This window comes from Streptomyces sp. CB01635 (genome assembly GCF_002803065.1).
GTDB lineage: Bacteria > Actinomycetota > Actinomycetes > Streptomycetales > Streptomycetaceae > Streptomyces.
Genome location: NZ_NNBL01000039.1, coordinates 1 through 57671, shown reverse-complemented (window position 1 = coordinate 57671; position 57671 = coordinate 1). Strand labels below are relative to the sequence as shown.

The following is a 57671-nucleotide window of genomic DNA, read 5'->3' as shown; positions in this document are numbered from 1 at the left end:
CCGCCAGGACCAGCGGCGTACGAGCCGGGAATCCGCCGGGAACCCGGCGCTCGACGTGGCATACGACCAGACGCAGCGCACCCGGGCGCCGCGCGCCAGGAGTTCCTCGTGCACGGCGCGCGGACTGTCCCCGTAGCTCTTGCCCATGTGGCTCTCGAAGACGACGAGTCCCTTGCTGACGGGCAGCCTGGCCAGGATCCGCCGGTACACGCGCAGCTTGACCCGCTGGGAGTGCAGCGCCTCGCGCTTCTTGTTCAGGGCGCGCAGCACGGGCTTCAGCTTGCGGGCGGGCCTGAAGTGGGTGACGTAGTGCAGGACGGCCTGCGCGGTGCGGGCCGCACGGCGGCGGGGCAGCAGGCAGACGGCCAGGTGATGCCTGGCCGTGACGTAGGGCTGCCAGGTGTCGGCGGTGAGGCGGGTCAGGCGGGGGCGGGCCGGGAGAGTGGTGGCCCGGGTGGGGACGGCCGCCTTGTCGGCGACCAGGTCGGTGGTGACGGAAACGCCGTCCACGGTGAGGACGAGCCGCGGGTCCCATACGCGGTCGCCGATGCCGCGCGGGCGCAGCGCGCCGGTAAGGGGCAGCTCGGTCCGCCACACGACACCCCCGTCCTCCTGGCCTACGTCTGCCACCGGCACGGAGAGCGTGTGCGCGCGGCCGCCTCGCACCGAGAGGTCGAGGCGGGCGGCGAGCGCGGGCCGGTCGTCCAGAAGGCCGAGCGGCACGACGAGCCGCCCCTCGACGGCGAGCACCGCGCCCTGACGCAGGCAGTGGGTGACGCGGTTCAGGAGACGGAGGTCGGTGAACTGCCGGTACTGGTGGCCGAGTTCGGTGACGTCGAACGTGTCGTCGTCGGCGTGCTCCGCGCTCCAGCGGACGCGTCCGCCGCCCGTCATGACGAGCGGGGAGACGACGGTGCCGGGCCGGGCCAGGGCGTACGCGGCGGCCTGCACGCCGTCGGCGTCCCCGTCGACGAGGAGTTGTACGCCGATGCGCTCGACGGGCGGCAGAGCGCGCAGCGCGTCCGGGGTGACGAGGCCTTGCAGGCTCGGCGCGAGAGAGTCCGCCGTCTCCCGGCGGTCTTCGGGGCCGAGCGCCAGAAAGGCGCGGACGCACGGGATGACGTGGTCGGTGAGGAAGGCGCTCTCGCGGGCCGTGCGCAGGGCGTCGCTGTCCAGGAGCTCCAGCGTGCCGCGCTGGGCGTCGGCGGCGCGGGGCAGGTCCCGTACCGGGTCGGCCGGGGCACATCCGGAGGTGATCAGGTTCGGGACGAGCGCGATGCGCCGGGCGGCGAGGGCGGCCCGCACGCCGAGGGGGGCCCGTCCGGCGCCGGACAGCGCGCCGAGCGCGCCGCGCCGTACGCAGAACCCGGCGCTCAGGCTGTCGCGCGTGACGAGTTCGGGCGCGTCCGCGAGGTCCTCGACGACGCGGGACCTGGCGTGCAGCTCCCTGTGCCAGGCGGGCGCCTTGTCCCAGCGTCCCGCGACGAGGTCGGCGTCCGTGCGGTGGCCCGCCTCGAGGAGGTTGCGGCAGGCGTGCCGTTCGAGCCGCTCGCCCGGGGCGGCGACCATGACGTACCGGCCGCGGGCGGCGGCGAGGCCCAGGTCGCGCAGGACGCACGCCGGGCTCTCGGCACCGGCGTGGACGAGCCGGATCCGGTGCGGATCGCCGGCCGCGAGCGACGCGGCCGTCTCGTCCGCCCCGCCCGTCACCAGGATGGCCTCGGTGCCGGCCAGGGTCTGGTCGAGCACGGACCGTACGGTGGCGCGCAGGGCGGCGGCATCCGTGCCGCAGACGACGACGCAGCTGATGTCGTACACCTCGGGCGTGCTCATCGGCGGCCTCCCGGCAGCATGGCGTCGGCGACATGCGCGGCAGCGTGCCCGTCGTCCAGGTCGCAGAACACCTCGCGGAATCGGCGGTACGCCTCCTTGTGCCCGGCGGTCGCGGCGGCCGGGTCGCGCAGCGCCTCGACGACCTCCTCGCCGGTGGTGAGCAGCGGTCCCGGCGCCTGCGCGACGAAGTCGAAGTAGAAGCCTCGGAGCGTGTCCCGGTAGTGGTCGAGGTCGTAGGTGTGGAAGAGCATCGGCCGGCCGGTCTGCGCGAAGTCGAACATCAGCGACGAGTAGTCGGTCACCAACACGTCGCTGATCAGGAGGAGTTCACCCACGTCCGGGTGACGGGTCACATCACGTACGAAGCCGGAAGCGGTGCCCGGGACGGTGCCGCCGACGAGGTAGTGGCGGCGCACGAGGAGGACGTGGTCCTCGCCGAGGGCCCGCTCGGCCGCCGCCAGGTCGAGCCGGAGGTCGAGCCCGTAACGGCCGCCCCTGCGCGGCTGGTTCTCGCGCCAGGTGGGGGCGTAGAGGACGACGCGCCGGCCCTCGGGGATGCCGAGGCGTTCGCGGACCGCGGCGGCGACCTTTGCGCGGTCCGCCGCGTGCAGCAGGTCGTTGCGCGGGTAGCCGGACTCCAGGACCTCGCCGTGGTAGCCGAACGCGCCCCGCAGGACGGGGGTGGAGAAGCGGTTCGGGGAGACGAGCAGGTTCCACTGCGCGGCGCGCTCCGGCAGCGTCGCGATGTAACGCTGGTCGCCGGAGGGGCTGTCCGCCAGGTCGCGGCCGATGCGCTTGAGCGGGGTGCCGTGCCAGGTCTGTACGACGTACTGGTCCTCGGCGCGCTCGAACCAGTCGGGCAGCTGCGTGTTGGTGACGACGTAGCGACTGCGGGCCAGGGCCTCGTACCACTCGGTGCTCCACAGCGCCACGGGCCTGCAGCTCGCGGGCACCGCGACCTGCTGGTCGCGCACGACCCAGAGATGCTCGAGGGGTTCGCCTCGGGCGACGAGCTCCTCGTGCACGGCGCGCGGCGAGTCCGAGTACTGGCGGCCGTCGAAGCTGGAGTACAGGACCGTGTCGGTGCGGGGCTCGACGCGCAGGGACGCGTAGCGGGTGCGCAGCGCGCCCTGCTGGGCGCCGCCGCGCTCCGTGACGGCGAGGCCGGATCCCGACCCGATGACGAGTCGGTCGTAGGAGCGGCGCCCGACGCGGAAGTCCCGGCCGCCCAGGGCCCGTACGAGGGGCAGGCTCTCGTGCACGGCGGGCGCGACATGGACCTGGCGGTACCGGCCGGGGTCGGTCTCGCCCGGTTCGCGCAGGAACAGGTGCCAGCGGCCCTCGGCGAGCGGCAGGACTCCGGCGGGGCCCGAGACCGCGACCGGACACAGCGCCGCGTCGAACCGCCCGCCGGACACCTCGACCGGAAGGACGGCCTCCTCGTCGTGGCCGCTGTGCTGGAGAAGCAGCTCCCACGCCGTCTCCGACTCGTCGGGGAAGCTGCCCCCGACGGTGAGCCGCCCGTCGTCGTCCCAGGCCAGGGTGTCGACGAGCGGCCGTACGGTCTGATTGCGCAGCTCGACGTTCCCGGCGGCGTTCGCGAGGACGAGGAGTTCGCGTCCGGCGCCGAGCTGGTGGCGGCCTGCCGGAGTGTCGGGGCGGACCGCGAGAACCGACCACTTGTCGTCCCCGCCCACGAGGCCGACGCCCCACGGGTCGGTCTTGCGGGGCGCGCCGGTGTCGTCGGTCCCGGCATCCGCGATCAGGTCGAGGCGCAGCTCGGCCGTGAAGGTGCGCCCCGAGCGCTCGACGGGGAGGTCGTACGCCTCCTTGGTGTGCCAGTTCTTGACGCGCAGCGCCGTGAGGTCTGCGGGCGCTCCCGGAGCGAGCTCGCCCTCCAGCCTGAGGGTGCCGCCGGACTCCTCGTGGCGCACGAGCCGGGCCTTCACGCGCTCGGCCCGCAGCCGGAGCCGGCCCTTGCTGAGCCGGGGAGTGATCCGCAGGAAGTCGTCCAGGTAGCGCACGGGCAGCTCGGCGAGCCCGCCCATCCGCACGGGCCCGGTGCGCAGCAGGCCGCCTCCGAACGCGGCCATCTCGACGTTCCAGACGGTGCTCGGCCGCTTGGTGACGAGCCGCGCCGGATCGATGACCGTCTCGAACCCGGACCGGTCGTAGCTGTGCAGCCCCTGCTTGGAGCGGTACGTCGCCTCGCGGGAGCGGACGGTACGGACCTTCAGGGGCACCGCGCGCCGCTTGCCCGCCCGCAGCCACGCGAACTTGGCGCGCGCCTCGACCCGGCCCGCCGGCAGGTTCCGTACATAGGCGAAGCCCTTGAGCCGCAGCCGTCCGTCCTCGTCCCAGGACGCCTCGGTGACGTGCGACTTCAGCGGAAGATCGGCCTTGCGGAGCGCGGTCACGCCGCGCGGCAGGGGCCCGGTGACGGGAGGGAACTGCGCCCTGCGCCTACGCGGCCCGCGCGCGAGGAACGTCGTGCCGTTGCTCTTCTCGTACGTCATGAACGCGAGCAGCTCGGTCAGGCGGCGCTCCCGGATGAGCTGCCACTTGACGCGCAGGGCCAGCGGAAGACCGGCGAGGACGGCCGGGTCGACGGTGTCCGCGAAGGAGCCGGCGTAGTCGAGGAAGGCCTCGTGGTACGCGGCGTCGCCGAGCGGCAGCGCCTCCATGAACAACCACAGATCCCCGGCGAGCACCGTCGCGTCGTAACGCCACTTGCCCGCCAGCCAGCCCGCGGCCTCCGGGGTGCCGGCCGTCTCGCGCGCCTTGTCCCCGAGGAAGCCGCTGGCCGAACGGACGGCGGCGGTGCGGTCGACGACGGCGCACGGCCTCGCCCGCCGGTTGGTGATGGAGCCGGGCCGGTCACGCCACAGATAGACGGGCCCGGACAGGACGTCGACGCTGCGGGCGAGGAAGTGCGCGGGCACGATGACCGGGATGTCCTCGAAGAGCACGCCCACGGGGAAGGCCAGTGCGTGGCGGTCCCAGAAGTCCCTGCGGAACACCTTGTTGCAGGCGATGCGGTCCCCGAGCAGGCCCCAGTGCCGGGTGACATGGGTGGCGGAGCGGTCGGTGGCCATCGCCTTGCGGAACATGGCCGACTGCTCGGTCGTCCCGTCGACGCGCAGCCGGTGCACGTTGCCGGTGGCGAAGTCGGAGCCCGACTCCGCCAGGGTGTCGAGCATGCGCTCGTACGCGTCGTGCGGCACCACGTCGTCACTGTCCACGAAGGCGAGATGCGTGCCCGTGGCCAAGGCCGCACCTGCGTTGCGCGCCGCTCCGAGGCCCGCGTTCCCCTGCCTGACGTAACGAAAGCGCCGGTCACGCCCGGCCATGGCGCGGGCGAGCACCGGACTCCCGTCGGTGGAGCCGTCGTCGACCATCACGACTTCGAGGTCGGGCATGGTCTGCGCGGCCAGCGACTCCAGGCAGGCATCGAGGTACGCCTCGACGTTGTAGATGGGGACGACGACGGTCAGTCGTGGTGTCATTCGCTGCGCACATTCCTTCCGGAGAACTGACGGGCACGGCTGCGCGACCCGCGAGGGACCTACTTGTTAACAACCCGCTCTGTCGATCCGGGTCACCACGCCTGAGCCATCCGGGTGATCACGCACGCGATCCCGCACAACGGGCCGGCGGGCGGCCGCGCTGCGCGGGATCGGTCGGGTCGGGGGTGCGGGGGCACGGGCCGGGTCAGGGCTTGACGGCGATGCGCCCCTCGTCCATACGCAGGAGCAGCAGCCGCTCGCCGGTCTTCTCCAGGAACTCGTCGACGGCCTGCCGCGAGCCCTGCCAGTAGCCGTAGTCGTCGATGAGGAGGACGCCACCGGGCACCAACCGGTCGTAGAGATGGTCGAGTTCGTGCTTGGTGGAGGCGTACCAGTCGGTGTCGAGGCGCAGGATCGAGATCTGCTCCGGGGCCTGCCGGGGGACGGTGTCCTCGACCCTGCCCTGGACGAAGTGGAGCCGGTCGGCGGGGTAAGGAACGTCCTGGAAACCGGACTTGACGTCGTCGAGGGTGGCGACGGCCCAGATCGGGCGGTCCTTGCCCTGGGCGGCGAGCAGTTCCTCGGCGGACTTTCCGTCGCGCCTGAGGTCCTCCTCGGTGGGCGGTGTCATGCCCTCGTACGTGTCGAAGAGGTAGAGGCCGCGCTCCGTGTCGCCCTGCGAGAGGAGGGTCTTGGCGCAGGCCTGCATCGACCCGCCGCGCCACACGCCGCACTCGACGATGTCGCCGGGGATGTTGTGTCTGACGATGTGACGGGTGGCGAGGATGAAGGCGTTGAGCCGCTCCGGTGAGGTCATCGTGTACGGCTTGACCGCACGGATGATGGCCTTCGCCTCGTCGTCGTAGTCCTCGGGGAGGACCAGGCCCTTGGGTTTCGGCGTCGGCCTGGGCGCCGAGGCCGCCGGCTCGGACGCGCGGGCCGCCTGCCGGGGAGCGGGCACCGGTACGCGGGTCAGCTGGTACCCGATGTGCTTGATGACGCCATTCACTGCGCTTCGCCATGCCATGCGCGGCACCTTACGTCCGGGATATTCCGCATGTCACTTTTCGTCAACCAGTAGGCGTTTCTCTCCATTTGATACGCCCGCGGGCCTGGGAACCGCCGCCGGCCGGCCGCATCGCTCCCGTCCCGCGAGCGGCGTCGGCAGCGGCACCCCGTCGACTCCGCCGACGCGATTGGCCCACCAGCGCGTCGTCGAGCGCACCAACGCCATGGTCAGACGCGGGTACTTGGCCGGCTTGCGGAAGACGCCGACGGTGTCGCCCCAGTAGGCGTGCTTGGCGTCGATGCTGCCGTAGGCGTGCCGGATGCCCTTCATCGGCGGGAAGTCGGTGTACACCTCGCTCAGTTCGAGACGTGTGTACGCGGCGAGGGCGCGCATCCCGTCCGGGTAATAGCGCCAGCAGTCCTGCGCGTCGTGCACATGGCCGCGCGAGGGGGCCGTGATGAACGCGGTGCCCTCCGGTTTGAGGACGCGGGCGATCTCCAGCATCGAGGCCCAGAAGAACGGGATGTGCTCGAAGGCCTGGCCGGAAATGAGGAAGTCGGCGCTGTTGGAGCGAACCGGGATGCGGTACGGCTTCGCCATCACCACGTCCACATTGCGCCCCTGCAGCACGTCGACGCCGACGTACTCGGTGTCGTACCCCTCCAAGAGCGACTTGTGGGTGCGCACCTGTCCGTCCGAGACCCGCGCGCCGAGGTCGACCACCCGCAGCCGCCGCCCGCGCGGCAGGTAGCTCCGGACACAGAGCTCCATCTGTTCGTACGCGGACTGGTGCATGGCGGCCTCCATCAAGGGGGTTGGGGTGACTTGATGGCTTTTCAACGCGCATGTCCGCGTGGGGTCACCGTGTGAGACGGCGCGGCGTGTGCCGGGACCACCACTTTCTGGCCGGTTCCTCGACGTACGTGAACAGCGCCCAGGACAGAGCGATCACCGCGACGGCGAGTCCGCACAGCGTGAACAGGGCGGAGTTGTCGGGCCGCATCCGGCCCCAGGTGTCCTGCACGTACCGGTTCAGCGTCTGGTGCAGCAGATAGAACGCGTACGACCACGCGCCGAGCAGCACCATGGGGCGCGAACAGAGCGCTCCGCGGCGCCCGGACAGCTCACGCTGGGCGTACGCGACGATGAAGAGCGCCGAGAACACGGCGACGAACGGCCGGACGGTCCATTCCAGTTGGCCCACCGTGTCCGGCGAGAACCAGACGATCCGGTGGCAGTACACGGCCGTGTACGCGGCGAAGGCGGCGAGCAGTGCGGCCGGGCGCAGGGCGATCCGGTGGCCGCGGCGCAGGGCGATCGCGCACACGAGGCCGACCGCGAACTCGGGAAGGCGCGTCACCGGGTGGCGCATGACCCATTCGCGGGCGAAGGGCGAAAGGTGCGCGGCGGCCCACCAGTTGACGGCCCACATGGCGGCGAGGCCGGACGCCGCGAGGAGCGCGAGGGTGCGGGTGCGCAGGCGCAGCGCGGGGCCGATCACCCACGGGAACAGGAGGTAGAAGAACACCTCGACACTGAGCGTCCAGGCCACGCCGTTGCCCGGGAACATCGGCACGACGCCGGGGAACCAGGTCTGCACGAGCAGCAGCGACGTGACGAAACTGAACGCGTCCGTGGGCACGCCGCCCCAGAGGTAGAACACCCAGATGCACGGGATCGTGGCGGCGAGATGCGCGGGCCAGATGCGGCCGGCGCGACGCCAGTAGAAGAGACCGCGACGCGTGCCGGGGCGGTGCCCCCAGGCCAGCAGAAACCCGGACAGCACGAAGAAGAACCCGACGCCGTTGACACCCATGGTCGAGTACGGGAAGAGCACGGGCGCCTGCGCGAGACCCTTGCCCGGGGCGAGTCCGGTGGTGTGGTGAACGAAGACGGCGAGGGCTGCGATGAAGCGCATCCCGGTCAGCGAATCGAGCCGCGGCGCGCGCGCATCCGCCCTGCGGGGGCGGGCGGGAGCGGGGAGAAGGGTGGCGGTCACAGGGCGGCTCCCTGTGCGGGGGTGAAGGGGGCGCGGCAGGCGCTGGTGTGGCCGGCCCGCGCAGGCGCGGAAGGAACCGTGTCCGTCACGGGGCGGCTCCCTGGCCCGGGGTGAGGGCTGTGGCGCCGCAGGCACCGGTGGCCGAGGCAGGGCTTGGCCCGGGCGGTCCGGGTGGGCGCGGGAAGCAGCGTGACCGTCACAGGGCAACCCCCTGCCCCGGGGTGAGGGTGGCGCCGCAGCCCCTGGTGTGGTCCTGGCTCGCGATCAGGCGGTCGAGGCGGGGTTTGGCCCAGGCGCGTACGGCGGTGATCCGGGCTGGGTCGGGGACGGCGTCGGCCCGGACGAAGTCACCGCCGTTCTGCTGCCGGTACAGCGGGACGTAACCGGCGTCCGCCAGGCGGGCGAGGGTCAGGCCCGGCTTGTCCACCCAGGCCTCATGGACGTGCAGGAGTTCGGGGCGCTCGGCGCGAAGGACATGGTCACGCAGGGCGCTCATGTCGCCGGAGGCGTACGCGTTCGCGATGCGGCGGTCCGTCAGGCCGGCCAGGTCCAGTACGCGCAGCCGCGTGGTGAGCAGCGTGCCGCCGAGGTCGGGCAGGGCGACGGTGGCGTGGCGCAGGCCGAGGCGCTCGGCGTACGTGTTGAACACCTGGCCGTAGCGTTCCGCGACGAAGCACATGGAGAGCGTCGGGTGAGCCTTGAACGAGGCCTCGCGGTCGGCCTGTCCCGCGTGCGAGAGCACGAGCGCACCGGTCAGCGCCGCGACGAAAACCGCTCTGCCGCGGGTCCCTTCCGCCTCCCACAGCACCACGGCCGACAGTGCGGCGACGGCCGCCGCCAGCACCCACACCGGCGTGGCGAACCGGTACAGGGCCATCCAGTCCCGGCCGAGCACCCCGTACGCGAGCAGCGACAGGAGCAGCGGCACGAGCAGCGCCACCAGGGCCCGCCGCCCCTTGCCGGGCCGCGTGAGGACGGCGCCGGCGCACAGCGCGCCGATCAGTGCGATGGCCCAGCCGGCGTACGTCAACAGGTCACCTGTCTGGGCGAGTTGGGCGAGCCGCGGGGTCTGCTGCGCCTTGGCGACCGCGGTGTTCGGCACCCACAGACCGAAGACGGCGTGCCGCCACAGCAGGAACGCCCCGTAGGGCACGGCGACGACACCTGCGTGCAGGGCCAGCGCGCGGACCGAGCGGGGCAGCTCGCGCCGGCGCACGAAGAGGGCCAGGACGAGGGGGTAGGCGCCCGCGAGTACGGCACCGTCGGGGCGGGTCAGCGCGGCGAGCAGGGCGATCGCGGCGACGGCAACTGCGGTGCGGGGGGCGGTGAGATCGCCACGGGTGACGCCCCGGACGAGGAGCGCGGCCGTCGCGGCGGCGCTCAGCCCGTACAGCGGATTCTCCAGGCCCGAGAAGGACCAGGCCACGTAGGACAGGTTCGTGGCGAGGGCCGTGCCCGCCAGGAGCGTCACCGCCCACGCGCGGCCGGGGAGCACGGCGCGGGCCGTCCACGCGATGCACGCGAGCGTGCCGGCCGTGCACAGCAGGGCGAGTGCTTTCGGGTAGAGCACGAGGTCGCTGACGCCCAGGAACGCGCCGTGGTCGAAGAGTCCGAGTCTGCGGCCGAGGGCCATCAGGGCGAGCCAGGACGGGTTGGAGTAGCCCTCCACGAGTGCGGCGCCCGGGAGTTGGACCGGGCCGAGGCCCTCGTCGACGCTGCGCGCGTACGCGAAGGTGACGGCGGCGTCGTCGACGATCCAGCGTCCGAGTCCCGCGGCCCTGACCGCGATCAGCGCCGTCGCGGCGAGGACGGCGGCGGGGTCGGCCCACCGGCGCGTGCGGGACGCGGGCGAGGCGCGTGCAGCGGGCACGGTCCGCGCGCGGTCGGGGCGGCGGTTGTCGAGGAGGGCGAGGAGCATGGCGTTCACGGTGACTCCAGCGTGGGCTCGGTGGGTGCGGCGGTCGCCCCGGCAGGCGGCCCCGCAGAGGCCGCGCACGTGGGCGCCGGGCCGCCCACACGCTCGTACAGGCGCAGCAGCCCGCTGCGGCGTCTCGACTCGGCGAGGGGCATGAAGTCCCGCTTCAGGAGCGCGAGTTTGGTGAGTTCGACGGGGTTGCGGGTGTGCCAGCCGGGGTGCCCCGCCTCCGCGTCGAAGAGGACCCAGACGCGGGACAGGCACGCCATCCGGGCGCGGAGTTCGGCGGGGCTCGCGTCCACGCCGTACAGGGTTCCGGAACGGGCGCCTGACGACTTCAGGGACACGTCGCGCACACCCGCGACCGCGCGCGGGTACGTCTCCGTCAGGCGTCGGCCGGTCTTCGGCACGTAGAGGAGTGCGTCGCCGGGCCGCAGGTCCCGCTCGGCCATGCGTGCCACGGCCCCGAAGTCGTCCCTGCGGCCCTCGGGCGACCGCTCGCGCAGCTGCGCCGGGAACTGCACCCAGAACGCCACCGCGACCAGGACGGCCCCGGCGGTCACCTGGATGTACCAGGAGGGCCGCACCCGGCCCGGCAGGCGCCGCAGGACCGCGTCCGCGCCCGCCGCCACCAGCAGGGGCAGCCCGGCGAACGCGAAGAACGTGTAGCGCGGCGCGTACAGCGGCTGCCACTGCGAGACGGTCAACAGCAGCGCGGGCGGCACCACGGCCAGCGGCAGCGCGACCGCCACGAGTCCGCACGCCCCCCGGCGGACCGAGGGGGCGAGCACCGCGGCGGCGGCGAGCAGGAGCGTGGTGTTGAAGACGGCACCGGGGTGCCCGGCGGCGAGCCGCAGCAACGCCTCCGCGTCCTCCCAGCCCGGCCTGCGGATCCACGCCACCTGGAAGCTCTGCCCCCGCGCCTCGTCGGCGAGGGGCAGGACCAGCAGGACGGCGGCAGTGGCGGCGGACGCCCAGCCCCGCCACAGCACGGGGGCGGCGCGTGAGACGAGGAGGGTGACGGCGTGCGCGGCGAGGACGAGCACGGCGAACTCGTGGAGCCACGCGGTCACCGTCACGAGCGCGGCGTACCCGGCCCAGGCGGGCCACGACGGATGCCGTACGCAGTGGACGAGCATGAGCGTCGCCGCGGCGGCGCCCGCCGCGACGATCGCGTACGAGCGGCCCTCCTGCGCGTAGTAGCCGGTGAACGGCGAGGCGGCGTAGAGGAGTCCGGCCCACAGGCCCACGCGGGGCCGGACCAGGCGGATCCCGAGCGCGGCGACGAGGCAGGCCGCCGCGGCCGCACCGAAGACGGACGGCAGTCGCATCAGGTAGGCGTCGGTCTGCCCGCCGAGCACGAAGTGGATCAGTACGTAGTAGAGGCCGTGGACGGCGTCGATGTTGCCGAGGAGATGGTGGATCTGGGGCAGGGAGCGGGTGGCGACGAGCATCGTCGCGGCCTCGTCCCGCCAGATCGTGCCGCGGTCGAGCCCCCAGAGCCCGAGGCCCACCATCACCAGGCCCGGCAGCAGGACCGCGGTCACGGCGGGTGCGGCGGCGGGAAGAGCCCTGGGGGTGCGGCCTCGCGGACCGTCCGAAGAGATGCGCACGCGCCGATACTGTCCCAAATGATCCGATTTGTGACGCAGCCTTGCCGTCATGGATCACGCGTGCGGCGCGGGATGGTGGCGGAGATACGGGACATAACGCCTGGCGACAGCGAGGCACGCCGCGCGACCGTCGAAGACCTCGCATCACCCGATCGAGTGGGCGAAGGCGCAGTTGCCGACCGGAGCGACCGGACCGGACCTGGCGGCCCCGCCCCGGCCCGGCCCCGTTCTCGACGAACGGGGCCGGGCCGACGCGTCGGCGCCGTACGCTCCCGCCGACCAGCCGTGCACTCCTGCCGGACTACTCGCCCTACTCGTCCTACTTGAACTACTTGAACTACTCGAACTACTCGACGACGAGCTCGACGTCGATGTTGCCGCGGGTCGCGTTCGAGTACGGGCAGACCTGGTGGGCCTGCTCGACGAGCTTGCGGCCGGTCTCGGCGTCGACCGTCTCCGGCAGCTCCACGCGCAGCGTCACCGCGAGCCCGAAGCCCTCACCCTGCTTGCCGATGCCGACCTCGGCGGTCACCGCGGCGTCACTGACGTCGACCTTCGCGGCGCGGCCGACGAGACCGAGCGCGCTGGCGAAACAGGCGGAGTACCCGGCGGCGAAGAGCTGCTCGGGGTTGGTGCCCTGACCGTTGCCGCCCATCTCCGTGGGGATGGCCAGCTGGAGGTCGAGGCGGCCGTCGGAGCTGACGGCGCGGCCGTCACGGCCATGAGTGGCGGTGGCTACGGCGGTGTAGATCGCTTCCATGAAAAACATCCTCCTGCGTGGGGCCGCGGTGACGTCCGCGGTGGAGTACGTGCTGCGCTGACGGATATAAGTAGAGCACGCAATTCAATTGTGCACAACCAAGTTGCGCACCGAGGCGTCCCGGCTACCCTGGAGCCATGACCACCGAGACGACCGAGACGCCCGGCGACGAGGAATTCCTGCGGCTCGACCGCCAGATCTGCTTCTCCCTGAACGCCGCGTCGCGCGCGTTCGGCGGCGTCTACCGCACGCTCCTCAAGGACCTGGGTCTGACCTACCCCCAGTACCTGGTCATGCTCGTGCTCTGGGAGGACGGCGAGCTGCCCGTGAAGCGGCTCGGGGAGCGGCTGCGGCTCGACTCGGGCACGCTGTCGCCGCTGCTCAAGCGGCTGGAGGCGGCCGGCCTCGTCCAGCGGGAGCGCAGCGCGCGCGACGAGCGCTCGGTGAACGTCCGGCCGACCGGCGCGGGCACCGAGCTGCGGGAGCGCGCGGCGCTGGTGCCGCGCCGGATCGCGGCCGCGACGGGGTTCGACCTGGCGGAGATCGAGGACATGCGCGCCCGCCTGGACCGCCTGACGAGGGCGCTGGACGGGGCGCCGCTGGACGCATAGTCGGGCCACCGGCGCCGGATGCAGCACCACTCCACCCGACACGAAAGCCGCATTATGGTGATTATCACCGCATATGCGGGTATTCGATCGTACGCTCGCGCAGGTGACGCTCGAGACTCAGCCGCCCACCACCTCAGCGCCCGTCCACGCGACCTGGGTCCGCCCAGGACCACTCGCACGGGCGGCGCTCCCCCTGACCTGGCTGGCCACCCGCGCCGCGATGCTCGTCCTGCTCGTCACGGACGAGCGCGCCCCGCTCGGCGTCGGAGGCATCGCGCACGAGGTGCACACGCTGTACGCCCGCTGGTACGCCACCCTCGCCGACGGCGCCTTCCCCGCCGGTGACGCGATGTGGCAGTACCCGCCCGGCGCGGGCCCCGTCCTCCTGGCGCCCGGCCTGATCCCCGGCCTCACGTACTTCCAGGGCTTCGTCGCACTCACGCTCGCCACGGACGCCCTGGTCACGCTCGTCCTCGCCCGGACCGGCGCGCGGCCGAGACGCAGTGCGGGCGGCGCCTGGCTGTGGGTGGCCGGGCTGCCGCTCCTGCTCCACATCCCGCTGGCCCGTTACGACATCGAGGTCACCGCGCTCGCCGTGTTCGCGCTGCTGCTCATGGGGCGGTTCCCGCGCGCGGGCGGCGTACTCGCGGCGTGCGGCGCGCTGGTGAAGGTGTGGCCGGCGCTCACCCTGCTCGGCACGCCCCGGGGACGTACCAGCCGGGAGGCGTGGACGGCGGCGCTCACCTCCGCCGTCGCGATCCTGCTGGCCCTCGCGGTCGCGTTCCGCTCGCCGTTCTCGTTCCTGCGCCACCAGGGCGAGCGGGGCGTGCAGATCGAGTCGCTGGGCGGCACGGTCCTGTCGTTCGCGCGGCGGGCGGGCTGGTCCGGACACATCCGCTACCAGTTCGGGGCGATGGAGTACGTCGGCCCACACGTGGGCGCGGTGGCCGCGGCCTCCCTGGTACTCACCGCCGTCGCGGCGGCGCTGCTGATGCTCTGGCGGCTGCGGGCGGTGAGCTGGAGCCCCGCGACGCCGTTCGACGCGGCCCTCTGCGCCGTCCTGCTCTTCACCGTCACCAGCCGCGTGATCAGCCCGCAGTACCTGATCTGGCTGCTCGGGCTCGCCGCGGTCTGCCTCACCTCGCGCCACACCACCCAGCGCCTCGTCGCCGTACTCGTCGTGGCAGCGGCCGGCCTGAGCGCGCTCGCGTACCCGGTCCTGTACCGCGACGTCGAGGCCGCCACCTGGACGGGCTCGCTGCTGATGCTGGCCCGCAACGGCCTGCTCCTCGGAGCTGCCGTCCTCTCGTTCCGTTCCCTCTGGAAGGGATCAGAGGCATAAGAACTTTACTTACCGGACAATTACCGCAAACGCCTAGGATTTCCTTCTGTGGAAGCAGTGCAGCCCGAGCCCCAGCAGCCGTCGCCCCCGCAGTCACAGGTTTCCGTCGTCGTCATCGGCTACAACGACGCCGCACGGGTCCCCGACGCCGTGCGCTCTGCCCTCTCCCAGGGCCCCGCGGTCCGCGAGGTGATCGCCGTCGACGACTGTTCGACGGACGGCAGCGGCGAGTTGCTCCGGCGCACGGCGGACGACGAGCCACGGCTGAAGGTGGTGCGCCGCGCCGCGAACAGCGGCGGCTGCGGCACCCCGCGCAACGACGGCATCGACACTGCCTCGGCCCCGTACGTCATGTTCCTGGACAGCGACGACGTGCTGCCGCCCGGCGCCGTCGACGCCCTGCTCGGCGCGGCGCTCGCCCACGGCACCGAGGTCGCCGCCGGCCTGTGCGTGCGCCGCGAACTCCCCTCGGGCCGCGACATCCCGTGGCAGCCGGAGCTGTACGCCGAGCCCGCCGTGGTCCCCCACCCTGAGCGCCGCCCCCGCCTCGTCCACGACACCCTCTGCGTCAACAAGCTCTACCGCACGGACTTCCTGCGCGAGCACGGGATCCGCTTCCCCGACGGCCGCTTCGTCTACGAGGACTTCGTGTTCACCGCGCGCGTGCTCGCCGCCGGACCGCGCATCGCGCTCGTCCCCGACACGGTCTACATCTGGAACGTGCGCCGTGACGCCGACCGCCTGTCGCTCTCCCTCGACCGGGCCGGACTCGACAACTGGACCGGCCGCATCGAAGCGCACCGCCAGTCCGTCGACATCCTCCTGACCGCCTCGCACAAGCGCCTGGCGCGCGCTGCCCGCACCCGTTTCCTCGACCACAGCCTGCGCATGTACGCCCGCGAGCTCGACCTGCGCAGCCCCGGGTACCGCGCCGAGTGGTGGGACAGCACCCGCGCCTACCTCGCCACGTTCGACACGGCCGACATCGACGCGGCGCCCGCCCCCGGCCGCGTCGTCGCCCGCGTGATCCTCGCCTCCGACCACCCGCGCGACCTGCCCCGCCTCAAGGAGGTGGCGGCGCGCCCCGCCCGGCTGCGCCCGCCCTACGCGCGCGCCGCGGACGGCACGCCGATCTGGTCCGACGACCTCCCCCAGGTGACCCTGGAGCACCTCCTCGTACGCCCCATGGGGCTCCTCCCCATCGCCATAGAGGCGGAACTGCGGCCACGCGCGCGTGGCTCACGGCTGCGGCTGCGCCTGCACGACCTGTACGGCCGCGTCGCCGAGGCGGGCCCCGCCACCGTCGACATCGAGGTCATCGACCGCCGGCGCCACCGCCCCGCCAGGCGCCGCACCGTGACCCTCGTGCCCGGGCGCGACGCCGGGACCTGGGAGGCCGAGACGTCCCTCGACCTGTCCGCGCTCGCCTCCGGCACCTGGGACCTGCGCCTCCATGTGAACTTCGCGGACGGCACGAGCCGCGACGCCGGCGCCCACGCCGTCACCGGCCCCGGCCTCCTGCGCCGCACCGCCCTGCCGAGCCTGCGCCACGGCATGCTGCTCGCCCATCCGTACGCGACCCACTCCGGCGCCCTCGCCGTACGCCTCGCACCGGGCGTACGCGGAGCCCTGGCGGTAGCACGCGGCCGCCTCAACCGCCTGGTTCACTAGGGCCGACCGCACGCGAACGTTCTTTCCGACTCGACCGAGGGGACCCTGTACCGACATGACCTGGCTGATCACCGGCGGTGCCGGATACATCGGGGCGCACGTCGTCCGCGCCATGCAGGAGGCGGGCGAGCGGACCGTGGTCTACGACGATCTGTCCACCGGCGTCGCCGAGCGCGTCCCGGACGGCGTACCCCTCGTAGTCGCCTCGACCCTGGACGCGGACGCCGTGGCGCGCACCATCGCCGGGCACGGCATCACCGGCGTCGTCCACCTCGCCGCGAAGAAGCAGGTCGGCGAGTCGGTGGAACTGCCGCTGCACTACTACCGCGAGAACGTCGAGGGCCTGCGCGTCCTCCTGGCGGCGGTCACGGCGGGCGGCGTCCCGTCCTTCGTCTTCTCCTCGTCCGCCGCGGTGTACGGCATGCCCGACGTCGACCTCGTCACCGAGGACACCCCGTGCCTGCCGATGAGCCCGTACGGCGAGACGAAGCTCGCCGGCGAGTGGCTGGTCCGCGCGACGGGCCGGGCGCACGGCCTCGCCACGGCCTCCCTGCGCTACTTCAACGTGGCGGGGGCGGCCGCCCCCGAACTGGCCGACACCGGCGTCTTCAACCTCGTACCGATGGTCTTCGAGAGGCTCACCGACGGCGAGGCCCCGCGGATCTTCGGCGCGGACTACCCGACACCGGACGGGACCTGCGTACGCGACTACATCCATGTCGTCGACCTCGCCGAGGCCCACGTGGCCGCCGCCCGCCGCCTCTCCGGCGAGGCCCCCGGCACGGACCTCACCCTCAACATCGGCCGCGGCGAAGGCGTCTCGGTCCTGGAGATGGTCGAGCTGATCAACGCGACGACGGGCCACGGCACCGACCCCGTCGTCACCCCGCGCCGCCCCGGCGACCCGGCCCGCGTCGTCGCCTCCGCGGACCGCATCGCGACGGAGCTCGGCTGGACGGCGAAGCGCGACGTACGCGAGATGGTCGAGTCGGCGTGGCAGGGCTGGGTCCGGGTGCACGGGACCGCCGTTAGGTGAGTCCCGTTCGGCGCGGGCCCATGAAGCCGGGGATCTGCCCGGCGTTCAGCGTGGTCACGGCCTGAACCAGCCGCAGACCGGGTTCCGGCTCCCTCCGCCTCCTACACAAATGCAGTTTTCCGTTCGTCTCGGCCGCCGGGGCCTGGTCGAGCCGGGATTTTCAAGGCTCCGGCCGGAGTTCCGTGACGTCGCAGGTTGCTACCCAGCAGCCACAACCGGGCCGGCCGTGACCTGAGGACGGTTGGGGAGCAGCGACGAGAGGTTGTCCCGTACGAAGTCCGCCGCCCGGTCGATCGACTCTTCGGCCCCGGATCGGTCTTCGAAGACGCTGGTGGAGACCATCACTCCGTCCCCGGCGTCCACCCAGTAGTAGGCCACGAAACCGGGGGCCCGGCGGAGGAGAGGCACGAATCCCTCGTCCACTCGGCGTCCTGCCTCGGCAGAGTCAGTCACTCCTTCGTAACGCCGAATCACTGCGTACATAGCTGATCTCCTCATGGATCCCAGGGTCGCCTTGCGCGAAACGACCTACCCCCACCGAGCGTCTCGCGCGCGGGGGACGTCCGGACGTGACCCGGACAGGTGATCCGAACCAGGCATCTGCTGTGGCCAGGGCGCCGCCGCGGCTGATGTCAGCGGGCAACTACAGCGCCCTCAACCCCGCCGCCGTAGCCGAAGCCAGTTTCCCCAGGTACCCCTTGGGCAACGGCGTGCGCACCACCACCGCGCGCCAGTACAGCGGGCCCGAGATCAGGTCGAGGGCGAGGTCCTCGTCGAGGTCAGCCCTGACCTCCCCGCGCGCGGCGGCGCTGCGCACGATGCCGTTCGCCACCCCGTGCTGCCCCTCGCGCAGTGCCTTCTGCATGGCCTCGGCGATTTCCGGGTTGCGGGCGGCCTCGGCCTGGAGGTCGGGAATGATCTGGCCGGCGACCGGATGCCTCAGGGCGCGGGACGTCACCTCGTACAGGAGGCGCAGGTCGCCCTCCAGGGAACCCGTGTCCGGGGCCGGCAGGCCCTGTACCGCTATGGCGGAGACCAGGTCCAGGACCAGGTGCAGCTTGGAGCGCCAGCGGCGGTAGACGGCCGTCTTGCCGACGCCCGCGCGGCGCGCGATCCCCTCGATGGACATACGGGCATAGCCCACGGCGGCGAGCTCTTCGAAGACGGCTGCCCGGATGGCGTCGGTCACATCCTCACGGAGGACGGCTGCCCCTGCGGGGGCCCGGCGACGCGCCGGCGATGGGGGTCCCCCCTGCTCGAGCGAAGCCGAGAGCTCGGGGGAGGAGTCGGCGTTGGTCGTCATGGTGAACAGCTTACGGCGTTACGACGAAACGGTTGCGTTCCGACGTCGCGACGCCCTACGCTCGCGTCACGACGATACGGGCCCGTTCCGACGTCTCCGACCCTTTGAGCGAAAGCAGCGGATGTGAGTCAGGCAGTCGACACACCTCCCCCGCCGGCGGTCACCGCCCCGGCGGAAGATCCCGCGCAGCTGGCCGCGCGGTACGGCCTCTCGGTCAGCGGCGCGCGCCCGACCCTCACGGAATATGTGGGCCAGCTCTGGCAGCGGCGCCACTTCATCACCGCGTTCGCGACGGCCAAGCTCACGGCGCAGTACAGCCAGGCGAAGCTCGGCCAGGTGTGGCAGGTGGCGACCCCGCTCCTGAACGCGGCGGTCTACTACTTCATCTTCGGCGTGCTGATGGACACGAAGCACAACGTGCCGGACTACGTGCCGTTCCTGGTCACCGGCGTGTTCGTGTGGACGTTCACGCAGAGCTCGATCATGGCGGGCACCCGCGCGATCTCCGGCAACCTCGGTCTCGTACGGGCGCTGCACTTCCCGCGCGCCGCGCTGCCGGTGTCGTTCGCGCTCCAGCAGCTCCAGCAGCTGCTGTTCTCGATGTGCGCGCTGGTGGTGATCCTGCTCTGCTTCGGCGTTCCGCCGGCCCTCTCGTGGTTCCTGGTCCTGCCGGTCCTGCTGCTGCAGTTCGTCTTCAACACCGGCGTGGCCCTCGTGATGGCGAGGATGGGCGCGCGGACGCCGGACATAGCGCAGCTGATGCCGTTCCTGCTGCGCACGTGGATGTACACGTCCGGCGTGATGTGGAGCATCGACAAGGTGCTCAAGAACCAGCACCTGCCGCACGTCGTGCACGTACTGCTGTCCGCGAACCCGGCCGCCGTCTACATCGACCTGATGCGCTTCGCCCTGATCGACAGCTTCCACCGCGGTCAGCTGCCGCCCCACGTATGGGCGATCGCGGCCGGGTGGGCGCTGCTCGCGGGCGTCGGCGGGTTCATCTACTTCTGGAAGGCAGAGGAGACGTACGGCCGTGGCTGACACCTTTGGGGAGCGGATCCCCACCGTCATCGTCGACGACGTCGACATCGTCTACCGCGTGAACGGCACGGGCGCGGGCCGCGGCACCGCGACCGCCGCGCTCGGCCGCATCATCGGCGGGCGGAAGAAGGCCGAGGCGCGGGCCGGCGTGCGCAAGGTGCACGCGGTGAAGAAGGTGTCGTTCACCGCCTACAAGGGCGAGGCGATCGGCCTGATCGGCACGAACGGGTCGGGCAAGTCGACGCTGCTCAAGGCGGTGGCGGGGCTGCTGCCGACGGAGAACGGCCGGATCTTCACGCATGGCCAGCCGTCCCTGCTCGGCGTGAACGCGGCGCTGATGAACGACCTCACGGGCGAGCGCAACGTCCATCTCGGCGGCCTCGCCATGGGCATGAGCCGCGAGGAGGTGCGCGAGCGCTACGACGACATCGTCGGCTTCTCCGGCATCAACGAGAAGGGCGACTTCATCACGCTGCCCATGCGGACGTACTCCTCCGGCATGGCCGCCCGGCTCCGGTTCTCCATCGCCGCCGCCAAGGACCACGACGTGCTGCTGATCGACGAGGCCCTGGCCACCGGCGACCGGTCCTTCCAGAAGCGCTCGGAGTCCCGCATCCGCGAGCTGCGCAAGGAGGCCGGCACGGTCTTCCTCGTCAGTCACAACAACAAGTCGATCCGCGACACCTGCGACCGGGTGCTGTGGCTGGAGCGCGGCGAGCTGCGGATGGACGGCCCGACGGACGAGGTCCTCAAGGCGTACGAGGCGTTCACCAATCCGAACGACGGCAAGCCGGAACCGAAGAAGGCCAAGGTCGCCGTTTCCGCCTGAGGCCGATGCGGGCGGCCCACTCCCTTTATCCCTTTTATCTGATTGGTGACACTATGGGGCGCCAGGAGGAGAAGGGACGGAGACCGTGCAGGAACTCAGCGTCATCGTGTACGGCCGGGACGTGCAGGGGCATCTCGCCGACTGCCTGGACAGCGTGACGGGCCAGTTGCCCGAGGGGGCGGAACTCGTCGTCGCCGCCGTGGACGATCCGGCGCCGACCGCCGACGTGCCGGGCAGCGTCACCGTTCTGGCCCTGCCCGGCGACACTTCCGACGAGGAGGCCCGCGCCGCCGGCGGCGAGCGGGCCTCGGGCGAGTGGCTGCTGTTCGTGCACGCCAAGGACCGCGTGCCCCCGGGCGCGCTGCGGGCGCTGCGGGACCGGGTCGCCGGCCTCCCGGACAGCGCCGACCGCGTGGACGTCGTCCTCACGGACCATGTGCACTCGAACTGGCGCACCTCCGGCCTCCCGGGCCCCGACGCCCGTCTGCTCGCCAGGGCGGGCGGCCGCGATCTGCCCCTCGCGGACTGCCCCGACCTGCTGCGGATCACCCCGCTGCTCGGGAACCGTGCCCTGCGCGCCGCGTTCTGGCGGGACCACCGCGACCAACTGGCCGCCACCGACGAGCGGTTCGCGGCCCGCGCCGCCCTCGTCCTCGCCGACCGCGTCACCGCGCTCCAGCACGTGGTCCTCGACGAGCGCAGGCTGCGCCCCACGAGCCTGCCGCCGCTCACCCCGGAGCAGCACTACGCGACCGTCGGCCTTTACGAGGACCTCCAGCGCCTGATGGCCGGCCGCGGCACGCCGACCGGTCCCCGCGCGGTCCTCTACGACGTGATGGCGACCGAGTGCATGCGGATCGTGGCCCGCGCCGGGATGCCGGAGCCGGTGGGCCGCGAGTTCTTCCGCCGGGCCTCGCGCGCGGCCGTCGCGTGGCGGCCGGAGGGCTACCGCAGGCCCGCGGGGCTCGAAGGCATCCGGCGCCGCCTGCTCGAAGAGGACGCGTACTCCCGGTACCGCGCCTTCCAGAGCGTCAACCACAAGCGGCGCGCCCTGAAGTCCGCGGCCCGGGAGCGCAAGCGGCGGATCGGCGCGAAGGTCCGCGACCACCGCTACCGGCGGGAGCTGCGCCGGCCCGTGGACCCGGAGCTGGCCGTGTTCTCCGCGTACTGGGACCGCGGGGTCGCCTGCAATCCGGGCGCGATCGCCGCGAAGCTCGCCGAACTCGCGCCGCGCGTCCACCAGGTGTGGGTGGTCCGCGCGGCCGACGCGCCGCTCCTGCCGCCCGGCACCGACCACGTCGTGCCCGGCTCCCGCCGCTACTGGGAGGTCCTGGCCCGTGCCAAGTACCTCGTCAACAACGTCAACTTCGCGAACGCCGTGGTCAAGCGCCCCGAAGCCGTCCACGTCATGACCCACCACGGCACGCCCCTCAAGCGCATGGGCCTCGACCAGATCGAGTACCCGACCGCGTCCAAGGGCCTCAACTTCCCCCAGCTCCTGGCCCGCGTCGACAAGTGGGACTACAGCGTCACGTCGAACAGCCACTCCACGCGGATCTGGGAGCGCGCCTACCCCACGCACTACGTCCCGCTGGAGTACGGCTATCCGCGCAACGACGTCTTCTACAGCGCGACGGCCGCCGACATCCGCGCCGTCCGCGACCGCCTCGGCATCGCGCCGGGCCGGCGGGCCGTCCTGTACGCGCCGACGCACCGCGACTACGAGGGCTCCTGGACCCCGCGCCTGGACCTCGCCACGCTCGCCGACCGGCTCGGCGACGACACCGTCCTCCTCGTGCGCGGCCACTACTTCTACGGCGGGGCGGGCTCGCCTCTCGCGGACCTGCGCCGCAGCGGGCGGGTCATCGACGTGTCCACGTACGACCCGGTCGAGGAGCTCTGCCTCGCCGCGGACGCCCTGGTCACGGACTACTCGTCGATCATGTTCGACTACGCCAATCTGGACCGCCCGATCGTGATCTACGCGGACGACTGGGAGATGTACGCGAAGACCCGCGGGGTCTACTTCGACCTGATCGCCGAGGCGCCCGGGCCCGTCGCCCGTACGCAGGACGAGCTGACGGACATCCTCGCCTCGGGCGCGTGGCGCGACGAGGCGTCGGGGAAGGCGCGGGCCGCGTTCCGGCGCCGGTTCTGCGAGTTCGACGACGGTCACGCCGCCGAGCGGCTCGTACGCCGGGTCTTCCTCGGCGAGAGCGAGGCGGCGCTGCCCCCGGTGGTCCCCGTCGACGAGCGCATCCCCGCGCCCACCCCCGAGGAGGCGGCCCACCGATGACCACGCCCACGAGAACGATCACGCCCGACGTCACGGTCACCGTCATCGTCTACAACGACGCCGGGCGGCTGCCGCGCGCCGTCGCCTCGGTCCTGGCCCAGACGCACGGCAACATCGAGGTCGTCATCAGCGACGACCACTCGACGGACGCCACCCCCGAGGTGGCGCGCCGCCTCGCCGCCGCGGACCCTCGGGTGCGCTACCTGCGTCTGCCGGAGAACAGCGGCGGGTGCAGCGCGCCCCGCAACCGCGCGCTCGACATCGCCCGCGCCCCGTATCTGATGTTCCTCGACAGCGACGACGAACTCCCGCCGGAATCGGTGGAGTTGCTGCTCGCGGCGCACCGGGAGCGGGAGATCGACTTCGCGATGGGCGCGGTCGAGCGGATCCGCGTCGACACGGGCCGCACGTCGACGTGGATGCCGCATCTGGTCTCGGAGCGCCGCACGGTCGACGGGATCGACGCCGAACCCGGCCTGTTCTTCGAGCACTTGTCGACGAGCAAGATGTACAAGCGGGAGTTCCTCGACCGCAACCAGCTGCGCTTCCCCGAGGGCATCCACTACGAGGACCAGCTGTTCTCGGCGCAGGCGTACTGCCTCGCGAAGTCCTTCACGGTCATCCCCGAGCCGGTCTACCGCTGGTACATCGCGCCGTTCGTCGAGGCGGACGCCGCGTCGATCTCCAACCAGCGGCACAAGCTGACCAACGTCCGCGACCGCGTCCACGTGCAGGAACTCATCGACGATTTCCTCGCGTCGGGCGGCCACACGGGGGTGCGCGAGGACAAGGACTACAAGTTCCTCAAGCACGACTTCCGGATGTACGCGGGCGATCTGCCCTACCGGGACTACGCGTGGCTGGCCGGGTTCGCCGAGATCGTGAACCCGTATCTGGCGACGCTGTCCCCGGGCGCGTACGCCCGGCTGCCGCGCCCCGAACGGGTCGTCCTGCAACTGGTGCGCGACGGCCGCCTCTCCGACGCCCGGCTCGCGGCACGCGGGCTCGGCCATGTGGTGGCCCCGCGCGAGACTGCCACGGACGCGTCCGGTGCCGTCTACTGGGGGGCAGTGGTCCCGTCGTCGGACGAGGCGCGTGCCGAACTCGACCTGTCCGACCAGGAGTTGTACTCGCGTCCGTTCCCCAGCGCCCAGTTCCGGCACGAGATCACGCGGATCGAGCGCGGCCCCGGCGCCGGCGTCGACCTGTCGGTGCGCACGTACGATCCCGGTCTGCGCCTCGCCGTCGGCCCGCACGTCGCCTCGCTGGTCGTGGCGCCGGGGCGGCACCGTATGACGACGCGGCTGCGGCTCGACCCGGTGCGGCCCGGCGTCTTCGAGGGCCGGGTGCGGCTCGACCTGGCGGCGGCCCCGCTCCCGGTGCACGGCTTCGACGGCATGCGGCATCCGTTGCTCCAGCTCCAGGACCACGGCCTGCGCAACACCTCGGTGCTGCTCGCGCCGCTGGACTTCCCCGCGCTCACCGCGCGTGTCGGGTACCGCTCGGGGGCCGCCCCGCACCGGGTGACGCTGGAGCCGGAGGGCCGGGGCGGCGGGCGTCTCCAGATCCGCTGGGAGCCGGCGGGGCTCACGGCCCGGGTGACGCACCCGGTGGCGCGCAGACTGGCCACTGCTTCGGACGGGCGCGTACGGAACGCCGTACGCCTGGTGAGGAGCGCGCTGCGCTAGGGCCGGTCGCCGACGACCTCGTACAGGGTCTGGCCGCCCGGGCCCGTCGTGACCTTGTGCAGTGCGGGGTCGGTGGCGGCGAGGCCCGCGTCGTCGCGGTGGCTCACGATCCACCGCACCCCGTAGCGGCGCAGGACGTCGAGGCGCGCGGCCCGCTCGGTGCCGGGGGCGAAGTAGGTCCCGACGGCGCTGGTGCGGGCCGCCTCGTCGGGCAGGAAGAAGTCCGGGTAGCCGGGGGCCACGGTGTAGGGCCCGTACGCGGGGATCTGGCGCGCGGGGAAGTCCGTGGCGAGGACCACGTCCCCGTACTTCACCCAGGGCGTCATCCAGTGGTAGCCGCGCCACGGTGGCTTGTAACGGTCGGCGAGCGGCTTGGGCAGGACGTCTCGCGGGACGACGTAGCCGAGTACGCCCGACTGGGTCCACGCGCCCGCGAGGAGCACCGCACCGAGTACCGCAGCGAACGCCGTACGTACGGTCCTGCGGCCCGCCCTGCGCTCTGCTCCGCACACCTCCAGGCCCGCCGCGACCTGCGCCGGGATCACGGCTGCCGGCAGGACCCGGCCCCACGAGTAGTGCCCGCTCACCCAGCCCGCCGCGAACATCAGCACCCCGAGCGCGAAGAAGATCACGAGTGGATCGCGCCGGTCCCTGCGCCACCGCAGAGCGAGCGCGAACACGCCGGCAAGCAGGAGCCAGTACCGGCCGGGCAGGTTCCGGTAGAGGGCCTGGTGGATCTCCTCCAGGCCCTGCGCATGGAAGAGGTCGAAGAACGAGTAGTACGGCCATGCGGCGAGCACGACCGCGCCGAGGGCGAGCCCGGCCACGAGCCGCGCCCACACCGCGCGTGCCGGCCAGGGCCGCGCCCCGGCCACCATCGCGAGGGCGCCGAACGACGTGACGACGCCCGTGAACTGATGGCTCAGCAGGATCACGGACCACAGCAGCCCAAGGCCGAGGAACCCGGGCAGGCCCGAGCCGCGCGCGAGCGCCCCGCGCAGCAGCGCCCAGAGGTGGAAGGACAGCCCGAGCGCGAAGGTGCTGGGGTAGGAGAGGGTCAGGGCAAGGGAGTTGAGGCCGAGGAAGCCGCTCCAGTTGAACAGGCTCGTGCCCCACAGGAGGAGCAGGCACAGGAGGACGAGCGCGGTGACCGCCGTGCGCCGGGAGCGGCTCGCGGACGCTTCGGTGAACGTGCCGGTGAACCGCCACACGCCGGTCACGAGCAGCGTCAGCGAGATCAGCGCGGCGATGCGCAGGACGGTGAAGGTGCCGAGGCCGGTGACGTCGGCGACGACGCCGAGGAACACCGTCCACGGTGAGTAGTACGGGCTCGGCGTCTTTTCGTCGACCAGCGGGTTGCCCGGGTCGAGGAGATCGTGGCGCAGGCGTTCGACGGTGGCGGCGTGGATACCGAGGTCGCCCGCCCAGGGCAGCCGGATCGCGACGGCCACGAGCAGAGCGACTACCAGCAGGAGGACCAGCGGGGCCGCGGCCCTGAGGGCCGCGTTACTCGCGGCGCGCATCGTGCTGGAACACCCACGTCCGGTAGACGAGGAAGCGGAAGGCCGAGGCGAGGACGATGGACAGCGCCTTGGCGATGTTCGACGCGAGCGGTCCCGTCATCGAGGCGCCGTGGTATCCGGCGTAGAACAGGACGCTCTCCATGAGGACGCCGAGTGCGCTGAAGCCGAAGAACAGCGCGATCTGGCGGCGGGTGCGCGAGTCGCGGTCCCGGTAGGCGAAGAAGCGGAAGCCCAGGTAGTTGGTGCCCATGGCGACACAGCTGGCCAGGACCGTCGCGGTCATCGGGGCCCGGCCGATGCCGTGCAGCAGGAGGTTGAAGACGAGGAAGTTGACGGCGACGCCGCTGCCGCCGACGGCGCCGAACTTGGCGACCTCCATGGACAGGCGGCGCACCCGGACCCGGACGGGAACGACAACGGGCGCCTCACGCGCCGCGGTCTGGACCGTCATCGGCGCGCCCTCGCCCGCAGCTTCCACGGCATGGTGACGGATTCGAGCTGCACCATCAGGTTCATCTTGGACTCGCCGACCGTGCGGTCCTCGAAGTGGATGGGGACCTCCATGACGCCGAAGCCGCGGCGCACCGCGCGGTACTTCATCTCGACCTGGAAGCTGTAGCCCGCGCTGTCGACGGACGCCAGGTCGATGGCGCGCAGAGCGTCCTCGCGCCACAGGTTGAAGCCGCCGGTGATGTCGCGGACGCGGGTGCCGAGGATGGTGCCCGCGTAGGTGTTGGCCCAGCGGGACAGGAGCCTGCGGTGCACACCCCACGCCTCGGAGAGCGTGCCGCCCTGGACGTAGCGGCTGCCGATGGTGACTGCGGCGCCGGTGGCGAGGGCGGTGCCGAGGAGCGCGGGCACCTTGTCGGTGGGGTGGCTGCCGTCGGCGTCCATCTGGAGGACGTAGCGCGCGCCGTCGGCGACGGCCCGCGCCATGCCGGCCGCGTAGGCCCGGCCGAGGCCCTCCTTGCCGGCGCGGTGCAGGACGCTCATCCGGTCGTGCCCGTGCCGCTCGGCGTACCGCTCGGCGATGTCGCCGGTGCCGTCGGGGCTGGAGTCGTCGACGACGAGGAGGCGCAGGCCCGGAAGGGGGAGCGCCATGAGGGCGTCGGCCATGCCGGGCAGGTTGCCCGCCTCGTTGTACGTCGGCATGACGACGGTGAGGGGGGTCCGGGCCCAGTCGTCGGGCAGTGGCCTGGCGGCGGCCGGTGTGGCCCCGATGTCGGGAGAGTTCGTGTTCACTGTTCGGTCAGCCCTTCTCCGGCGAGCGAGGAGAAGCGGACGGCCCGGTCGGGCAGTACGGCCTCGCACCACACCCGGGTTCCGTTCCGCAGTTCGTTGTGGGCGCCGACGTGGGCGCCGTCACCGATGACGCTGCCGTGCAGGACGGAGCGCCGCCCGATCCGCGCACCGGCGCCGACCAGGCTCTTCCTGACATAGGCACCGGCGCCCACGGTCGCGCCGTCATGCAGCACGGAACCGTGGACGACGGCCCCTGAACCTACCCGGACGCCCGCCCCGACGACGGTGCCCTCGGCGAGCCAGGCGTCGGCGGCGACCTTGGCGCCGGGCAGTACGAGGGACTCGCCGCGCACACCGGGCACGGCGGGTGAGTGGATGACCCCGCGCACGAGGTCGGCGGAGGCCTGCACGAAGGCTTCGGGCCGGCCGAGGTCGAGCCAGTAGGAGTCCTCGACCATTCCGTGCAGATAGGCACCCGCGGCGAGCAGGCCGGGGAACGTCTCACGCTCGACGGAGACGGCCCGCCCGGCGGGGATGTGGTCGATGACGGACCGGCGGAACACGTAGGAGCCCGCGTTGATCTGGTCCGTGACGATCTCCTCGGGCGTCTGCGGCTTCTCGGTGAAGGCGAGCACGCAGCCGTCGGCGTCGGTCGGTACGAGCCCGAAGGCGCGGGGGTCGTCGACGCGGGCGAGGTGGAGGGTGACGTCGGCTTCGCGCTCGCGGTGCCGGTTGATGAGGGCGCGCGCGTCGAGGCCGGTGAGGATGTCGCCGTTGCAGACGAGGACGGGTTCCTCGGGAGCGGAGATCAGGCGGCGTGCCGCGTTCCGGATCGCGCCGCCGGTCCCCAGCGCCTCGTACTCGACGGCGTACTCGAGGTGGACCCCGAACGCCGATCCGTCGCCGAAGTACGGCTCGAAGACCTCGGCGAGATAGCAGGTGGCGAGGACGATGTGGCGCACGCCCGCGCCGGCGAGCCGGGCGATCTGATGGGCCAGGAAGGGGACTCCGGCCGCGCGCACCATGGGCTTGGGTGTGTTGACCGTGAGCGGCCGCAGCCGGGTGCCCAGCCCGCCGACCAGCAGAATCGCTTCCGTCATGGACCCTTCCCGACCTCTCCGCCGCGCGCCGCTGATCTGACAATCGGGTCCACTTTAGACGTAATGCCCGATTTAATGGCTTATGGCAAACCTCATGGGGTCGACGCGCCTCCAGGAGCAACCGATTGGGCGCGCCGTCCATCAGGCCAGAACCGGTCAAGAGGCCGGCCGGAGAAGGGCAAGAGAACGGAAAGAGTCCGGAAGGTGAAACGGGGGCGCCCCGCACCGGAGTTCCGGTGCGGGGCGCCCCCGTCGCTTCGAGCGGACCCTACGAGTGCGTGCGCAGCAGCGTCCTCATCGTGCGCATCGCGACCGACAGGTTCGCCAGGTCGAAGGCGTCCGAGCTCTGGATCTCCTCCAGGGTCGTCCGCGCGCGGCCCAGGATCGGCGCGTTCTTCTCCTGCCACGCGTCGAAGCGCTGCTCCGGAGTCGACACGCCGTTCCCGGCGGCCAGCACATCGGCCGTGAGGGCCGCGTGCGCCGCGTACAGGTCCTCGCGGATCGAGGCGCGGGCCATCGACTGCCAGCGGTCGGACCGCGGCAGCTCGATGATCCGGTCCATCAGCTGCGCGATGGACAGCCGGTCCGCGAGGTCGTAGTACACCTCGGCGACGGCCAGGGGGTCCTTGCCGGTGCGGTCGGCGATCGCCACGATGTCGAGCGTCGGGAAGGCCGAGGAGAACCCGGCGACCCGCTGGGCCAGCTCCTCCGGCACACCCGCTGCGGTCAGCTCGTCCAGGATCGACTGGTACCACTCGGCGTCCGCGCCGCGCAGCATCTTCGGCATGGCCGACCACACCTCGGCGACGCCCTCGCGGAAGAAGTCGATGGTCTCGGCGAGCTGGAGCGGCTGCGGCCGGTTGTTGAGCAGCCAGCGCGTGCCGCGCTCGACCAGGCGGCGCGAGTGCAGCCTGATCCGGGTCTGGACGTCCGCGGCGACGACATTGTCGAGCGACTCGACCGCGTCCCAGACCTCACCGAGGCCGAAGATCTCGCGCGCGGCGAGCTGCGCCCGCACGATCTCCTCCAGGGACGCCCCGGTCTCCTCGCGCAGCCGGTGCAGGAACGTCGAACCGCCGCTGTTCACCGTGTCGTTGACCAGCACCGTGGTGATGATCTCGCGGCGCAGCGCGTGCCCGTCGACCGCGTCGGTGAACCGCTCGCGCAGCGCCTGCGGGAAGTAGGCGTGCAGGAGCCTGCGCAGGTACGGGTCGTCCGGCAGCGACGTCTGGATCAGCTCGTGCGCGGCCGTGATCTTCGTGTACGCGAGGAGGACGGCCAGCTCGGGCTGGCTCAGGCCGCGCCCGGAGTTCAGCAGTTCCTTGACCTGCCGGTCCGTCGGCAGGAACTCCAGGGCCCGGTCGAGGCTCCCTTCACGGACCAGGCGGCGCATGAAGCGCTGGTGGGCGTGGAGCAGGTCGGGCGCCTGGGCGACCGCGTTGGCCAGGGCCGTGTTCTGCGCGTAGTTGTTGCGCAGCACCAGGGCGCCGACCTCGTCGGTCATCTCGGCGAGCAGCTTGTTGCGCTGCTTGATGGTCATGTCGCCGTCGGTGACGAGCGCGTTGAGCAGGATCTTGATGTTCACCTCGTGGTCGGAGGTGTCCACGCCCGCGCTGTTGTCGATGGCGTCGGTGTTGACCTTGCCGCCGCTGCGCGCGAACTCGATACGGCCCAGCTGGGTCGCGCCGAGGTTGCCGCCCTCGCCGATGACCTTGGCCCGCACGTCCTGGCCGTCCACGCGGATGGCGTCGTTGGCCTTGTCGCCGACGTCCGCGTTCGACTCGGCGGACGACTTCACGTACGTGCCGATGCCGCCGTTCCACAGCAGGTCGACCCGCGCGTGCAGGATCGCCTTCATCAGGTCGGCCGGCGTCATCTTCGCGGCGCCCGACTCGATGCCGAGTGCCTCGCGGATGTGCGCGTTGAGCTGGATCGCCTTGGCGGAGCGCGGGAAGATCCCGCCGCCCGCGGAGATCAGTTCCTTGTTGTAGTCGGCCCACGAGGAGCGCGGCAGGTCGAACAGGCGGCGGCGCTCGGCGTACGAGGTGGCCGCGTCGGGCCGCGGGTCGATGAAGATGTGCCGGTGGTCGAACGCGGCGACCAGGCGGATGTGCTCGGAGAGCAGCATGCCGTTGCCGAACACGTCACCGGACATGTCGCCGACGCCGACGACCGTGAAGTCCTCGGTCTGCGTGTCGGTGCCCAGCTCCCGGAAGTGCCGCTTCACGGACTCCCAGGCGCCGCGGGCGGTGATGCCCATGCCCTTGTGGTCGTAGCCCGCCGAGCCGCCGGAGGCGAAGGCGTCACCGAGCCAGAAGTTGTACGACTCGGCGACCGCGTTGGCGATGTCGGAGAACGTCGCCGTGCCCTTGTCGGCCGCGACCACGAGGTACGTGTCGTCCCCGTCGTGACGCACGACGTCCGCCGGGGGCACGACCTGGCCGGCCACCAGGTTGTCGGTGATGTCGAGCAGCGCCGAGATGAAGGTCTTGTACGACGCGACACCCTCGGCCAGCCACGCGTCACGGTCGACGCTCGGGTCCGGCAGGTTCTTCGCGACGAAGCCGCCCTTGGCGCCGACCGGCACGATGACGGTGTTCTTCACCATCTGCGCCTTGACCAGGCCGAGGACCTCGGTGCGGAAGTCCTCACGCCGGTCGGACCAGCGCAGACCACCGCGCGCGACCTTGCCGAAGCGCAGGTGCACGCCCTCGACCCGCGGCGAGTACACCCAGATCTCGTAGGCCGGGCGCGGCGCGGGCAGGTCGGGGATGGCCTGCGGGTCGAACTTCATGGAGACGTACGCGTGCGGCGTGCCGTCGTCGCGCTTCTGGAAGAAGTTCGTCCGCAGCGTCGCCTTGATGACGGTCAGGAAGGACCGCAGGATCCGGTCCTCGTCCAGGCTCGCGACCTGGTCGAGCGCGCCGTCGAGCTCCTCCAGGAGCCCGTCGATCAGCTCGGTCCCGGCCCGCTGGCGCTCCGGCGACATGCGCGCCTCGAAGAGGCTCACCAGGAGGCGGGTGGTGTGGACGTTGTTACGGAGGGTGTCCTCCATGTAGTCCTGGCTGAACGTCGCACCGGCCTGGCGCAGGTACTTGGCGTACGCGCGCAGCACCATCGCCTGCCGCCAGTTCAGACCGGCGCTCAGGACGAGGGAGTTGAAGCCGTCGTTCTCGGCGGCGCCGGTCCAGGTCGCCGTGAAGGCCTCCTGGAAGCGCTCGCGGCCGTCGTCACCGAGGAAGTCGCCGTTGCCGCTGAGCGACTTCGGCAGGCGAAGGCCGAAGTCGTAGATCCACGCCGTGGTCCGGTCCGAGCAGCGCAGCTCGTAGGGGCGCTCGTCGATGACCTCGACGCCGAGCCGGTTGAGGACCGGCAGAACGGACGACAGGGAGACCGGCGCGCCGGTGCGGTAGATCTTGAAGCGGCGCTCGCCGGGGGCCGCGCCCACGGGCTCGTACAGCGAGAGCGCGAAGTCCTTCTCACCGCGCTTGAGCGCCTCGAGGTGGACCAGGTCGGCGACCGCCGCGCGCGGCGAGTGGTCGGCCTTGTAGCCCTCGGGGAAGGCGCCGGAGTAGCGGCGGCCCAGCTCGGCCGCGCGCTCCTCGCCGCACTCCGCGTTCAGCGCCTCGCCGAAGCCGTCGGCCCACGAGCGGGCGGCGTCGACGAGCCGCGCCTCGATGCGCTCGGTGTCGGCCTCGGTCAGCACGGGCAGCTCGGTGCCCGGCTCGACGCGGATGACGAAGTGCAGCCGGGACAGGATCGACTCGGTGTTCCAGGCCGTGAAGTCGACGCTGGTGCCGTTGAGCTCTTCCTTGAGGATGTCGATGATCCGCAGGCGGACACCGGTGGTGTAGCGGTCGCGCGGCAGGTAGACGAGGGCCGAGTAGTAGCGGCCGTACTCGTCCTGGCGCAGGTAGAGCCGCAGCCGGCGGCGCTCCTGGAGGTAGAGGACGCTGGTGACGATGGCGCGCAGCTCGTCGGCCGGGGTCTGGAACAGCTCGTCGCGCGGGTACGTCTCCAGGATCTGGAGCAGGTCGCGGCCGTCGTGGCTGTTGGGCGAGAACCCGGCGCCCCGCAGCACTTCCTGCACCTTGCGGCGCACAACCGGGACGCGCCGGACGGACTCCGTGTACGCGGCGCTCGAGAAGAGGCCGAGGAAGCGGCGCTCACCGATGACGTTGCCCTCGGCGTCGAACTTCTTCACGCCGACGTAGTCCAGGTACGACGGGCGGTGCACGGTGGCGCGGCTGTTGGCCTTGGTCAGCACGAGGATCTTGTGCTCACGGGCCTTGGCGCGCGCGTCGGCGGGCAGCCGGCTGAAGGACGGGCTCACCGGGTGGTGGTCGTCGCCGCCGTGCTGCGGGTCGGAGCGCAGGATGCCGAGGCCGGTGCCGGGCACGGCCGACAGCGAGTCGTCCTCGCGCAGCTCGTACTCGCGGTAGCCGAGGAAGGTGAAATGGTCGGTGGACAGCCAGCGCAGCAGCTCGCGGGCCTCCTCGACCTCCTGGGCGCGCAGGTCGTCGGCGGTGGGCTCGCTCGGCAGGTCGTCGGCGATACGCAGCGCCGAGTCCCGCATCTTCTCCCAGTCCTCGACGGCCTCACGGACGTCGGACAGGACACGCAGCAGGTCGGAGGTGATCTGCTTCAGGTCGGCGCGGTCGGTCTCCCGGTCGATCTCCACGTGGATCCACGACTCGGTGAGCGTGTCGTGGCCGTCGGCGGCGCTGCCCGCGGGCAGGACCTCCAGGAGCTTGCCGGTCAGGTCGCGGCGCACGGTGACCTGCGGGTGGATCACGACGTGGATGCCGCGGCCCTGGCGGGACAGCTCGTTGGTGACCGAGTCGACCAGGAACGGCATGTCGTCGGTGACGACCTCGACGACGGAGTGGCTGCAGGTCCAGCCGTTCTCCTCGACCGTCGGCGTGTGGACCTTGACGTTCGCGGTGCCCTGCGGGCGGACCTCCGCGAGCCGGTAGTGGGAGACGGCTGCACCGAAGGCGTCGACCGGGTCGCGGTCGGCCAGGTCCTCGGGGGCGGTGTGCAGGTAGTAGCGCTGGAGGAACGCGAGCACGGACTCCTGGTCCGGAGCCCCCTCGCCATTCGTCCCGGCCGGGAGATGGCCCCCAGCCGGGCTGTTCTCAGCTACCCGGGCGGCCCGTGCGAGCAGCTCGGCCTTGGCTTCGTCCAGCTTGGTCTGCATTGTCCTCTGGCTCCTGTCGCGCGCCGTTGCGTGACGTTGAAGAAAGTGATGCGGCACAACGCCACGACGCGGGGTCTCCGGTCGATGTCGACGGTATGCCGGGATGAGAGATGAGCGAGCGGTTATCCGCCATTTTTGGCGTATTTCCTGCCCGGAGTCGGGACGGCATCCATGTTCCGTCCCGAAGGGAATGGTCAGCGGAGCGCCGGGCACGGATGTAGATCTCCGTGTGCTCCCGGCGCGGGCAGGGGGCGACGATGCCCCCGCGAGATATCGCGCTGATCACGGGTCAAGGCTATCGCCCCTCCCCCGGGAGTCGTCATGAGCCGTATGTGTACAAATACAGCGGTCGAACTTTGACACTCTGCACAGGGACAGCGACGCGGATGGATGCGTCGGGGGGTTGCCTAACGGTCCGGCCGGGTCCACGTTGAGGAGGAGACACCCCGGCCCGAAGGCTCCGAGGGGAGCGCACAGCCATGGCACCCAAGATCCTCCTGGTGACCGGCGACGCCGCCGAGTCACTGGAAGTCCTGTACCCCTACCAGCGCCTGCGCGAGGAGGGCTACGACGTCCACATCGCCGCCCCGGAGCGCAAGAAGCTGCAGTTCGTCGTCCATGACTTCGAACCGGGGTTCGACACGTACACGGAGAAGCCCGGCTACACCTGGCCCGCCGATCTCGCGTTCGCCGAGGTCGAGCCCGAACAGTACGTCGCTGTCGTGATCCCGGGCGGCCGCGCCCCCGAGTATCTGCGCAACGACCCGGAGCTGCGCAAGATCCTGAAGTCTTTTTTCGACGCGGACAAGCCCGTGGCCCAGATCTGCCACGGTCCGCTGCTGACGGCGGCGGTCGACGGTCTGCGCGGGCGCCGCGTCACGGCGTATCCGGCGCTTGAGCCCGACATGCAGGCGGCGGGCGCGGCTTTCCGGGACGCGGAAGTGGTGGTCGACGGGACGCTGGTGTCGTCGCGCGCCTGGCCGGACCACTCGGGGTGGATGCGGGAGTTCCTCACGGTGCTGCGCGCCAAGGCGCCGGTGACCTGAGGGTCCGAGGGGCCCGACAGGACGGCGCCTGCGCGAGTTCACCCGCCCGGCCGACGAATGCGGTGACGTCGGCCGGGAGTTGTCCCCCGCGCCTCTGCCCGAAGCTGAATCCCATGGTGCCGCGCCCGCGTCCCGCCCTGCCGGATCTGTGCATTCCGGTTCGCCGACGATCGCACCGCAGCGTACGCAGCCAGCAGCGGAGCCTGAGCACATTCGCTCACTCCGCCAGGTGTTCCGCCACCCCCACGGCCTCGGCGAGAGTGTCCACGACCGGCGCCCCCGCGCCTTCGAGGCTGGCCCTGCTGTGCGATCCGCCGGTGTAGAGCACGGCCCGCGCGCCCGCGTGCAGCGCCGCCACCGCGTCGTCTGCAGCGTCCCCGATCACCACCGTGCGCCCCGGCGCAACCCCCGCGCCGGCCAGCGCTCCGAGGTGGCGGACCATGTGCTCGGCCTTGCTGCCGCCGGAGGGGCCGGTGCGCCCGTCGACCCGCAGGAAGTGCGACTCGATCCCGAACTCCCGTACCAGCGGGACGAGTTCGTCATGTCCGTACATGCTGAGGATCGACTGGCTGCGGCCCGCCGCGCTCCAGTCGGCGAGGAGAAGCTCCGCCCCGTCGGCGAGCCCGCAGGCCGTGCGGTGGAGCGTGTAGTGCCGCTGGAAGGCGGTGTCCATGCGCTCCCACTCGGCCTCAGTGGGCAGCCGCCCCATCAGCCGCTGGTAGAAGCGGGGTATCGGCACGCAGTACAGCTCTCTGTACCGCTCCAGGGTGATCGGCTCGAGTCCGATCTCCGCGAAGGCGGCGTTCGTCGCGCTGATGACGGCGTCGTTGTCGTGGAACAGCGTCCCGTTCCAGTCCCAGACGATGTGTGCTCCGGCTGCGTGCTTCCCCATGGCAAGAACGTACCCGCCGGGACCGACAATCGTACGTTCGCGCAGGTCAGCCGCTCAGGCCGAGCAAGTTCGGGATCTCCTGCGTGGCGAACCAGAGGAGCTCGTGGTCCTCGGCGCCGTCGACGACGAACTGCGCGTCGTCGTCGCCCTGGTCCGCCGCCCCGAGCGCCGCGGCCGCCGCGGTCACGTCCTTCCCGGCGTCGGCCGAGTCCACGTGCACCGCCGCCGCCTTGGCCAGGGGGACCGCGTTCGCGATCCGCACCTCGCCGAGCGCTCCCGGGTCGAGCCCGCGGTCCGGGTCGGCCACCGCGGCGCCGTCCGGCACGTCGAGCGCGACCACGACCCGCTTGCGGGGCGCGTCCGGCTCCCCGGCGATCAGCCGCAGCGACGCCGCCGCCGCGCGGTTGAGGGCCGCGTACTCCAGTTCCTCTATGTCGTCGGAGACGTACCACTCGCGCAGCGCGGGCGTCACGGCGTACGCGGTGAGCGGTCCGGGCCCCAGTTCGCCCGCCTTGTGCGCCTCGGCGAGACGGGGCAGGGACAGGGGGACGTACACGCGCATGGCTGGCCACTTTCGTCGGCGAGAGGGGCTTCAGGATACGTGCGGGAGTCCCCCTTCGGGGTGCCGGTCGCCCCCTGTGCGCACGTCCACGCCGGACCCCCGCGTGACCCTCCCGAGCCCCGTCCGCGCACGCCTCGTCCGCCGTCCGATCACCCGGATAGGTGATCCTTTCGACCGCCCTCGCCGGGCCCCTGTGGCCTTGCGAGCGGCGCCGCAGGACACGTACAAGATCCCCAAGCGAAGTTACCGATCGGTATCCACCGGTCGGACGCCGAACGGGGACCCAGACATGCACGAGCCCACCTCCCATGAGCCGCCGCTGCGCAAGGTGATGGACCAGCCGCGCCGCCGCCCCCGGACGACCCGGCCCCCGGGCGGCCGACCGCCCGGCAGGCAGGACACGAGGCGCCCCGGTGCGCCGCCCGTGCGCGTCCCGCCCCAGCTGCCACCGCACCCCGCCGAGCTCTTCACCGAGCGCCTCCTGCTGATGCTCAGTGGCCAGCGCCCCGTCCACTGGGCCTCCCGCCACTTCGCCGGATCCCTCTTCGACGCCCTGATCCGGCTCGCCGAGGACCAGCCCCTCAGCGACCGGGGACACCGGCCCGTCGTCCGAGGCATCGGCCACTACGAGCCCGAACCCGGCGTCTTCGAAGTCTTCGCCCGGATCAGCGCGGGCCCCCGGCTCCACGCCCTCGCCTTCCGCCTGCACCGGGGCGACGACCACCGCTGGCTCTGCACGGCCGTCGAAATGAGCGGACGCCCGCCCCGCGACAGCGAGGCGTGAGCCCCACCGCCCTCGGCCAGCTCGGTCACCGGCGGCGAGGGGTGGTCGATACCCTCGGCCGACGGACGCCCGCCCCCGCGACAGCGAGGCGCGAGCCCCACCGCTGTCAGCGCGCCGGCCGCCCTCGACCTCGACCACCGCGGTCGCCGGCAGCGAGAGGTGGTCGACACCCTCGGACGGCGTGTACGTCACCCGGGTCCCGGCCCGTGCCAGTGCCGCCGCGGTCTCCTTTGAGGTGACGGCCGGCGCCGTCGTGTCCGCGGTGCCCTGCACCATCAGCACCGGCTCGCGGCAGCCGGTGACGAGCGGCTCGCAGTGGCGGGCCGGCAGCACGGCGAGTTCGGGCGCTCCGTTGCGCGTCGTCCCGTACACGAAGTCGGCGTTCTTCAGCCCCTCACCGGCCTTGAACACCTCGGCGAGGCAACCGCCGTCGCGGGCCACCCCGAGGACCTTCATGCCCTGCGACGTGAGGTGGTCGGCCGGCTTCACGTCCGGCTCGGCCGCTGCCATGCCCGGAACGAGCAGAGCGATGTACGGGTTGGCGGTGGCCTGCGGGTCTCCGATGCCGGCCAGGTCGAGGATCCGCGCCCAGTGGCTGGGCCGGGCGCAGATCCCGAATACGTCCGCACGACGGCTTCCAGCGGCACGCCCTCCTCGGCCCGCTACGCGGCCTGCTCCGTGAACCGCGCGCAGTCGACGGGAAAGGCGGGCACGCCGTCCGCGGCCCGGGCGAGGAAGCCCTGCAACGCGAGGCGGGTGGTGAGCGCGATCTCCACTTCCCGTACCTCGTCAGGGAGATCGTCGAAAGGGGTCGTCGCTCGGAACTCCCCGTCGACCAGCTCCCGGACCAGCTCCGGCACCCGTGGCAGAACCCGCCCGGCGAGGCGCCTGGCCGCCGCGTGCTGCACCGCCACCGCCAACCGCCACCGCCACCGGCCCGGCACCGGCACCGCGGCCCTCGGCCCGGTCCGGCGTCGCCACGCCCGTCATCCCCGCATGCCCATGGGCCGGGCCCCCGGTGTTCCGACTGCCGGCGCTCCGGCCGCCCCTGCTGTCCCGCCCCGACACCGACGAAAGGGGCCGGGCATCCCGTGCCCGGCCCCTTCACCCACGCTCGGTCAGAGCGCGCCGCGCACTACTTCTTGCGGCGACGCCCGCCCTTCTGCTGCTTGCGGCGCTCCGCGCGCGTGAGGCCGTCGGCCTCGGAGCGCGTCGGGCCGTCCTCGGTGACGTAGTCCATCTCGTCCACGCCGCCCTCGGCGTTCGGCGCCTGGAAGTGCAGGCGGTCCGGACGCTGCGGGGCGTCGAGCCCCTTGGCGCGGATCTCGGGACGGCCGACACCGGCCGGCACCGCGTCCTGCTTGTCCAGGGACGGCGCCACGTCCTGCACCTCGACCTCCTCGACCTGCTGTTCGACCTGGACCTCCAGGTTGAACAGATAGCCGACGGACTCCTCCTTGATGCCCTCCATCATGGCGGTGAACATGTCGAAGCCCTCGCGCTGGTACTCGACCAGCGGGTCCTTCTGCGCCATGGCGCGCAGGCCGATGCCCTCCTGGAGGTAGTCCATCTCGTAGAGGTGCTCACGCCACTTGCGGTCCAGGACCGACAGGACCACGCGGCGCTCCAGCTCACGCATGATCTCGGAGCCGAGCTGCTCCTCACGCGCCGCGTACTGCGCGTGGATGTCATCCTTGACGGACTCGCCGATGAACTCGGCCGTCAGACCCGCGCGGTCACCCGCGGCCTCCTCCAGCTCGTCGACGGTGACCTTCACCGGGTAGAGCTGCTTGAAGGCGCCCCACAGCCGGTCCAGGTCCCACTCCTCGGCGAAGCCCTCGGCGGTCTCGGCGCCGATGTACTCGTCGATCGTGTCGTCCATGAAGTGCTGGATCTGCTCGTGCAGGTCCTCGCCCTCCAGGACACGGCGCCGCTCGCCGTAGATGACCTCACGCTGCCGGTTGAGGACCTCGTCGTACTTGAGGACGTTCTTCCGGGTCTCGAAGTTCTGCTGCTCGACCTGCGACTGGGCCGACGCGATGGCACGCGTGACCATCTTGTTCTCGATCGGCACGTCGTCCGGGACGTTCGCCATCGACATGACGCGCTCGACCATCTGGGCCTTGAACAGGCGCATCAGATCGTCACCGAGCGACAGGTAGAAGCGGGACTCGCCCGGGTCTCCCTGCCGGCCGGAACGGCCGCGCAGCTGGTTGTCGATACGGCGCGACTCGTGCCGCTCCGTGCCGAGGACGTAGAGCCCGCCAAGGTCCTTGACCTCTTCGAACTCGGCCTTCACCGCCTGCTCGGCCCGCTCCAGAGCGCCCGGCAGCGCGGCCGCCCACTCCTCGACGTGCTCGACCGGGTCGAGGCCGCGCTGGCGCAGCTCCGCCTCGGCGAGGTCGTCCGGGTTGCCGCCGAGCTTGATGTCGGTGCCTCGACCGGCCATGTTCGTGGCGACGGTGACGGCGCCCTTGCGGCCGGCCTGGGCGACGATCGTCGCCTCACGGTCGTGCTGCTTCGCGTTCAGCACCTCGTGCTGCACACCACGCTTGGACAGCTGCTGCGAGAGGTACTCGGACTTCTCGACGGACGTCGTACCGACGAGGATCGGCTGGCCCTGCTCGTGCTTCTCGGCGATGTCGTCGACGACCGCGTCGAACTTCGCGACCTCGGTGCGGTAGATCAGGTCGGCCTGGTCCTTGCGGACCATCGGCTTGTTCGTCGGGATCGGGACGACGCCCAGCTTGTAGATCTGGTGGAACTCGGCGGCCTCGGTCATGGCCGTACCGGTCATGCCGGAGAGCTTGTCGTAGAGACGGAAGAAGTTCTGCAGGGTGATCGTGGCGAGCGTCTGGTTCTCGTCCTTGATGTCCACCCCTTCCTTCGCCTCGATCGCCTGGTGCATGCCCTCGTTGTAGCGGCGGCCGGCGAGGATACGGCCGGTGTGCTCGTCGACGATCATGACTTCGCCGTCGATGACGACGTAGTCCTTGTCCTTCTTGAACAGTTCCTTCGCCTTGATGGCGTTGTTCAGGTAACCGACGAGCGGCGTGTTCACCGACTCGTAGAGGTTGTCGATGCCCAGCCAGTCCTCGACCTTGGCGACGCCGGGCTCGTGGATGGCGACGGTGCGCTTCTTCTCGTCGACCTCGTAGTCGCCGGTCTCCTCGATGCCCTTCAGCGGGTTACCGGCCTCGCCCTTCTTCAGGCGGGTGACCAGCTTCGCGAAGTCGCCGTACCACTTGGTGGCCTGGTCGGCGGGGCCGGAGATGATCAGCGGCGTACGGGCCTCGTCGACGAGGATCGAGTCGACCTCGTCGACCACCGCGAAGTTGTGGCCGCGCTGGACGAGCTCGTCCTGGGACCACGCCATGTTGTCGCGGAGGTAGTCGAAGCCGAACTCGTTGTTCGTGCCGTAGGTGATGTCGCAGCTGTACTGCTCGCGGCGCTGCGCCGGCGTCATGTTCGCCAGGATGCAACCCACGCTGAGGCCGAGGAACTTGTGGACGCGGCCCATCATCTCGGAGTCGCGCTCGGCCAGGTAGTCGTTCACCGTGATCAGGTGGACGCCCTTGCCGGACAGCGCGTTCAGGTACGTGGGGAGCGTGCCGACGAGGGTCTTGCCCTCACCGGTCTTCATCTCGGCCACGTAGCCGAGGTGGAGGGCGGCGCCGCCCATCAGCTGCACATCGTAGGGACGCTGGCCGAGCACGCGCCTGGCCGCCTCGCGGACGGTGGCGAAGGCCTCGGGGAGCAGGTCGTCGAGGCTCTCGCCGTCGGCGAACCGCTCCTTGTACTCGTCGGTGAGGGCCCGCAGCTCGGCGTCGGAGAGGCTGACGAAATCCTCTTCGAGGGAGTTGACCTGGTCCGCGATGCGGTGCAGCTTGCGCAGGATCTTGCCTTCGCCTGCACGCATGATCTTCGAGAGGACGGACACGGGGGTTGGTCTCCTTGCCGGTCGGGCCTGGCACGGTCGGGTGTGACGGTATAGAGCAACGGCCATCGTATGCGAGGACCCCGGCGCGCCGGGAGGTCTGCCGTAACCACAGCCACAAGGACAACGCACGAGGACCGCTCAAGGTGCCGCACGAAGCTGTGCACCCCGACTGCGAAAGGTAACAGCGCGCTCACCCCGCGATATCTGCTGGCGCCATTGTCGGCCTCCGAGCAGAATCGGCCGATGGAACCCGTCGCACTCACCACCGACCGCCTGCGGCTGCGCACGTTCACCGCCGAGGACACCGACGAGGTGTACCTCGCGGCCCAGGACCCCGACATCCAGCGCTGGACCACGATCCCGTCGCCCTACGCGCGCGTGGACGCCGAACACTTCGTCTCCCGCATGGTCCCGGACGGCTGGCGGGCCGACACGGAGTACACCTTCGCCGTGCGGCTCCAGGACGACGGCCCCGTGATCGCCGCCGCGAGCCTGCACCACCCGCGCGCGGGCGCCTGGGAGGTCGGCTTCTGGACCGGGAAGGACTATCGCGGCCACGGCTACATGACCGAGACGGTCCTCGCCCTGGCCCGCTGGGCCTTCACCGACCTGGCCTGTACGCGACTGGAGTGGCGCGCCGAGGTCGGCAACGTCGGCTCTCGCACCGTCGCCGAGAAGGCCGGCTTCACCGTGGAGGGCGTCATGCGGGCGGGCCTGCCCAACAAGGGCGTACTGCGCGACTGCTGGGTCGCCTCGCTCCTCCCCTCGGACCTCGGCATCCCGGCAGTGCTGCCCTACCTCCCGGCGCCGGCATGACGCTTTCCGGCGCCGGCCCCCGCCCGCCGGCCAGGTCCGACTGTCAGTGCCGCGCCCTATCGTTCGGGGCATGACGACCACGCCGCGCCCCGCCGCCGAACTCTCCGCCGACGAGGCCCGCCGCATCGCGCTGCGGGCCCAAGGGTTCCTCGGCGCGCCGGACCGCAAGGGCGGGGTCCGCGGCGTGCTCCGTCACCTCGGAGCGGTCCAGCTCGACACCATCTCCGTGCTGGCCCGCTCGCACGAACTCATCCCGTACGCACGCCTGGGCGCGGTCGGCCGCAGAACGGTCGAGGACGCGTACTGGACCCCGGGCACGGCCGGCGCGCCGCACGCCTTCGAGTACTGGTCGCACGCCGCGTGCATCCTGCCCATCGAGGAGTGGCCGCACTTCGCCTTCCGCCGCCGCGCCTATCGCACCCGCCCGCACTGGCACCACGACCTGCCCGACGGCGCGTACGAGCAGGTCATCAAACAGCTGCGCACCGAAGGCCCGCTCACAGCCACGGAGTTGGGCGGCGCGAAGAACAAGGGCGAGTGGTGGGACTGGTCCGAGGCGAAGGTCGCCGTGGAGCGCGCCCTGATGTACGGCGAAGTGGTGTGCACGCAGCGCCGCAGTTGGAAGCGGGTGTACGACCTCGCAGAGCGCGCCGTCCCGGCCGAGCTGCTCCATGACGACCTGGACGACCGGGAGTGCCTGCGCCGCCTGGTCCGCCTGGCCGGACAGTCCCTCGGCATCGGCACGCGTTCCGACATCGCGGACTACCACCGCCTGAAGCACGAGCAGTTCGACGCGGTGGTCGAGGACGCGGGCCTGGTTCCCGTGACCGTGCAGGGCTGGGGAAAGCCGGCGTGGGCGGACCCGGAGGCGCTCGACACCGCCCCCCGCGGCCGCCACCGTACGACGCTGCTCTCGCCCTTCGACTCCCTGATCTGGGAGCGGCCCCGCACGGAGCGGATCTTCGGCTTCACGCACCGCCTGGAGGCGTACGTCCCCAAGCCGAAGCGGGTGCACGGCTACTTCGCGATGCCGGTCCTCGCGGGCGGGCACCTGGTGGGCCGCGTCGACCCCGCGCGCGACGGGAGCACGCTGGTCGCCCGGCAGGTCTCCCTGGACGGCCCGAAGGCGGTCCCGGCCGTGGCGCAGGCGCTGCGGGAGGCGGCCGAGTGGGTGGGCTGCGACGCGGTCCGGATCGAGCGCGTCGACGCCCCGAACCTCAAGCCGGCCCTCGTCACCGCCCTCGGCTGACCGCTGTCACCTGACCGCTGTCACCCGGTGGCCGTCACCGGATCTCGAGGATCTTCTCCCGCATCGCGTACACCACGGCCTCCATCCTGGAGTGCAGCTGGAGCTTCTCCAGGATGTTGCGCACATGGTTCTTCACGGTGTTCTCGGAGATGAACAGTTCCTTCGCGATATCGCGGTTGTTCATGCCCGTGGCGACCAGCTTCAGGACTTCCAGCTCGCGGTCGGTCAGCCGCGGCGCCGGAACGAGACGCCGCTCGTCCGTGCGCTGGATCATCGACTTGAATTCGGTGAGGAGCTTCGACGCCATCGAAGGGCTGATCTGCGACTGCCCGTCGGCGACGGCGCGAATGGCCGTGGCCACCTCGTCCGTGGAGATCTCCTTGAGCAGATAGCCCGTCGCGCCCGCCTTGATCGCGTCGTAGAGATCCGCTTCCTCGTCACTGATGGTCAGCATGATGATCTTGGCGCTGGGGGCGACCTCCTTGATGGAGGTGCATGCCTCGATCCCGCCACGCTTGGGCATCCGCACATCCATCAGGATGATGTCGGGCAGCAGGTCGGCCGCCTTGTCCACGGCCTCGGCGCCGTCACCCGCCTCGCCGACGACCTGGATGTCCTCCTCGGCCGCGAGAACGATCTCGAGCCCGCGCCGGAACAGCGCGTGGTCGTCCACCACGAGGACCCTGATCGGCTCCTTGCGCGGCGCGCTCTCGTCCGGGCCCATGCCCTGGACACCGTCACCGGCCGTACCGGCGCCCTCGTCCCGCATCGGTCCGAAGCTGTCCGCCATCGTTCCTCCCCCTGAAGGCCATGGCCCGTCTTCCTGTGCCACGCCAACCCGGGGCAGCGGCACACCGGTTGACCCGGCCCGGCCATGATTTCATGCCTTGGCGCCGGTGCGGTGACCGAGCGGTGCGCAGAAGGCCGCACGAGGGTGCCCCTGGGGGCGCACGCGCTCCCAGGGGCACCCTTCACGACTGTCTCCCGCGGGCTCAGCGGCGTGGTTCCGCCGGCCTCAGCCGCCGAGCGCCCCGCCCGCTGCGGACGACTGCGCCTGGGTGACCATCGGGTCGGTGTTGAGGTGGATCACGCCGTAGTCGTAGGCGTGGCGCCGGTAGACGACGCTGGGCTCCTTGGTCTCGGAGTCGACGAAGAGGTAGAAGTCGTGCCCGACCAGCTCCATCTCGTAGAGCGCCTGGTCGAGTGACATGGGCGCAGCGACGTGCGTCTTCTCGCGAACGATGAGCGGGCCTTCGCCCTGGACCTCGAGGGAGCCGATCCTCGTGGTCGGTACTCCGCCAGGCTCCTCGTTGTTGACCACCGAGCCGTCCCCGTTCAGAGTCGCCGTGGCGACGACATCGGGGACTTCCGCGGCCGTGAGCCTGCCGCTCCCGCGGCGGGTGGACCGCTTGCTGTGTTCCTTGCGCAGGCGCGCCTCGAGCTTGTCCGTTGCCAGGTCGAGCGCCGCATACGGGTCGCTGGCCGCCGCCTCCGCCCTGATGACCGGGCCGCGCGTGCGGAGTGTGATCTCTACGCGGTCGCAGCGGTCGGCCTGTCGGGGGTTCGGCTCCTTGGACACCTCCACGTCGAGGCTGATCACCTTGCCGTCGAACTTCTGGATCTTGTCCAGCTTCAGCTTCTCGGCCACGTGCTTGCGGAACCGCTCGGGCACCTCGGTCTTGCGGCCCTTGACGACGATGTCCACGCAGAACTCCGTTCCCGGATCGCCCCGCTCCATCGGCGGAGCATCTCCCTGTTGCACCAGACTCCGGCCACTTCCGGAGTCTCTGACTCGGCGACTTCCACCTCCTCCTCCCCCATGGACAAGATCTACACCCCATCATCGCGGGTGATTGCCGAAAAAACCTGCGGCGCCCACGACACTGGCATTCCTGATTGCTGAGGATGGCGTCCGCCATTCCTCACAACCGAACATATCTCGCCCGGACGGATGCCGTCACCCTCTACTGACGCGTACCTCCATTCAGGTGAAATGCCCCCCTCGCCACCTGCAACGATGCAGGTTTCCGCTCAGTTCCGGTTTATTTCGAAAGAACTCGGAGAGGCTGCAACCACTGCCGCACTGATCGAGTTGCGCGCGGGCAATTCCCGTGCAGTTTCCACCCATCGCGGCGTGATCCCGTCGCTCTCGCCCCCTGCCGTCCCGGCCACTGCGGCACGTATTGCGCGGGCCGCCTCCGCCAATGAGGCACCCGTGGTCATGACGTCGTCGACCAGCACGATCCGGCCACCCGTGGCGAGGAGTGCACGCGCTCCCGCAGGCACCTCCAGAGCCCCGGCGAGATTGGCCAGACGCCGCCGCGAGTTGAGTCCGGCCTGATCGGCAACGACCCGCCGCTGACGCAACGCGGCACACACCCTCGCGGGAACCCCCACCCGACGCAGCTCAGCCGCCGCGGCATACGCAATCCGCCGCGAAGGATCATGCCCCCGCGCCCGAACAGCCTTGCGAGCGGAGGGGACGGGGATCAGGAGGAGGGGGGTGGGGGGAGGGGGTGGCGGGGTTGGTTGGGTGCGGGCGGTTGGTTGGGGGCGGGCACCGGGTTGAGTGCGGGCGGTCGATGGGGGGCGGGCACCGGGTTGAGTGCGGGCGGTTGGTTGGGTGCGGGCGCCGGGTTGGGGACGCGCGCTTACTGGGGTGCGGACGCCACCCGTCTGTGTGCGCATGTCTCGCGGCGTATGCGCATCTACCTGTGGGCGCCCAGCTGTCCGTGTACGCCTGTCTACGGGGCCCCCACCCCCGCCCCCTCCCCCATCCCCCGCTTCGCCAAGTCCCGCCCGCACCGCCCCCGCGAGGGCCGCGCCCAGGGGCTCCGCGAGCCCCAGCGCCCCCCGCTCCTTGTGCGCGAGCAGTACGGCCCGCACCGCGTCCTGGTACGGAGCGGCCGCGTGCACCACCGGCAGCCCGGGCGGCTCAGGGTTCGGCCGCACCCGGCGCGGCGCGCCGCCGCACAGGGCGTCCCCGCAGCGCGCGCAGAGCGTCGTACGCGGCCGACCGCAGCCTCCACACTCAGCCGGCAGCACAAGATCTCCGAGGTCCTGCAACCACCCCCGCATGTCCACCACTGTGCCAACAGGGGCGCCCTGCGACCACCCCTGTGGATAAGTGCCTGTGGACAACTCCCGGACGTGCACACTCCGTTGCAATCGGAGGACTCAACTCCGTCCGGCGAGAGGGGAGTACGGCGCACCTCACGGCCGCCGCGCCCCCAGCCCCTACCCCGGATAGACCGGCGCTGTCCCGTCCTTGAGCACCGTCTGCCACGGCAGGCCCGGCGGCAGCCGGACGATCCCGTCGTCCGAGTGGGCGACGAGTGGCAGGCGGTCGTCCTCGGACGCCGCGATCTCCTTCACGCCCGTCAGGCCGGGCAGCGCCTGCCCTGTCGGCGCCGAGCCGTCGCACTGGACGTAACTCAGCTGCTGCACGCCCCCGGACTCGCGTCCGACCACGACGAGTCGGCTTCCGCCGGCCCACGACATGGCCGTGACCTCCTCCATCTGGGGTGCCGCGGCGCGTAGTTCGTCGACCGAGACCGACAGCTTGCCGTCCGGTCCGGAATCGCGTTCGACCCGTCCGATCCGCAGCGTGGTCTTGCCCTCCTCGGCCACGAGCAGCGCGATCCGCACCCCGTCGGCCGACACCTTCACGGCCTCGATCCGCCCGCCGTCGAGCCCGGAGACGTCGACTTCGTGGTTCTCGTCCGCCATGCCCCGGCCGAACATCAGCAGCCGCGGCTTCTTCGGGTCACGGTCGGCCACCCACAGGTCGCCGAGCCCGTCCCAACTGGGCGTCGTGAGCCGGTCCTTCTCGGATTTGGCGTTGCTGCGTACGACCGCGTCGCCGAGCGAAGCGCCCGATACGAACGACCCGACGAACAGGGCGCTCCCGTTGTTCGACACGGCCGCGGCCTGCGTCTCGTCGCGCGAGACGGCGACCGAGCGCATCCGCTGCTCGCCGTCGCCGAGCGGCCCCGGCACCCGCTCCGGGTCCTTCGTGGTGCGGGACGCGCCCGACATCTGCACGAGCCTGCCCTTGTCGTCCAGGAAGTACTGGTCGTCGGCGGACCCGGAGGTGCGGGGTTCCACGAGGGCCTCGGCATCGCTCTCGCTCAGGACGCACAACTGCGACCCGTTCGACCGTTCGAGCTCGATCTGTGACACGTTCGCCGACGTCACATCCCGCAGGGAGAACAGGAGTTGGGCTGCCATCTCCTTGCAGCGGGCCTGCCCGACGTGGTCGGCCTTTGCGTTCAGCGGGACCTTCAGGTTGTTCTCGTCGTCGGGCGCGAGCGACTTCACGCCCTTGCGCAGCCGCGTGTCGGAGGGGAACGTCGTGGTCACGACCGGGTTCAGCCAGTGCGTGGGCCCCGAAAGCAGGGCGCGCACCGTCTGCGTGAGGGGGTCTATCCACTGACGTACGTACACGGGGTCGGCGACCAGCCGCTTCTGACGGCTGGTCGAACCCGAGCCCGATCCCCCACCGCTCTCCGCGCCGCCGGGGGACTCGTCCAGCGCGTAGTAGTACTTGTTGACGGACTGGTAGATGCGCTGGAAGTCGGACTGCCCGAGGACGACGCCCTGCGGCAGCCCGTCGATGCGCCACTGCTTGCCCTTGGGGCTGTCCTCCTGCACGAGGTGCAGCGTCTTGCTGTACGAGGTGCCTTCGGGCCGGTATGCCTGCTGTTGGTCCACGAAAGCGACCTGATGGCCGCTCAGTCTGAACGTACGGCCCTCGTCGCCGGCGCTCGGCCTGCTCGCCTGTCCCGTGCTCGGTCCGTCTGTGAGGACGGTGGTGCGCTCCTCCGGGTGCCAGCCCTTGGCGGCCTTCTCCGTGAGGTACTTGCGCGCCATCGTGTATTGCGGATCGTCGCTGGTCAGCGCTTCGAGGAAGCCCTCGACGATACTGACGGGCCCGGCGTTCTCGCGGGGCGGCATCGCGAAGACGCGCACCTGCGAGTCGGGCCGCTGCGACGCCTCCACGGCCTGGAGTCCGCCGTTGTCCGGCATGGACGCGCAGCCGCTGAGCACCAGTGCGCCGCAGCCGAGCAGCACACCTGTACGCAGCCTGCGCCGCCGTCCGGCCAACTGTGGCCGCCCCCGCTCACCGCGCACGCCCGCCCCCACTTCCCTCGCCGCTGCCGCCGGTCTTCTCGGCCGGTCCGGCCTGCTCGTCCCAGGCTCTCTCCGGACTCCCGGTGTCCTGTCTGCGTGCCGCCGGTGCGGCCGCGTCACCGCGGGACACGACCCGCGAGCCGTTCCCGGGCAGCGCCGCGGGGTCGACCGCGTACCGGGGCGCGGCCGGTTCCTTCGCGGGTACGGACGACGGCATGCGGGGCGCGCCCGCTGCCTGCGCTGGGACCGTCGCCAGCTTGCCGGCGCCCCCGCCGAGCGGAAGCCCTGCCTCGCTCAGGCCGCGGTTGCGCCGCGAGTCCTCCGGCTCCAGCGGTATCGGGGACCCGCGCAGGGGTTCGTCCGCCGTCCGCGGCAGTGTCAGCCGGAACTGCGATCCGCCGCCGGGCTCGCCCCACGCCTGGAGCCAGCCGCCGTGCAGCCGGGCGTCCTCGAGGGCGATGGACAGGCCGAGGCCCGTGCCGCCGGTGGTACGCGCGCGTGCCGGGTCGGCGCGCCAGAAGCGGCTGAAGACGCGGGTGGCCTCGCCGGGCTTCAGGCCCACGCCGTAGTCGCGTACGGCGACGGCGACCGCGCCGCCGGCCGCGGCGAGCCGCACCACCACATCCTTGCCTTCGCCGTGCTCCACGGCGTTGACGACGAGATTGCGCAGGACGCGCTCCACGCGCCGGGCGTCCGCCTCGGCGACCACGGGCTGCTGGTCCCCGACGATCCGCACGTGCGTGCCCTTGTGCTCGGCGAGCGGCTCGGCGCCGCCCACCACACGCCGTACGACTTCCCGCAGGTCTATCGGCTCCGCCTCCAGGGCGGCCGCTCCCGCGTCGAAGCGGCTGATCTCGAGGAGGTCCGACAGGAGTGACTCGAACCGGTCCAGTTGATCGGCGAGCAGTTCCGCCGACCGCGCGGTGACCGGGTCGAAGTCCACGCGCGCGTCATGGATCACGTCGGCGGCCATGCGCACCGTCGTGAGGGGTGTCCGCAGCTCGTGCGACACGTCGGACACGAAGCGCCGCTGCATCCGCGACAGATCCTCCAGCTGCTGGATCTTCGTATGCAGGTTCTGCGCCATCTTGTTGAAGGCCTCACCGAGCCGCGCGATGTCGTCCTCGCCGGTGACCTTCATACGTTCCTGGAGACGTCCCGCGGAGAGCCTTTCGGCGACGCCGGCTGCCATCCGTACGGGCGTGACGACCTGCCGTACGACGAGCCAGGCGATGGCGCCGAGCAGCACCACGACGAACAGTCCGGCCGTGGCGAGCGTGCCCTTGACCAGGCCGAGCGACTTCTCTTCCTGGGTGAGCGGGAAGAGGTAGTACAGCTGGTAGGCGTGGCCCTTCGGGTCTGTCATCTGTTTGCCGATGACGAGGCCGGGCTGCGAGTCCTTGCCGTCCTCGTAGACGATGCGCGTGTACTCCTGGGACGCGCCTGTCATCTTCTCGACCCGTTCGCGCAGGTCGTCGGGGACGCTGGGGTCGAGGACGCCGCCGGAGGCCCGCGGTCCGCGCACGCTGTCGCCGCTGTCGGCCCCGGGTGGGCTGAGCGTCACGACGTCGAAGGCGCTCTGGCCGCCGGAGGAGAGCTGGGTGACCAGCTCGCTCATCCAGTTGTTCGGGGTCAGGGGGGCGCGGCTGTCCGTCGTCGCCCCGTCGCGCGCCCCGGCCGCGGCCGTGTCGGCCTTGTCCTTGGCGGCCCGGAAGCCGCCCTCGGCCTGGCTCTGCGACGCCTTCACCTTGGCGTCGAGCAGCCCGTTGCGCACGGAGCCGATGACGACGATGCCGAGCAGCAGCACGACACCGAGCGACATCAGCAGCGTCGTGACGACGATCTTGAGCTGGATGTTGCGCCGCCACAGGCGCCTGGCGGGCAGCAGCGGCCGCCGCACCCAGCGCGTGAACAGGCGCAGCACGGGGCTGCCCTTCATCCCGCCCTGGAGCAGCAGACCGCCGTCGAGGACCCGGCGCAGCACGGAGCCACGCCCGGCCTTCGGTCCCACAGGCCGCCCCGAGCGGATTCCCGGCCCCCCGGGTGCCGGAGCGGCACTGTCGCGGGACACGTCAGCTCGGTCCGGCCTTGTAACCGACGCCACGGACGGTCACCACGATCTCCGGACGCTCGGGGTCCTTCTCGACCTTCGAGCGCAGCCGCTGCACATGCACGTTCACCAGGCGGGTGTCGGCCGCGTGCCGATAGCCCCACACCTGCTCGAGGAGGACCTCACGCGTGAACACCTGCCACGGCTTGCGGGCGAGCGCCACCAGGAGGTCGAACTCCAGAGGTGTCAGCGCGATCGACTGCCCCTCCCGCTTCACGGAGTGCCCCGCCACGTCGATGACCAGGTCGCCGATGGCGAGCTGCTCGGGCGCGGGCTCCTCGGACCTCCGCAGCCGCGCCCGGATACGGGCCACGAGCTCCTTCGGCTTGAACGGCTTCACGATGTAGTCGTCGGCGCCCGACTCGAGGCCCACCACGACGTCCACCGTGTCGCTCTTCGCGGTCAGCATCACGATCGGCACCCCGGACTCCGCCCTGATCAGGCGGCACACCTCGATGCCGTCCCGGCCGGGAAGCATCAGGTCCAGAAGGACCAGATCCGGCTTGGACTCACGGAATGCGGCCAGCGCCTTGTCGCCGTCAGCTACGAACGACGGCTCAAAACCTTCACCACGCAGCACAATGCCGAGCATCTCGGCCAGTGCGGTGTCGTCGTCGACGACAAGGACTCGTCCCTTCATAGGCCACATCATCCCATTACTTAATCGTTACCTGGCGTGACCTGGCACACAGCTCGCCCAGTCCTTCAGCTGTCACAGGGGAAACCACTCCCCACTCTGTGACGATCGCCGTCACCAACTCGGGCGGCGTCACATCGAATGCGGGGTTGTACGCCTGCGTCCCCAGCGGAGCCACCGGAAACACGCCTCCCGCCTCAACCCCGGCCATCGGCACCTGGGGTGCCGTGACCTCCGTCACTTCATGTCCGGCCCGCTGCTCCACCTCGACGGACGCTCCGTCGGGGGTTTCCGGGTCCACGGTCGTAGCCGGCGCCACCACGATGAACGGCACATGGTGGTACTTGGCAAGAACCGCGAGCGGATAGGTCCCCACCTTGTTCGCGACGGAACCGTCCGCCACGATCCGGTCGGCCCCGACCAGCACCGCGTCCACCTCACCGGCCGCGAACAGCGACCCCGCCGCATTATCCGTGAGCAGCGTGTACGCCATCCCCGCCCGCGCCGCCTCGTACGCGGTCAGCCGCGAACCCTGGAGCAGCGGCCGCGTCTCGTCCACCCACAGCCGCGTCAGCCGCCCCACCCGGTGCGCGGCGAGCGCCACCGCGAACGCGGTGCCCTCGCCCCCGGAGACCAGCGCCCCCGTGTTGCAGTGCGTGAGGATCCGGTGCTGTCCGCCCGGCATCATCTCGTCGAGCAGCGCGAGGCCGTGCCGGGCCATGGCGGCGCTGGCCTCGGCGTCCTCCCGGTGCAGCGCCCGCGCGGCGGCGAGCGCGTCCCGGGCGGCCCGCTCCCGGTCCCCCTCGGCCCCGAGCCCGGCCCGGTACGCCGCATGGGCCCGGCGCACCCCCTTCGCGAGATTAACCGCTGTGGGGCGCGCGCCGGCCAGCGCGACCGCCGCCTCGTCCACGTCGAACCCCCGTGCAGCGGCCAGGGCGACGCCGTACGCCCCCGCGATGCCAAGGACTGGCGCTCCCCGCACGGCGAGCGTCCTGATCGCCTGGACGAGCCCCTGCGCGTCGGTGCAGACCAGCTCGACCTCCTCCACGGGCAGCCTGGTCTGGTCGAGCAGGACGAGCGCGGGCCCCTCGGCCGGCTCCTCCCATCGGAGTACCGGTATGTCGGTGGGCCGCTTGTCGTCGCCGGTTTGCGCGTACTGATCAGCCATCCGCCCAGTCTGCCCCGTACCCGGCGGACAATTGAAGGTGTGCAGCCCATACGGCACCCGGTCAACTCGGAGCCACACCGTGGCACGATGGGCGCCAAGCTGCCGCCGCGACCGCGGCCGGGCACCGTGAAGGAGCGACGATGAACGACACTCCGGGCTGGGCCTCGCCCGGATCCGCCCCCTCCGACGGCCAGGACGACCAGCCTGCCCAGGACGGCAAGGACGCGGCTCCCGACCCGAAGTGGTCCAAGGAGCAGCCGCCGCCCGCGCAGTGGTCCGCCCCGTCCGGCCAGGGCCAGGCCCCGCCCCCTCCGTCGCCTCCCGCCCAGGGTTGGGGCGGCGGACCGCCCGGAGGCCCCGCGGGCCCCGGCGGTGGTGGCGGCTACGGCGGCCCGGGCGGTGGCTACGGCGGCGGATGGGGCTCCTGGCAGGGCAGGCCCGCGGCCGCCAAGCCCGGCGTCATCCCGCTTCGCCCCCTCGGCGTCGGCGAGATCCTGGACGGCGCCGTGTCGACGATGCGCGCGCACTGGCGCACCGTCCTCGGGATCTCGCTCTCCGTCGCCGTGCTCATCGAGATCGTGGTCGTCCTCCTCCAGGGTCTCGTCCTGAACAACTCGACGAACACGGACGCCCTCGACGACCCGAGCGCCACGGCGAGCGAACTGACGCGCGCCGTCGGCGACACCCTGGTCAGCTCGGGCGTCGTCCAGATCGTCTACCTGCTCGGCACCATCGTCGCCACGGCCCTGCTCACGACCGTGACCAGCCGGGCCGTACTCGGCAAGTCCGTGACGACCGGGGAGGCCTGGAAGGACGCCAAGCCCCAGCTCCTCAAGCTGGCCGGCCTGACACTCCTCCTGCCGCTCATCGCCGCCGCCGTCCTGCTCGTCTGCATGCTGCCGGGCATCCTCGTCGCCGTCATAGGCTCCTCGGACGCCGGCGCCCCGCTCATCGCCCTCGGCGCCCTCGGCGGCGCCGTCCTGGCGATCTGGCTGATGATCCGCTTCTCGCTCGCCTCGCCCGCCCTGATGCTGGAGAAGCAGGGCGTCCTGAAGTCCATGAGCCGCTCCGCCAAGCTGGTCCGCGGCTCCTGGTGGCGGGTCTTCGGCATCCAACTGCTCGCCGGGATCATCGCCGGACTCGTCTCGTCGATCATCGTCATCCCGTTCACCTTCCTCGCCGGCGCCATGAGCGGCGAAAGCGTCAGCGGATTCCTCGACGGCGGCACCGGCGACCTCGGCTGGACGTTCCTCATCGTCACCGGCGTCGGCTCCGTGATCGGCTCCATGCTCACCTTCCCGATCACGGCGGGCGTCACTGTGCTCCTCTACATCGACCAGCGCATCCGCCGCGAGGCCCTCGACCTCGAACTCGGCCGCGCGGCAGGCCTCCAGAGCTACGGCGACACCACCGGCCCCACCCCGGGGAGCTGATGCGGTGAGCCCGGCGGGGGGAGTGCTCTGGGCTGCCGCGCTGCGCTCGCGCACCGGCGGCGACGAACCACCGGTGACCATCCCGCGCGCCCCCGCGCGGGAAGCGGCCCGGCGCGAACTGTCCGAGCCCGCATACCACCAGGACGACCCGAGCCTCCTCCAGCGGGGCCTCAACCGCTTCTGGGAATGGCTCGACAAGCTGTTCTCCGCCGCCGCCGGGGCGACCCCCGGCGGCGGATTCGGCCTGCTCGTCATCGTGCTCGCGGTCGTGGCCCTCGCCGTCGCCCTGTGGTGGCGCCTGGGCACCCCGCACCGCTCCCCCCACTCCACCGCCGCCCTCTTCGACGACCGCCCCCGCAGCGCCGCCGAACACCGCGCGGCCGCCGAGGCACACGCCGCCCAGGGCCACTGGACCCAGGCCGTGCAGGAACGGATGCGCGCCATCGTCCGCTCCCTGGAGGAGCGCGCACTCCTCGACCCGCGTCCCGGACGCACCGCCGACGAGGCCGCCACCGAAGCAGGCCGCACCCTGCCCGCCCACACGGACCGGCTGCGCACCGCCGCCCGCGACTTCGACGACGTCACATACGGCGGCCGCACCGCCACCCCGCAGACGTACGAGCGCCTCACCACGCTCGACACCGAGCTGGACCGCACCACCCCCACGCTCACCGGCAGTTCCCCCCGAGGAGCCGCCGAGTGACCACCCAGCACCCGACGGCACCCGCCGCCACCCCGCCGAACGCACAAGACTCCACACCACCGGCGAACCCCGGCGAGCAGCCCCCGGCCACCTCCACGGCCCGCACCCCACGCCAGCTCTGGACCCGCACGCGCGGCCTGCTCATCGCCGCCGTGATCCTGGTGATCGCCGCTGTCGTCATCGCGCTCGTCCGCTCCGGCGCCGCCCACGGCCGCCTCGACCCGCGCTCCGCCGACCCGGCCGGCAGCCGCGCCGTCGCCCAGCTCCTGGCCGACCGGGGCGTCTCCACGCGCGTGGTCACCACCACCGCCGAGGCCCGCGACGCGGCAGGCCCCGACACCACCCTCCTCGTCGCGTCCCCGGACCTGCTCACCGACCGCCAGCAGGCCCAACTGCACGCCGCCACCACCGACTCCGGCGGCCGCACCGTCCTGATCGCCCCCGGCGCCCCCTCGCTCGACACGCTCGCCCCCGACGTCACCGCGGACCGCGCCCCCAGCCTCGACGCACTCGCGCGCCCCGGCTGCTCCCTGTCCGACGCCCGCCGCGCCGGCGACGCCGAGACCGGCGGCCGCCGCTACGCCACGTACCCCACGGACGCCGACACCTGCTACCGCAGCGAAAGCCTCCCCACCCTCCTGCGCCTGCCGGAGGCCAAGGGCGGCGACACTGTCCTCATCGGCGCCCCCGACCCCTTCCTCAACGAACGTCTCGACAAGCACGGCAACGCCTCGCTCGCCCTGCAACTCCTCGGTTCCCGCCCCCACTTGGTCTGGTACCTCCCCTCCCTCTCCGACGACGCCGCGGCCCCCGACTCCGAGCGCCGCAGCTTCTTCGACCTGCTCCCCTCGGGCTGGCTCTGGGGCACACTGCAACTCTTCATCGCGGCCGCCCTCGCCGCGTTCTGGCGCGGCCGCCGCCTCGGCCGGCTGGTCCCCGAACGCCTCCCCGTGGCGATCCGCGCCTCCGAAGCCGTCGAAGGCCGCGCCCGCCTCTACCGCAAGGCCAACGCCCGCGATCGTGCCGCCTCCGCTCTGCGCACCGCCACCCGCGCCCGCCTCGCCCCCCTCATCGGCGTCCCCCCGTCCCAGGCCCACACGCCCGAGACCCTGCTCCCCGCCCTGACCGCCGCACTCCACGCCTCCGGCCAGGACCCGCGCCCCCTCCTCTTCGGCCCGCCGCCCGCCAACGACGCGGCCCTGATAGCCCTCGCCGACCAACTCGACGCCCTCGAAAGAGAGGTACGCCACTCATGATGGCCCCGACCACTGACAACGCCGGGCCCACCGGAGATCCCCGCAGCTCACGGGCGTCTCTGGAGGCCCTGCGCGCGGAGATCGCCAAGGCCGTCGTCGGCCAGGACCCCGCGGTCACGGGCCTCGTCGTGGCGCTCCTCTGCCGCGGCCACGTCCTCCTCGAAGGCGTCCCCGGAGTCGCCAAGACCCTCCTCGTACGCGCCCTCGCCGCGTCCCTCGAACTCGACACGAAGCGCGTCCAGTTCACCCCCGACCTGATGCCGAGCGACGTCACGGGCTCCCTCGTCTACGACGCCCGCACCGCCGAGTTCTCGTTCCAGCCCGGCCCCGTCTTCACCAACCTCCTCCTCGCGGACGAGATCAACCGCACCCCGCCCAAGACCCAGTCCTCTCTCCTCGAAGCCATGGAGGAACGCCAGGTCACGGTCGACGGCACCCCCCGCCCGCTCCCCGACCCCTTCCTGGTCGCTGCGACGCAGAACCCCGTCGAGTACGAGGGCACGTACCCCCTCCCCGAGGCCCAGCTGGACCGTTTCCTCCTCAAGCTCACGGTCCCCCTCCCCTCCCGCCAGGACGAGATCGACGTCCTGACCCGACACGCCCAGGGCTTCAACCCGCGCGATCTGCGCTCCGCGGGCGTACGCCCCGTGGCCACCGCCGCCGACCTGGAAACCGCCCGGGCAGCCGTGGCGAAGACCTCCATCTCCCCCGAGATCACGGCTTACGTCGTCGACATCTGCCGCGCCACCCGCGAATCCCCGTCCCTCACCCTGGGCGTCTCCCCGCGCGGCGCGACGGCGCTCCTGTCCACGGCCCGCGCCTGGGCCTGGCTGACGGGCCGCGACTACGTCATCCCCGACGACGTGAAGGCACTCGCCCTGCCCACGCTCCGCCACCGGATCCAGCTCCGCCCCGAGGCCGAGATGGAGGGCGTCACGCCCGACTCGGTCATCAACGCGATCCTGGCCCACGTCCCCGTTCCCCGCTGACGCAAGGCTCCGCACCCATGGCCCTCACCGGACGCACCGCCCTGCTCGCCGCCCTGGGCTCCCTCCCCGTAGGCATCTGGGAGCCCAGCTGGACCGGCATCCTGGCCGTGAACACCCCCTTGGCCCTGGCCTGCGCCTGCGACTTCGCCCTGGCCGCCCCGGTACGACGCCTGCGCCTTACCCGTTCGGGTGACACCGCAGTACGCCTGGGCGACCCGGCCGACGTCACTCTCACCGTCACCAACCCCTCGCGCCGCCCCCTGCGCGCCCAGCTCCGCGACGCCTGGCCACCCAGCAGCTGGCTCCCCGGCACCGAGGTCGAGGCGTCCCGCCACCGCGTGACGATCCCCCCGGGCGAGCGCCGCCGCATCACCACCCGCCTGCTCCCCACCCGCAGGGGCGACCGAAAAGCCGACCGGGTCACCATCCGCTCGTACGGCCCGCTGGGCCTCTTCACCCGCCAGGGCAGCCACGACGTCCCCTGGACGGTCCGTGTCCTCCCCCCGTTCCACAGCCGCAAGCACCTGCCCTCGAAACTGGCCCGCCTGCGCGAACTCGACGGCCGAACCAGCGTCCTGACGCGCGGCGAAGGCACCGAATTCGACAGTTTGCGCGCGTACGTTCCCGGGGACGACACCCGCTCCATCGACTGGCGCGCCACCGCCCGCCAGTCCACACTCGCGGTCCGCACCTGGCGCCCGGAACGCGACCGTCACATCCTTCTGGTCCTCGACACGGGCCGCACCTCCGCCGGCCGTGTCGGCGACTCACCCCGCCTCGACGCCTCGATGGACGCCGCGCTCCTCCTCGGCGCACTGGCGTCCAGGGCCGGCGACCGGGTCGACCTGCTCGCCTACGACCGCCGCATCCGCGCCCTGGTCCAGGGCCGCGCGGCAGGCGAACTCCTGCCCGCCCTGGTCAACGCCATGGCCCCACTGGAGCCGGAACTCGTCGAAACGGACGCCCGCGGGCTGACGGCAGCGGTCCTGCACACAGCTCCCCGCCGCTCACTCGTCGTCCTCCTCACGAGCCTCGACGCGGCTCCGGTGGAGGAGGGCCTCCTCCCGGTCCTCTCCCGCCTCACGAAACGCCACACCGTACTGGTGGCTTCGGTGGCGGACCCGACGATCGCGGAAATGGCCGGCTCCCGCGGAAACACCGAAGCGGTCTACGACGCCGCCGCCGCGGCTCAGGCCCAAGCGGAACGCCGCCGCACGGCGGAATTGCTCATCCGCCGAGGAGTCACGGTCGTCGACGCCACCCCGAATGACCTCGCACCGGCCCTGGCGGATGCCTACCTCGCTTTGAAGGCAGCGGGCCGGCTCTGAATACAAGAAAAAAGGCCGGTCCCTGAAAAGGGGCCGGCCTGGGACTCGCACACAACGCAGAAAACCCCCGTAACAGGATTCTCATCCGTTACGGGGGTTTTCTTCAAA

At 71.7% G+C, this 57671-nt stretch carries 42 protein-coding genes (1 of these 42 running past the window's edge); 17 read left to right on the top strand and 25 right to left on the bottom strand.

The features are described 5' to 3' along the window. The 8 genes from CG723_RS42575 to CG723_RS42540 all read right to left on the bottom strand — a co-directional run. Positions 1–1833: the 5' portion of a bifunctional glycosyltransferase/CDP-glycerol:glycerophosphate glycerophosphotransferase gene (locus tag CG723_RS42575; RefSeq protein WP_100598927.1), read on the bottom strand. The gene continues 927 nt to the left of window position 1, outside the view; only the first 1833 of its 2760 coding nucleotides appear in the window; the start codon lies at positions 1831–1833; the stop codon falls past the left edge of the window. Beyond that, entirely contained in the window at positions 1830–5339 is a 3510-nt protein-coding gene (locus CG723_RS42570; RefSeq protein ID WP_100598926.1) for a bifunctional glycosyltransferase/CDP-glycerol:glycerophosphate glycerophosphotransferase, read from the bottom strand. Before CG723_RS42570 ends, CG723_RS42575 begins: the two co-directional genes overlap by 4 nt. A 205-nt stretch (positions 5340–5544) precedes the next feature. Continuing rightward, positions 5545–6366, bottom strand: a complete 822-nt coding sequence (locus CG723_RS42565; protein ID WP_100598925.1) for a TylF/MycF/NovP-related O-methyltransferase — start codon at positions 6364–6366, stop codon at positions 5545–5547. Positions 6367–6399: 33 nt separating this feature from the next. Continuing rightward, positions 6400–7143 (bottom strand): methyltransferase domain-containing protein, encoded by a 744-nt coding sequence (locus CG723_RS42560; RefSeq protein WP_100598924.1) that lies wholly within the window; start codon positions 7141–7143, stop codon positions 6400–6402. A 64-nt stretch (positions 7144–7207) separates the two neighbouring features. Further along, positions 7208–8347: an acyltransferase family protein gene (locus tag CG723_RS42555; RefSeq protein WP_234374831.1), complete on the bottom strand. Its 1140-nt coding sequence runs from the start codon at positions 8345–8347 to the stop codon at positions 7208–7210. A gap of 196 nt (positions 8348–8543) precedes the next feature. After that, positions 8544–10274 carry a hypothetical protein gene (locus tag CG723_RS42550; protein ID WP_159032682.1) on the bottom strand — a complete coding sequence of 577 codons (1731 nt, stop codon included), beginning with the start codon at positions 10272–10274 and terminating at the stop codon, positions 8544–8546. Continuing rightward, positions 10271–11875 (bottom strand): glycosyltransferase family 39 protein, encoded by a 1605-nt coding sequence (locus tag CG723_RS42545; protein WP_159032681.1) that lies wholly within the window; start codon positions 11873–11875, stop codon positions 10271–10273. The genes CG723_RS42550 and CG723_RS42545 overlap by 4 nt, the downstream gene beginning before the upstream one ends. A gap of 346 nt (positions 11876–12221) precedes the next feature. Next, positions 12222–12635 carry an organic hydroperoxide resistance protein gene (locus CG723_RS42540; RefSeq protein WP_100598921.1) on the bottom strand — a complete coding sequence of 138 codons (414 nt, stop codon included), beginning with the start codon at positions 12633–12635 and terminating at the stop codon, positions 12222–12224. 137 nt (positions 12636–12772) lie between these two features. Here CG723_RS42540 and CG723_RS42535 point away from each other — a divergent pair, with 137 nt between their 5' ends. From CG723_RS42535 to galE, 4 genes are all read left to right on the top strand, one after another. Then, the gene (locus tag CG723_RS42535; protein WP_100598920.1) at positions 12773–13246 is read left to right on the top strand and encodes a MarR family winged helix-turn-helix transcriptional regulator; all 474 of its coding nucleotides are present in this window, start codon (positions 12773–12775) and stop codon (positions 13244–13246) included. Positions 13247–13349: 103 nt separating this feature from the next. Next, a complete protein-coding gene (locus CG723_RS42530; RefSeq protein WP_234374830.1) occupies positions 13350–14588 on the top strand; it encodes a glycosyltransferase family 87 protein in 1239 nt (412 codons plus the stop codon). 48 nt (positions 14589–14636) lie between these two features. Next, positions 14637–16259: a glycosyltransferase family 2 protein gene (locus CG723_RS42525; protein ID WP_100598918.1), complete on the top strand. Its 1623-nt coding sequence runs from the start codon at positions 14637–14639 to the stop codon at positions 16257–16259. A 55-nt stretch (positions 16260–16314) separates the two neighbouring features. Next, positions 16315–17295, top strand: coding sequence for a UDP-glucose 4-epimerase GalE (galE, locus tag CG723_RS42520; protein ID WP_100598917.1), 981 nt, complete (start codon positions 16315–16317; stop codon positions 17293–17295). Positions 17296–17493: 198 nt separating this feature from the next. Here galE and CG723_RS42515 read toward each other — a convergent pair whose 3' ends face one another. After that, positions 17494–17703, bottom strand: coding sequence for a hypothetical protein (locus tag CG723_RS42515; RefSeq protein WP_234374829.1), 210 nt, complete (start codon positions 17701–17703; stop codon positions 17494–17496). A 235-nt stretch (positions 17704–17938) separates the two neighbouring features. Beyond that, on the bottom strand, positions 17939–18598 hold the full coding sequence (locus CG723_RS42510; RefSeq protein WP_100598915.1) for a TetR/AcrR family transcriptional regulator: 660 nt from the start codon (positions 18596–18598) through the stop codon (positions 17939–17941). A 123-nt stretch (positions 18599–18721) separates the two neighbouring features. Between CG723_RS42510 and CG723_RS42505 the strand changes: the two genes are divergently transcribed. From CG723_RS42505 to CG723_RS42490, 4 genes are all read left to right on the top strand, one after another. Beyond that, on the top strand, positions 18722–19639 hold the full coding sequence (locus tag CG723_RS42505) for an ABC transporter permease (RefSeq protein ID WP_100598914.1): 918 nt from the start codon (positions 18722–18724) through the stop codon (positions 19637–19639). Further along, positions 19632–20468, top strand: a complete 837-nt coding sequence (locus CG723_RS42500; RefSeq protein WP_100598913.1) for an ABC transporter ATP-binding protein — start codon at positions 19632–19634, stop codon at positions 20466–20468. Before CG723_RS42505 ends, CG723_RS42500 begins: the two co-directional genes overlap by 8 nt. Positions 20469–20553: 85 nt before the next feature. Continuing rightward, positions 20554–22764, top strand: a complete 2211-nt coding sequence (locus CG723_RS42495; protein ID WP_100598912.1) for a bifunctional glycosyltransferase/CDP-glycerol:glycerophosphate glycerophosphotransferase — start codon at positions 20554–20556, stop codon at positions 22762–22764. Further along, positions 22761–24452: a glycosyltransferase family 2 protein gene (locus CG723_RS42490; RefSeq protein ID WP_100598911.1), complete on the top strand. Its 1692-nt coding sequence runs from the start codon at positions 22761–22763 to the stop codon at positions 24450–24452. The genes CG723_RS42495 and CG723_RS42490 overlap by 4 nt, the downstream gene beginning before the upstream one ends. On the opposite strand, the gene CG723_RS42485 is transcribed toward CG723_RS42490, so the two are convergent. The 5 genes from CG723_RS42485 to CG723_RS42465 all read right to left on the bottom strand — a co-directional run bounded on the left by CG723_RS42485 (position 24449) and on the right by CG723_RS42465 (position 33517). Beyond that, positions 24449–25975, bottom strand: a complete 1527-nt coding sequence (locus CG723_RS42485; protein WP_100598910.1) for a hypothetical protein — start codon at positions 25973–25975, stop codon at positions 24449–24451. The genes CG723_RS42490 and CG723_RS42485 overlap by 4 nt on opposite strands. Beyond that, positions 25959–26426: a GtrA family protein gene (locus CG723_RS42480; RefSeq protein WP_100598937.1), complete on the bottom strand. Its 468-nt coding sequence runs from the start codon at positions 26424–26426 to the stop codon at positions 25959–25961. Before CG723_RS42480 ends, CG723_RS42485 begins: the two co-directional genes overlap by 17 nt. Beyond that, on the bottom strand, positions 26423–27127 hold the full coding sequence (locus tag CG723_RS42475) for a polyprenol monophosphomannose synthase (protein WP_100598936.1): 705 nt from the start codon (positions 27125–27127) through the stop codon (positions 26423–26425). Before CG723_RS42475 ends, CG723_RS42480 begins: the two co-directional genes overlap by 4 nt. A gap of 86 nt (positions 27128–27213) precedes the next feature. Further along, positions 27214–28317, bottom strand: a complete 1104-nt coding sequence (locus CG723_RS42470; protein WP_100598909.1) for a nucleotidyltransferase family protein — start codon at positions 28315–28317, stop codon at positions 27214–27216. Positions 28318–28585: 268 nt separating this feature from the next. Further along, positions 28586–33517 carry an NAD-glutamate dehydrogenase gene (locus CG723_RS42465; protein ID WP_100598908.1) on the bottom strand — a complete coding sequence of 1644 codons (4932 nt, stop codon included), beginning with the start codon at positions 33515–33517 and terminating at the stop codon, positions 28586–28588. Positions 33518–33996: 479 nt separating this feature from the next. On the opposite strand from CG723_RS42465, the gene CG723_RS42460 reads away from it, so the two are divergent. Beyond that, positions 33997–34563 (top strand): DJ-1/PfpI family protein, encoded by a 567-nt coding sequence (locus tag CG723_RS42460; RefSeq protein ID WP_100598907.1) that lies wholly within the window; start codon positions 33997–33999, stop codon positions 34561–34563. Between the two features lie 217 nt (positions 34564–34780). Here CG723_RS42460 and CG723_RS42455 read toward each other — a convergent pair whose 3' ends face one another. Together CG723_RS42455 and CG723_RS42450 are read right to left on the bottom strand one after the other, a co-directional pair. Beyond that, positions 34781–35455 (bottom strand): HAD family hydrolase, encoded by a 675-nt coding sequence (locus CG723_RS42455; RefSeq protein WP_100598906.1) that lies wholly within the window; start codon positions 35453–35455, stop codon positions 34781–34783. 46 nt (positions 35456–35501) lie between these two features. Next, positions 35502–36017, bottom strand: coding sequence for a DUF6912 family protein (locus CG723_RS42450; RefSeq protein WP_100598905.1), 516 nt, complete (start codon positions 36015–36017; stop codon positions 35502–35504). Between the two features lie 289 nt (positions 36018–36306). On the opposite strand from CG723_RS42450, the gene CG723_RS42445 reads away from it, so the two are divergent. Continuing rightward, positions 36307–36801: an Rv3235 family protein gene (locus tag CG723_RS42445; protein ID WP_234374828.1), complete on the top strand. Its 495-nt coding sequence runs from the start codon at positions 36307–36309 to the stop codon at positions 36799–36801. A gap of 662 nt (positions 36802–37463) precedes the next feature. Here the strand turns inward: CG723_RS42445 and CG723_RS42440 are convergent. Together CG723_RS42440 and secA are read right to left on the bottom strand one after the other, a co-directional pair. Then, a complete protein-coding gene (locus CG723_RS42440) occupies positions 37464–37715 on the bottom strand; it encodes a hypothetical protein (RefSeq protein ID WP_159032680.1) in 252 nt (83 codons plus the stop codon). 221 nt (positions 37716–37936) lie between these two features. After that, a complete protein-coding gene (gene secA / locus CG723_RS42435; protein WP_100598903.1) occupies positions 37937–40741 on the bottom strand; it encodes a preprotein translocase subunit SecA in 2805 nt (934 codons plus the stop codon). Between the two features lie 243 nt (positions 40742–40984). On the opposite strand from secA, the gene CG723_RS42430 reads away from it, so the two are divergent. Both CG723_RS42430 and CG723_RS42425 read left to right on the top strand, forming a co-directional pair. Beyond that, positions 40985–41557: a GNAT family N-acetyltransferase gene (locus tag CG723_RS42430; RefSeq protein ID WP_100598902.1), complete on the top strand. Its 573-nt coding sequence runs from the start codon at positions 40985–40987 to the stop codon at positions 41555–41557. Positions 41558–41627: 70 nt separating this feature from the next. Beyond that, positions 41628–42806, top strand: a complete 1179-nt coding sequence (locus CG723_RS42425; RefSeq protein WP_100598901.1) for a winged helix-turn-helix domain-containing protein — start codon at positions 41628–41630, stop codon at positions 42804–42806. A gap of 34 nt (positions 42807–42840) precedes the next feature. Here the strand turns inward: CG723_RS42425 and CG723_RS42420 are convergent, their stop codons facing one another. The 6 genes from CG723_RS42420 to mtnA all read right to left on the bottom strand — a co-directional run bounded on the left by CG723_RS42420 (position 42841) and on the right by mtnA (position 51854). Continuing rightward, entirely contained in the window at positions 42841–43596 is a 756-nt protein-coding gene (locus tag CG723_RS42420; protein WP_100598900.1) for a response regulator, read from the bottom strand. Between the two features lie 225 nt (positions 43597–43821). Continuing rightward, positions 43822–44511: a ribosome hibernation-promoting factor, HPF/YfiA family gene (gene hpf / locus CG723_RS42415; protein ID WP_399984082.1), complete on the bottom strand. Its 690-nt coding sequence runs from the start codon at positions 44509–44511 to the stop codon at positions 43822–43824. Between the two features lie 1532 nt (positions 44512–46043). Next, complete coding sequence (locus tag CG723_RS42405) at positions 46044–47834, bottom strand: LpqB family beta-propeller domain-containing protein (protein ID WP_100598933.1); 1791 nt, start codon at positions 47832–47834, stop codon at positions 46044–46046. A gap of 94 nt (positions 47835–47928) precedes the next feature. Further along, a complete protein-coding gene (gene mtrB / locus CG723_RS42400) occupies positions 47929–50010 on the bottom strand; it encodes an MtrAB system histidine kinase MtrB (protein ID WP_100598898.1) in 2082 nt (693 codons plus the stop codon). A 1-nt stretch (position 50011) separates the two neighbouring features. Continuing rightward, positions 50012–50701, bottom strand: coding sequence for a two-component system response regulator MtrA (gene mtrA, locus CG723_RS42395; RefSeq protein ID WP_189491636.1), 690 nt, complete (start codon positions 50699–50701; stop codon positions 50012–50014). Between the two features lie 4 nt (positions 50702–50705). Further along, the gene (gene mtnA, locus CG723_RS42390; RefSeq protein WP_100598897.1) at positions 50706–51854 is read right to left on the bottom strand and encodes an S-methyl-5-thioribose-1-phosphate isomerase; all 1149 of its coding nucleotides are present in this window, start codon (positions 51852–51854) and stop codon (positions 50706–50708) included. Between the two features lie 140 nt (positions 51855–51994). Between mtnA and CG723_RS42385 the strand changes: the two genes are divergently transcribed. Genes CG723_RS42385 through CG723_RS42365 form a run of 5 tightly spaced genes read left to right on the top strand, consistent with a single transcriptional unit; the run spans position 51995 to position 57563 of the window. Continuing rightward, positions 51995–53287 carry a glycerophosphoryl diester phosphodiesterase membrane domain-containing protein gene (locus CG723_RS42385; RefSeq protein WP_100598896.1) on the top strand — a complete coding sequence of 431 codons (1293 nt, stop codon included), beginning with the start codon at positions 51995–51997 and terminating at the stop codon, positions 53285–53287. A 4-nt stretch (positions 53288–53291) separates the two neighbouring features. Then, positions 53292–53990 (top strand): DUF4129 domain-containing protein, encoded by a 699-nt coding sequence (locus CG723_RS42380; RefSeq protein WP_234374827.1) that lies wholly within the window; start codon positions 53292–53294, stop codon positions 53988–53990. Next, on the top strand, positions 53987–55246 hold the full coding sequence (locus CG723_RS42375) for a DUF4350 domain-containing protein (RefSeq protein WP_100598894.1): 1260 nt from the start codon (positions 53987–53989) through the stop codon (positions 55244–55246). Before CG723_RS42380 ends, CG723_RS42375 begins: the two co-directional genes overlap by 4 nt. Beyond that, positions 55243–56235, top strand: a complete 993-nt coding sequence (locus CG723_RS42370) for an AAA family ATPase (protein ID WP_199842108.1) — start codon at positions 55243–55245, stop codon at positions 56233–56235. Before CG723_RS42375 ends, CG723_RS42370 begins: the two co-directional genes overlap by 4 nt. Positions 56236–56252: 17 nt before the next feature. After that, on the top strand, positions 56253–57563 hold the full coding sequence (locus CG723_RS42365) for a DUF58 domain-containing protein (protein ID WP_100598892.1): 1311 nt from the start codon (positions 56253–56255) through the stop codon (positions 57561–57563). Positions 57564–57671: the final 108 nt, after the last annotated feature.

Coding starts and splice junctions, on each gene's coding strand:
- CG723_RS42570 (WP_100598926.1), bottom strand. CDS start 5,339: ATGACACCACGACTGACCGTCGTCGTCCCCATCTACAACGTCGAGGCG.
- CG723_RS42565 (WP_100598925.1), bottom strand. CDS start 6,366: ATGGCATGGCGAAGCGCAGTGAATGGCGTCATCAAGCACATCGGGTAC.
- CG723_RS42560 (WP_100598924.1), bottom strand. CDS start 7,143: ATGCACCAGTCCGCGTACGAACAGATGGAGCTCTGTGTCCGGAGCTAC.
- CG723_RS42540 (WP_100598921.1), bottom strand. CDS start 12,635: ATGGAAGCGATCTACACCGCCGTAGCCACCGCCACTCATGGCCGTGAC.
- CG723_RS42535 (WP_100598920.1), top strand. CDS start 12,773: ATGACCACCGAGACGACCGAGACGCCCGGCGACGAGGAATTCCTGCGG.
- galE (WP_100598917.1), top strand. CDS start 16,315: ATGACCTGGCTGATCACCGGCGGTGCCGGATACATCGGGGCGCACGTC.
- CG723_RS42510 (WP_100598915.1), bottom strand. CDS start 18,598: ATGACGACCAACGCCGACTCCTCCCCCGAGCTCTCGGCTTCGCTCGAG.
- CG723_RS42490 (WP_100598911.1), top strand. CDS start 22,761: ATGACCACGCCCACGAGAACGATCACGCCCGACGTCACGGTCACCGTC.
- CG723_RS42485 (WP_100598910.1), bottom strand. CDS start 25,975: ATGCGCGCCGCGAGTAACGCGGCCCTCAGGGCCGCGGCCCCGCTGGTC.
- CG723_RS42480 (WP_100598937.1), bottom strand. CDS start 26,426: ATGACGGTCCAGACCGCGGCGCGTGAGGCGCCCGTTGTCGTTCCCGTC.
- CG723_RS42475 (WP_100598936.1), bottom strand. CDS start 27,127: ATGCCGACGTACAACGAGGCGGGCAACCTGCCCGGCATGGCCGACGCC.
- CG723_RS42470 (WP_100598909.1), bottom strand. CDS start 28,317: ATGACGGAAGCGATTCTGCTGGTCGGCGGGCTGGGCACCCGGCTGCGG.
- CG723_RS42465 (WP_100598908.1), bottom strand. CDS start 33,517: ATGCAGACCAAGCTGGACGAAGCCAAGGCCGAGCTGCTCGCACGGGCC.
- CG723_RS42460 (WP_100598907.1), top strand. CDS start 33,997: ATGGCACCCAAGATCCTCCTGGTGACCGGCGACGCCGCCGAGTCACTG.
- CG723_RS42455 (WP_100598906.1), bottom strand. CDS start 35,455: ATGGGGAAGCACGCAGCCGGAGCACACATCGTCTGGGACTGGAACGGG.
- CG723_RS42450 (WP_100598905.1), bottom strand. CDS start 36,017: ATGCGCGTGTACGTCCCCCTGTCCCTGCCCCGTCTCGCCGAGGCGCAC.
- CG723_RS42445 (WP_234374828.1), top strand. CDS start 36,307: ATGCACGAGCCCACCTCCCATGAGCCGCCGCTGCGCAAGGTGATGGAC.
- CG723_RS42430 (WP_100598902.1), top strand. CDS start 40,985: ATGGAACCCGTCGCACTCACCACCGACCGCCTGCGGCTGCGCACGTTC.
- CG723_RS42425 (WP_100598901.1), top strand. CDS start 41,628: ATGACGACCACGCCGCGCCCCGCCGCCGAACTCTCCGCCGACGAGGCC.
- CG723_RS42420 (WP_100598900.1), bottom strand. CDS start 43,596: ATGGCGGACAGCTTCGGACCGATGCGGGACGAGGGCGCCGGTACGGCC.
- CG723_RS42405 (WP_100598933.1), bottom strand. CDS start 47,834: ATGCCGGACAACGGCGGACTCCAGGCCGTGGAGGCGTCGCAGCGGCCC.
- mtrA (WP_189491636.1), bottom strand. CDS start 50,701: ATGATGTGGCCTATGAAGGGACGAGTCCTTGTCGTCGACGACGACACC.
- mtnA (WP_100598897.1), bottom strand. CDS start 51,854: ATGGCTGATCAGTACGCGCAAACCGGCGACGACAAGCGGCCCACCGAC.
- CG723_RS42385 (WP_100598896.1), top strand. CDS start 51,995: ATGAACGACACTCCGGGCTGGGCCTCGCCCGGATCCGCCCCCTCCGAC.
- CG723_RS42370 (WP_199842108.1), top strand. CDS start 55,243: ATGATGGCCCCGACCACTGACAACGCCGGGCCCACCGGAGATCCCCGC.
- CG723_RS42365 (WP_100598892.1), top strand. CDS start 56,253: ATGGCCCTCACCGGACGCACCGCCCTGCTCGCCGCCCTGGGCTCCCTC.